This is a genomic window from Streptomyces sp. NPDC006711 (assembly GCF_042869775.1).
Classification (GTDB): Bacteria; Actinomycetota; Actinomycetes; order Streptomycetales; family Streptomycetaceae; genus Streptomyces.
Genome location: NZ_JBIAGO010000018.1, coordinates 111,451 through 160,442 on the forward strand (window position 1 = coordinate 111,451; position 48,992 = coordinate 160,442).

Below are 48,992 nucleotides of genomic sequence, written 5' to 3' on the forward strand. Positions count from 1 at the left end.
GTGCCGGACGTGCTGGTGGACGGTGTCCTGGAATGGCTGGCCCAGCGCGGCTACGGCGACGTGGAGACCGTGAAGACGGCCGACGAGTCGATCACCTTCTCGCTCCCCAAGGAGCTCCGCCGCGACCTGCGCGCCGAAGCGGCCGAGCTCGCGGGCGAGTGACGCCACCGGTCCGCCCCTTCCACCCGTAAGGCCCGCCCACCCGTACGGTGGGACTCATGAACGCCATGAGGAACGTGTTCGGAGTGGACGTCGGCGGAACGGGCATCAAGGGTGCCCCGGTCGACCTGGCGCGCGGAGATGTGGCACAGGAACGCCACAAGGTGCTGACCCCGCATCCCGCGACGCCCGATGCCGTCGCGGACGGCATCGCGGAGGTGGTCGGCCACTTCGGCTGGTCGGGCCCGGTCGGGATGACGTTTCCGGGGGTGATCGCCGCGAACACCGTACGGACCGCCGCGAACGTGGCCGAGGAGTGGGTGGGTGTGGACGCCGCCCGTCTGGTGGCCGACCGGCTCGGGGGCATGCCGGTCACCGTCGTGAACGACGCGGACGCGGCGGGCGTGGCCGAGATGCACTTCGGCGCGGGGCGCGGCCGCCGGGGCACGGTGATACTGCTGACCTTCGGTACGGGCATCGGCAGCGCGCTGTTCGTGGACGGCCGCCTGGTCCCCAACACCGAGCTCGGCCATCTGGAACTCCACGGCCACGAGGCGGAGAAGCACGCCTCGACCAAGGTCAAGGAGGACGAGGACCTGAGCTGGTCGCACTGGGCGCGCCGGGTCCAGAAGTACCTGGCGCATGTGGAGATGCTGTTCTCGCCCGAGCTGTTCATCATCGGCGGCGGTGTGAGCCGCAAGGCCGAGAAGTTCCTGCCGCTGATCGAGGGCATCACGGCCGAGATCGTGCCGGCGCAGCTGGAGAACAACGCGGGGATCGTGGGGGCGGCGATGGTGGCGGCGGAGAGGTGAGGGCGCAGGGGTGACGGCGCAGGGGTGACGCTGTGAAAGCGGGCCCGGCCCGCTTTCCCGCTGCCTACTGGCCGGCTGCCTACTGGCCCCGCTGCCTACTGGCCCACTGCCTACTCCTACTGCCTACTCCTACTGCCTACCGCCGGCCGGGGTTTTTGGGGGTGGCGGCGTTCTTGAGGCCGCGTCGGCGCCCCATCTGCCGGAGCTTGCGTACGGTGGCGATGACGCCGGCCACGAGCGTTCCGGCGTAGAGCCAGCCCGCGTGGAGGGCGAGCGCGGTGACCACGGCCAGCGTCTGACCGCCGAAGCCGCCGGTGCCGCCGGCGATCGGGATGATCCCGACGGCGAAGGCGATGGGGACGCAAATGGGCGCGGTCACCACGTCGGCGGGGCGCACCCAGAGCGCGGTGACGGCGCTGACCAGCAGGAACAGCACGCCGTACACCACGGGTGAGGCGTCGAGGAGCAGCCAGTCGAGCCCGGCGAACGCGAACATCAGGGCCGCGGCGAAGAGCCCGCCGCCGAGTCCGGTGAGCCGGGGGGACGGCAGTCTGCGCAGGGCGAGGACGACGGGCGGCACCGGCCGGGTGCGCCCGGCGGCGCCGGCGAGTGGCGCCCGGGGGGCGGCCGGCGCCGATGTCCGGGGTCGCTGTGCGCGCTGCGGGGTGCGTGTCCTGTATTGCTCCACCGCACCAACGTAGGTCTCCCCGGGGGAGGAACCACCCATTGGACACGCCCTTTGGCCGACCTTGCCCCCACGTTCGACGCGGGGGCGGTGGTCGGGGGGCCGGGCGGGGGCGGGGGTTGCGCCCTGGCCGGAACGGGGGCAGCTGGGCGCCCCGACCGGAACGGGGGCGGTGGCCCGGGCCGTCACGGGTGGGACGGCGCGCCCGTAAACTGGTGGACGGTCCACTCTCGGACCGTCCACCGCCCTCGTACCGGGAAGTCGCCACGTGTCGCTCACGATCGGAATCGTCGGTCTGCCGAATGTCGGCAAGTCGACCCTGTTCAACGCCCTGACCAAGAACGACGTACTGGCGGCCAACTACCCGTTCGCCACCATCGAGCCGAACGTCGGCGTCGTCGGCGTCCCGGACGCCCGCCTAGCCAAGCTGGCCGAGGTCTTCAACTCCCAGCGGATCCTGCCCGCCACGGTCGACTTCGTCGACATCGCCGGCATCGTGCGCGGCGCGAGCGAGGGCGAGGGCCTGGGCAACAAGTTCCTGGCGAACATCCGCGAGTCGGACGCGATCTGCCAGGTCATCCGCGCGTTCAAGGACGAGAACGTCGTCCACGTCGACGGCAAGGTGTCCCCCAAGGACGACATCGAGACGATCAACACCGAGCTGATCCTCGCGGACCTCCAGTCCGTGGAGAAGGCGGTGCCGCGCCTCACGAAGGAGTCCCGCCTCCAGAAGGAGAAGATCGCGGTCCTGGCGGCGGTCGAGAAGGCCCAGAAGATCCTGGAGTCCGGCGAGACGCTGTTCTCGGCGGGCATCACCAAGGGCACGGAGCAGGGCGATCTGCTGCACGAGCTGCACCTGCTGACCACGAAGCCGTTCCTGTACGTCTTCAACGTCGACGAGGACGAACTGGTCGACGAGGACTTCAAGAACGAGCAGCGCGCACTGGTCGCCCCGGCGGAGGCGATCTTCCTCAACGCGAAGATCGAGTCCGAGCTGATCGAGCTGGACGACGACGAGGCCCTTGAACTCCTCCAGTCCATGGGCCAGGAAGAGCCCGGCCTCGCCACCCTGGGCCGCGTCGGCTTCGCCACCCTGGGCCTCCAGACCTACCTGACGGCCGGCCCGAAGGAAACCCGCGCCTGGACCATCCCCCAGGGCGCCACGGCCCCCGAGGCGGCCGGTGTCATCCACACCGACTTCCAGAAGGGCTTCATCAAGGCCGAAGTCATCTCCTTCGACGACCTGATCGCTGCGGGCTCAGTAGCGGAGGCCCGCTCGCGCGGCAAGGCGCGGATGGAGGGCAAGGAGTATGTGATGCAGGACGGGGATGTGGTGGAGTTCCGGTTCAACGTGTAGTGGGTGACATCGCACCACGTCGTTGATGCTGCAAACACGCAGGTCAGAAGGGGTCTGCCTCCTTTGGGGCGGGCCCCTGGTTTTTTCCGGTGCTGATTTGGTGCTGGGTATTTGAGCCCCCTCCCACACCGGAGAACCCCGGTTCATTCGCCTCGGGTGAGGGAACGAACCGGGGCCTTGGGGCGCCTACGGCTTTCGGTGTCTGCCCCTGCCTGGGGGAGATGTCGGGGTTCCCTGCGGCCTGGTGCTGACTCATCCGCGGGGAGGCGGAGCGAGCTTCAGCAGGTCGAGATTGATCTCGAACGGGACCGGACGACGGAGCGAGCCCCTGAAGATGCCGACGGGGACATAGGTGGCGGTCGGCTCGTCCAGTTCGTAGACGTGGACGATGAGTGCTCTGTCCTCGTCCTCAATGCGCCAGTAGTGCGGGATGCCGGCCTCTGCGTACTTGTGGAGCTTTACCGTGCGGTCCCGGTGGGCGGATTCGGGAGAGACCACCTCGACGGCGAGTCGTACTTCATCCGGTGCGAACCAGGTGCGGTCACCGTCGAAGTCGGCCGTCGTCACCAACAGATCCGGCTCGGGCCGATTGCGTTGATCGAGCTTGATGGTCATCTCCCGCCCCACTCTTACGTTGGGCGGCGCCTGCCCCATGAGGGACACGGTGAGCCTCGTGACGAGATGGCTGTGCCACCACCGTTGCGGGGACCTCATGAATACGAGGGCTCCGTCGATCAGCTCGGTGTGGCGCGGTGCTTCCGGGAGGTCGTCCAAGTCCTCCGCGTGCCAGCCTTCCGCGCGAGGCGGGCGCATCCAGTCGGGCAGTGCGGTCATGGCTCAACCGTAGCGACTCGGGGAGGTCCGGGCCACGAGATCGCGGACGGTGGAGCCACCCTCCCGCCCCCGCCCGTCGAAGCCTCTGCCGCTCTTGCTGATTCTGTGCTGACTTGACCCGTCCGAGATGACGTTTCCGCAGGTGGGAGCGGTGTTGGGGACGTTCCGCTTCAACGTCTGAGCGGGGTGAAGTGGCATCACGTCGCTGACGTGGCAAACATGCAGGTCAGGAGGGGGTGGACTCCATCGAGTCAGCCCCCTTCGCCGTCACCGTGCCGGATGGGTCTCGATTTCTGACAGCCAGTCAGCGGCGATCAGGTCTCGTAAACGGTGGACCGGTGTCCCACGTGAACAACCCAGACCACCAGCTCCCCGTTGTCGATCGTGTAGACGACGCGGTAGTCGCCGACGCGCAGGCGGCGTCGCTCGGGCTGGGACACGAGTGCAGTGGTGTTGAAGCCGAGGGGGTCGGTCTCCAGCTCGGTCAGCTTGGCCAGGATGCGGAGCGCCATGTCGCGGGGGATTTTGCGCAGCTCTGTCTGAGCTTCGGGTCGGAAGACGGTTCGGTACTCACTCACCGCGCGCCAGCGTCTCCCTCATGATGTCCTCGATCGGGATGCCGGGTACCGGGTTGGCCATGCGCTCGTCGATGATCCGGTTGATCTCGCGCTCTTCCCATTCCTGGTACTTGCGCAGCACCTCGATGGAGACCACGGCGGCGACTTCTTTGCCCCGGCGCGTGATCACTGTGGGTACGTCGTCGCGATCGGCGCGCTCCACAACCTCGGCCAGGTGTGCCCGGACGTCACGGATGGACTCTATGGGCAGTGGCTGCGTCATGCGCTCAAGGCTACCAAGTGTCCCATGTGTACACAATGGCTGGAGTCCAGGCGGGTCCATCGCTCGCGCCGGATGAACTCGCACCGTGCTGGATACGTGCTGGATGCGTACCGGGTCAGCTGATGGGCCATCGGCCATGTGCCCTCGCGGATGGGACCAAAATTGGTACGTCATGAGGGAGGGTCGGGCCATGTCGATAAGCGCGAGCGAAGCCCGTAAGGGGACTGTTCCCGTTGATCAAGAAGGTCAACGGGAACCATGGGGCCATCGAGATCGTCTCCAAGCATGGCAATGCCGTGCTTGCAGCGGCCGAAGACTACGCGGCGCTGCGCGAGGGCTCCTACCTGCTGCGCTCGCCGGCGAACGCCCGGCGGCTGCTCAAGGCGTATGAGAACGCCCTGTCACACATCAACGTGTCGGAGCGTGAGCTGATCGATCCCGAGTCGGCGGACGCAGGTGCGGGTGCCGCGTGAGGCTTGTCTTCGAGGATCAGGGCTGGGAGGACTACACGTCCTGGCTCAAGGATGACCGCAAGACGCTCTGCCGGATCAACAAGCTCATCGAGGACGTCAGGCGTAACCCCTGTACTGGCATCGGCAAGCCGGAGCCGCTGAGGTATCACCTGCCGGGGGCCTGGTCGCGACGGATCGACGACGAGCACCGCTTCGTCTATCTGGTGACGGACAAAAAGATCGTCATCCTCGCCGCCCGGTATCGCTACTGATCAGTGATGCCGCTTCAACGTCTGAGCGGGTGGAATGGCACCACGTCGCTGACGCGGCAAACAGGCAGGCCAGAAGGGGTAGGGCTCCATCGAGTCCGGCCCCTTCGTCATCACCGTGCCGGGTAGTGCTGGACATTCTGGCGTGGAGTCAGCGGCCATTGGCACTTGTACACGGGGGCCGGTGTCCCACGTGAACAACCCGGACCACCAGCTCCCCGTTGTCGATCGTGTAGACGACGCGGTAGTCGCCGACGCGCAGGCGGCGCGGTGGTGTTGAAGCGAGGGGGTTGGTCTCCGGTTCGGTCGGCTTGGCCAGGGTGCGCAGTGCATGTTGTGAGGGATCTTCCGAGGCTCGGCCTGTGCCTCGGGGTGGAGGACGGTTCGGTTACTCACTCACCGACGTGGGAAGGCGCGGGTTCGTAGGTCGCGGCGGTGTCGTGGGGGTTCCGTCGTCGAGGCCTGGGTGGGTGGGAGTGGCCGGCGGCTACGGTGCGGAGGTGGCGCGGCCGCCTTGCGTGGGTCGGGTCGCTGGAACTGTCCGGCGTTCAGAAGGAGTTCTCCGTGAAACACCGCACACTCGGCACCCACGGGCCACGGGTGTCTGCCGTGGGGCTCGGCTGCATGGGCATGTCCGTCGCCTACGGGGTGCCGGACGCCGCTGAGTCGGGGCGCACGCTGGACCGCGCTCTCGACGTCGGGGTCGACTTCCTCGACACGGCGGACGCGTACGGACGCGGCGCCAACGAGGAGCTTCTGGGCACCTGGTTGCGCCGCAGGGCCGCCGAGCGGGGCCGCGTGGTGCTGGCGACGAAATTCGGGCTGCGCCACGACCCCGAGTCCGGCCGGGTGGACCGCGTGGACACATCGGCGGAGTACGTACGGAGCGCCTGCCACGCGTCGCTGCGCCGCCTGGGCGTCGACTACATCGACCTCTACTGTGTGCACCGCCGCGACCCCGCGACCCCCATCGAGGAAACGGTCGGCGCGATGGCCGAGTTGGTGAAAGCGGGTGACATCCGGTACCTCGCGCTGAGCGAGGTCGGCGCCGACACGCTGCGCCGGGCCCACGCCGTGCACCCCATCAGCGCGGTCCAGTTGGAGTACTCGCTCTTCACCAGGGACGTGGTGGAGGGCGAGATGCTGGACACCTGCCGGGAACTCGGCATATCGGTGGTGGCCTACTCTCCGCTCGGGCGCGCCATGCTGACCGGCAGCATCACGGCGGTGGGCGACCTGGGCAGCGGGGACAACCGCAGGCGCTGGCCCCGGTTCGCCGACGAGAACCTGGCGCACAACCTGACCCTGGTCGAGGCCGTGCACCGGGCCGCCGACGAGATCGGCTGCACGCCCGCGCAGGCCGCCCTCGCTTGGCTGCTGGCGCAGGGCGACGACATCGTTCCCATCCCCGGTACGAAGAAACGGCGCTATTTGGAAGAGAACGCGGCGGCCGCCGACGTGACCCTGACCGCGGAGCAGTGCGCGCTGCTGCGCGGCGCGGTGCCGGACGGGGCGGTGGCCGGCGGCCGCTATCCGGAGCAGGCCATGTCCCGGCTCGGCCACTGATCTCCGCCGGCCGACACCGGTGAGCGGGGTGACGCAGTCGCGGGCCGCGCTGGTCACAGGCGCCGAGGTGGCCCTGGTGGTTTGGCTGGACCTCGATCGGGAAGGCTGTTCGGTCGCCCCGGTCGCCCCGGTCGCCCCGGTCGCCCCGGCCACGCCGGTCACCCCGGTCACGGCCGGACAGCGGCACCGGCCACCCAGCCACCGAGCCCGTCGTGCTTAGGGATGCACAGGACGCTCCGCACCGTCGGCGTGCCGTGGTTGGGGTGGTGGGGCGGCCAGGCCCTGTTGGAAGGCTATGGATGCCGCCTCCGTGCGGGTGGCCGCGTTCAGCTTGGTCAGGATGTGGGAGACGTGGACGCCCGCCGTGCTGGGGGAGATGTGCAGGCGGGCGGCGATCCGACGGTTGGTCAGGCCGTCGGCGAGCAGCTGGAGCACTTCACGCTCGCGTTCCGTGAGGCCGTCCTGGGCGGACCGGGGGCGCAGGAGCCGGGTGATCTGGCGGGACAGGGGCGCGGCCCCCAGGGCATGGGACAGCCGGGCGGCTTCGTGGAGGCGTGTCGTCGCGCCGGGCCGGTCGCCGCAGGCCAGGGCGGCGCGCGCGCCGTGGAAGAGGCACAGCGCCAGTTCGTAGGGCTGTCGCAGTTCACGCCAGCGGGCCACCGCGTGATCCCAGCCTTCGTCGTCGATCAGTGCCCGGAGCATGGTCTGCCAGGCCGAGTCCAGTGCTCCGTCCACACCGAGCGCCGCGTCCACGGCGGCCAGTTGGGCTTGCCGGGCCGCGACCCGCTGCCGCAGTTCGCGGTCGGCGCGCGGTGACAGCCGTGCCCGCTGCACCAGGGCGCCCGCCACCAGGACCGGCCGGGCGTCGCTGCTGAAGACCCGGGTGAGCGCCGGGTCGGACAGGGCGCGCTCCACATACCGGTCGGCGCGCTCCATGTCGCCCTGGGCGGCCGCGAGCAGACACAGCAGCTGGTGGCGGGGGGCCAGGCTCCCGCTCGGGGGCTGGTCTTCGCCGTCCAAGTGCCGCAAGGCCGCCGCGACTTCGGCCGCCGTCGTCAAGTCGCCGCGCAACAGCGCCAGATGGCCGGTGAGAGTGCGCAGTCCCCGCTTCGACTGCGGGGGCGCGTCCTCCCGCAGGGCCTGCGCCAGCACGGTGGCCGCCTCGTCCCAGCGTCCGGCCAGGATGAGGCCGCGGGCCGCGTACCGGGCGAGTTCCGCGCCCCGGCTGCGGCCGAGCCCGTACCGGCGGGCGAGACGCATCCCGTCGCGGGCCGCCTCGATGGCGCGCGGGTGGTCGCCCGCCTTGGTGTGCAGCGTGGCCTCGTACATCGGTACCGTCATCAACAGGTCGCTGCTGTCGAGCCGTTCGGCGAGGGCGCGGGCTTCGGTCAGCGCCGCGAGGTGGCCGGTCATGGATGCGACGCCGAGGAGCCCGCGGATGGTGACCGTGGCGTCACCGGTGGCCCGGCCGATGGCAAGGGCCTCGTCGAACGGGGCGCGGGCCCGCTCGATCTCGGGCAGCAGCCCCATCGCCAGGACGCCGAGCAGCCGGCCACGCTGGAGGCCGCCGGGAGGCAGCAGGTCCAGGGCGCGCTCCCAGTCGGCTGTCCCGGTGCCACCCAGCCGGTGCCGCAGCCTGCCACGGTGTTCGAGAAGCAGGGCGGTCCGCTCGGGCTCGTGCCGCTCGTCCACGGCGGCGAGCGCGGCGTCGGCGTACTCGATGCCGAGGGCGTAGTCGCCGCTGAGCATGCACGCCTCGGCGGCGTCCGTCAGTACGTCGATCCGGTCGGCGCCCAGCTGGACTTCCGGGTCCCAGAGGTCGAGGACCACGCCGAGCAGGCGTACTTGTTCGGCGTAGGCGTAGGACCGGTGGGCCTGGCCGGCGGCCAGGTGGGTGGCCGACAGGGCCAGGGCGCGGTCACCGGCTGCCCGGGCGTGGGCGGCCAGTTCCGCCGGGGCGCCGTGCGCGCGCAGCGCCTGGGCATAGCGCGCGTGCAGCCGGGCCCGCTCGCCGGGCAGCAGGTCCTCGTACACCGCGTCCCGGATCAGGGCGTGGCGGAACGCGTAGCCGTCGCCGGACATGACCAGCAGGCTCTTGTCGATCAACTCCCGCAGCACGGCGTCCAGTTCGGCCCCGTCGTGTCCGGTCACCTCGGCCAGCAGACGGTGCGGGAGGTGCCCGCCCGACACCGAGGCGACGCGCAGCAGTTCGCGAGCGGGGCCCGGCAGCGAGCGCGGGCCGTTCAAGAGGAGGTCGCGGGCGCTGTCCGGGGTCCGCTCACCTGACCGGGCCAGCGCCTCGACGAACAGCGGGTTGCCGTCACTGCGTTCATGGACGCGGCCGACGGTGGCCGGATCCGGTTCGGTGCCGAGGATGGCGGCCAGTTGGCGGCCCACGTCCCGTGCGTCGAGACGGTCCAGGCGCAGCCGGGTGGTGCCCGGGCGGCGGATGAGTTCCGAGAGCAGTGCTCCGGTCTCCGGCGGGCGGCAGGTGATCACGAGGAGCACCCCGGCCGCACTCAGGTTCCGTACGAGGAATCCGAGGAGTTCACTGGTGGCGGCGTCCGCCCAGTGCAGGTCCTCGATCGTGAGGACGAGCGGCTGGTGGGCGGCGGCTCGTTCGACCAGCATCAGCACCTCCTCGTACAGCTGGTGCTTGCCGCCCTCGGTGTCCTCGGCCGCCTTGCCGAGTTCGGGGAACCAGCGGGCCAGCCTGCGGCACGGCCCCGGCGTCACGCCCTCGATCCGGATCAGGGTCCGCAGGATCGTCACGAACGGCGCGTACGGCAGGCCGTCGCGGCCCAGCTCCGCGCACGCGCCGCCGACCACCCGCACGCCGGGGCCGAGCGAGAGCGCGAACTCGGCGAGCAGCCGGGACTTGCCGATCCCGGCGTCCCCGGTCACAAGCGCCACCCCCGGGCCCCGCTCGACGGCCGTGTCCAGGGCCGCCCTCAGCGCCGACAACTCCTCGTCCCTGCCGACGAACACCGGACTGACCACACGCCACGTCACCACCGCGCCAGCATATAAATGCTGCATATAAATAGAGAGATCGCCCGACGCGCCGTGCCTGTTCATCCCGCGACGCTCGGCACATGACGACGACCTACCCGCTGCGCACCATCACCGCCCACGAGATCGACGCATGGGCCCGCATGGTCACCACGACCTACGGCCAGGACTGGCGGGAGGGCGGACTGCGAGGCGCCGCCCGCTCCCTCGAACCCGGCCGTACGATCGCCGCCTTCGACGGCCCGGAGATCGTCGGGGGCGCCTCGATCTACGGACGCCTCCTGACGGTCCCCGGCGGGGCCGCGCCCGTCGCCGGCATCACGCTGGTCGCGGTGCTGCCCACCCACCGGCGGCGCGGCATCCTCACCGCGATGATGCGCGAACAGCTCACCGGCCTGCACGAGGCGGGCGGCGAGCCGATCGCCGCGCTCAACGCCGCCCAGGCCACGATCTACGGCCGGTTCGGGTACGGCGTGGCCAGCCACGTGGCCCAGATCCGCGGCGACAAGCGGTTCATGGCGCTGCGCCCCGGCACCGATCCGGGCGAGGGGACCATCCGTCTGCTCGGCCGCGAGGACGCCCGTCCGCTCCTGGAGAAGATCTACGAGCGGGCGCGCGAAGGCGCGGTCGGCTGGGTCGACCGGACCGAGAAGTACTGGCAGGCGCGGCTCGCGGACGGTGAGGGCGCACGCGAAGGAGGTACGGCTCTGCGGTACGCCGTCCATCGGGAGCCCAGCGGTGAGGCCACCGGATACGCCCTCTACCGCTCCATGCCGGACCTGGTGCGGGTCATAGAGGTCGCGGCCACCTCCCGGCAGTCGTACGCCGCTCTCTGGCGCTTCCTCATCGAACTCGACGGCCACACCGAGCTGGCCTACGACGGCGCGGTCGACGAACCGCTCACGCACCTGCTGGCCGATCCGCGCGCGGCCCGCACCACGCTGATGGACAACCTCTGGGTCCGGCTGGTGGACATCGGCCGGGCGTTGAGCGCACGCCGCTACGCGACCGGGCTTGACGTCGTTGTGGAGGTGCGGGACACGTTCTGCCCCTGGAACGTCGGCCGCCACCGCCTGACGGCCGACGGCGACACCGTCACGTGTGAACGCACCCGGGCCCGGGCCGACCTGCGCGTGACCGCCGCCGAACTCGGCGCGGCCTATCTGGGCGGCACCACGCTGGCGTCGTTGGCCGCGGCGGGCCGGGTCGAGGAACTGCGCCCGGGCGCGGTCACGACCACCTCCCGCGCCTTCCACGGCGACTGCGCGCCGTTCCACCCGTCGGGGTGGGCGTTCCCGGCGTTCTGACGATCAGCCTGTCGTGGTTCCGGGCGCGTCGGCCGGGTTGAGGACCGACGTGATCTCCGGGGTGAGGGGGGCGCCGGTGAAGATGTGGCGGACGGCTGACAGGGGGATGGGGCGCTCGTAGTAGTCCTCGAAATGGGCCCGCGCGGCTTCGGGGGAGCGGTCCGCCAGGAGGTGGAAGAGGTAGCCCGAGCCGTCGGGGTCCGGGGTGTCGGGCGGGAAGGCGATGGCCGAGCCGGTGCGCCAGGCGGTGTCGCCGGGTTCCCGCCAGATGCAGACGGTGACGCTCGGGGCGTCGATGCCGGCGTCGTAGAACGCGGGGTCGTACAGGAGCGGGCGCAGGGCGGCCGGCACCTCGTCGATGACGCCGGGCCAGACGCGCTCGTCGTCCGTCGCGTACGGGCTCATCCTCGACTCGTGGTCGAAGCCCCGTATGAGCACGCCGGCCGGCGTGAAGTGGATGGAGAAGTCGTTCCCCGACCCGCTCTCCATCAGAGCCGCCTCTTGCCCGGGGCCCCAGGCGGTGAAGGTGTAGCAACAGGACTGCGGGTGGTCGCTGACCGCGGCGTCCAGCGCCGCCAACGCGCGCATGTGGGCGCGCAGTTCGACGGGGTCCGGCAGGAGGGCGGCGAGTTCGTGGACGGTGCTCATGGGTGTCATGAGAGCAGTTGCCACTGACAGTCCTGTCACAGCCGCTGCTGCCGCCGTCGTTCCCGTCACCGACCCCTGCCTGCCGGCGCGCCGCGCCAAGGTGGACGACATCCCCGGGTCGTCCGCCCGGGCCGCGTCTGACGGGCGATCCCTCAGGCGCGCTTCTTCTTCGGAGCGGGCGCAGGGGCGGGATCCGTGTCCGGGGCCGGCTCCGCCGGTGGGGTTTGCTCGGTGTCCTCGGCCACGGCCGCCAGAATCGTGGCTACGTTCACGCGCAGGTCGAACGGGGCCAGTTCGAAGTACTTCAGCGCCTTGCCGTCCTCGGAGAGCTCCAGGCTGCCGAGCACGAGGCCGGCCTTCTCCAGGCGTTCCAGGTGCATGTAGAGCAGGGGGCGTGACATGCCGAGGCGGCGGGCCAGTTCGCTGACGTACATGCGGCCCTCGGAGAGCTCGGCGATGACGCGCAGCCGCTGGGCGTGGCCGACCGCGGCCAGTACGGCCAGTAGCTCCTCGCTGGTCATGGCCCACCTCTAGCGTCCTGGAAACCTGTAGGCCGAGACTTTCCCATGGCATGAACGGCTGTCAAACGTACGTCATGACCTACAGGCGCAGTGCGGGAAAAGGGCGGGCGCCGGGCCGGGGGTGTCCGGTCCGGCGTCCGTGCGGGGGGCCGGCACCCGGGGTGGGGGCGGTCAGTGGTAGGTCGGGGCCGGCGCGGGGCCGGCCGGCGCGGGGCGGGCGTCCCGCTGGGCGCGGCGCACCGCGCGCGAGGGCCACCAGCTGGCGTCGCCGAGCAGCATCAGGGCGGCGGGCAGGATCATGACGCGGATGACGAACGCGTCCAGGAGCACCGCCACCGCGAGGCTGAAGCCGATCTGCTTCATCTCGGCCAGGTGCAGGAACATGAAGCTCGCGAACACCGTCACCATGACGACCGCCGCACTGGTGACCACCTTGGCCGAGTGCCCGATGCCGTCGATCACCGCCTGCCGGGTGGGCACCCCGCGCAGCGCCGCTTCCTTGATGCGGCTGACGACGAAGACCTGGTAGTCCATCGAAAGCCCGAAGAGGATCACGAAGAGGAACAGCGGGACCCGGGATCCGATCGCGTGCGTGGCGCTGTCCTCGAAGCCGAACACCGTGGACGCCAGGCCCCATTGGAAGAAGACGACGACCAAACCGAACGAGGCGCCGACGGACAGCAGGTTGAGCAGGACGCCGAGCGCCGCGATGGTGGCCGAGCCGAAGACGAACAGGGTCAGAGCGAAGGTCAGCAGGAGCAGGAACCCGACGACGACGGGCAGCTTGTCGTTCTGATGGGCGAGGTAGTCGGCGTCCTGGGCGACCGGACCGCTGACCGCGAACTCGGCGCCCGGCACCTTCCCGAGCGTCTGGGGCAGATAGCCGCGGCGCAGTTCCGTCAGAGAGTCGTGCGCCTGGGACGAGTTCAGACTGAACGGCACGGACAGGGTCATGACGCTGATCCGGCCGTCGGGGGTGGTCTCGACGCGGGGCGGCTTCTTGGCGAACATCGGGTCGGCCTGCGCCTTGGCGGCCAGCTCGTTCAGGGCCGTCCGTACTTCGCTCCGCTCACCGGGGTTGTTGTCGCGCACCATCACCCAGTGCTCGGCCAGCAGGTCGGGGAAGGCCGCGTTGAGACGGTCGTAGGTCTTCAACTCCGGGATGGCCCGGGAGTGGGTGGCCAGGTTCAGGACCCGCAGGTGCATGCCGAGCGCGGGGACCGCGAGGCCCGCCATGGCCAGCACCGAGATGACCAGGGTGGCCACCGGGCGGTTCTTGGCCGGGCGGAGCAGAGCGGTCCACACCCGGCCCGTCCCGCCCCGCGCCCGCCGCCCGGCGGGCCTGCCGCGCCGCGCCGCCCGGGACGCCTTGCGGTCCAGGCGGCGGCCGATCAGGACGAGCAGGGCGGGCAGCGCGGTCATGGAGCTGAGGACGGCGACCAGAACGACCACGATGGTCGAGACGGCCAGCGAGGTGAAGATGATGTCGGTGGCGAGGAAGAGGGTGGCGGTGGACAGGGCCACCGCGAGGCCCGAGACGGCGATCGCCCGGCCCGAGGCCGCGGCGGCGATCCCCACCAGGGCCTCGGGGCTCAGCCTGCCCTGCGCCCTGGCGCGTTCGTCGCGCTCCCGCTTGAGGTAGAAGAGCGTGTAGTCGACCCCGACCGCCATGCCGATCAGCAGGATGACGCTCTTGCCGACCCCCGCGTCGGGCACCAGGTGCGAGATCAGCTGAGACAGGCCCATGGCGGCGCCGATCGAGGAGACCGCGAGCAGCAGCGGCACCCCGACCATGATCAGTGAGCCGAACACGACCAGCAGGGTGATCAGGGTGATGGGGAAGGTGATCTTCTCCGACGCCGCGAGGTCGTCGCCGCGCGAGGTGTCGAGCCCCTTGGAGACCGAGGCGTCGCCGGACTCCTCGACCTTCAGATCCGGGTTCTTCCGCTGGACCTCGACGCTCTGGTCGAGCAGCGGCTGGATGTGCCGCTGGGCCTCAAGTCGCTTGGCTTTCATGGCCACTTCGACCATGAGCATCGTGCCGTCGGCCGAGCGCACCGGGGCCGCGACGTGGTCGACCTCGGGCAGCCGCCGCATCCGCTCCACCACGTCCCGCGCGGCGCTCACCGCGTTCGCCCCGGGTTCCGCGCCGGACTTCTCGGTGATCATGATCCGTTCGGCGGGCCTGTGCTGGAGGTTGCCCTCCGCGGCGATGGCCTCGGCCCGGCCCGCCTCGCCGACCCAGTAGTCCTTGTCGCCGGCGTCGACCGTGCCGACCGCGCCGCCGATGGCGAGGCACAGGGCGACGAACACGAACCACCCGGCGATGGCCCGTCCCGGATGCCGGGCGCTCCAGCTCGCCACCCTCACGGTGATTGGCTGTCTCTTCACTGACCCAGCTCCTTACAGAAGTCACTGCTCTCCGACGGGTGTAAGTCGAGAGTTACATGTGACTTGGCGGGCCGTCAACTGCCGTGAAGCGGCCCTCGTGTGAGCGCTCGGTCGGGCCTCGTGCGGCCCTCGTGCGGGCGCGCGCGTGCCCGTTCTTCCCTTGTGCGCTGGGGGAGTTGAGGGCTGGGGGCCTCGGAGCCGCGGGCGCGCCGGACCGGTGGGATCCAGCCTTGACCGCACGGGCGGCCATGTGTAAGTCTCGGCTTACAGGCTCGGGGGTGCCGTCAGGGAAGGGCCCGCCACCAGGAAGAAGGGGGGCGCGGCATGACCGGCGCCGTCATCACCATCTCCATCACGCTGCTCGTCGTGGGCGGCATCACGGCGAGCGTGGTCGCCTATTTCCGGCTGCTGCGCCACCGCGCCGACGCGGTCGCCATGGCCGAATTCCGCAAGCTGGCCGAGGAGTTGCCGCTCGTGCAGCAGGCGCTCGGCAGACAGCTGGGCGCTTTGGAGGAGCGGATGAAGTCCATCGAGAACCTGCTGCGAAGCGTCGGATGAGCGCGCCGAGCTCCGCCCGGCGGCTGCGCGTCCACCGCCATCCCGTACGGATGCTGCTCTCGCCCGCGCCCTGGTGCGCGACGGGCTATCTGCTCAGCTATCTGGTGACGGGCCCGGCCCTGTTCGCCGTGGCGGCCGCCGCCCTGGTGCTCGGCGTGGTGTTCGCCCAGTTCACCCTCACCGTGGCGCTGACGGTCGGCTCGGCATGGGTCGTGCGCTGCTGCGCGCAGGTGGAGCGGGGCCGCGCGGTGCTGGTCGACGAGCCGGTCCCGTACGCCTATCGAGCCCCCGTGAAGCCGGGCCTCGTCGGACAGTTCGCGGCGCGCTGCGGCGACCCGGTGACCTTCCGCGACCTGGCCTGTCTGGTGCTGCTCTTCCCGTTCCTGCTGCTGCTCGACCTCGTCACGCTCGTGGTGTGGCTGGTGCTCCTGGCCGGCGTCTCGCTGCCGCTGTGGTCCTGGAGCCTCAACTGGCGTCAGAGCGACGGAAGTTGGATCACGGGGGTATGGATCGGGGGGCCCGACGAGGGCGCCCCCGGGTTCTGGATCGCCGGCTGGCCCGCGGCGCTCGCCACCGCCGCCTGCTGTCTCGCCCTGCTCCTGTACGCCTGCTACGGCGTGGTGGCGGCGGCGCGGCTGCATCTGCGCGTCGCCCGCGCCCTGTTGAGGCCGCCGCGCGATCCCTTGGCGCGGGCCAGGGCAGTCCTCGCCGGACCGGGCCCCCTCGCGCGGGTCAGTCCACGCTGCGCAGCAGGGTCTCGACCGACTTGACGCGGTCGTGCAGCGCGCTGAACTCCCCTCGCAGCGCCACCTGGTTGGCGACCGCCTCCTCGGCGAGCCTGCGGTACTCGGCCATGGCGACGGCGTCGGCGCGGTGACGTTGCAGTCCGAAGTACGCGACCACGCTCGCCGTGATGCCGCCGATGACGATCAAAACGATGGCGATGGCGATGACAGCGCCGGTCATGCGGGCCCCCCTTGGTGCGTTCCGTTTGGTGCGTTCCGTGCTCGTTACCCGTGCCGTGAGGGATCGTATCCACGTTCGGACCCGGGGGCCGGGCCGGTCGGCGGTAGGGTCGAGGTCCATGATCGGATCGCAGCTTCCCCTGACACCCCTCCGCATCGCCGCCGCGCAGGCCCAGGCGGCCCCGGGCGAGATCGAGACCAACGCGGCCACCGTGGCGCGGATGGTGCGCGCCGCCGGGGACGAGGGCGTACGGGTCGTGGTGTTCCCCGAGAAGTTCCTCAGCGGGTACGAGCCGGACCTGATCCGCGCCGATCCCGAGCGCTGCGCGGCGCACCCGGAGGATTCCCGACTGGAGCCGGTCGCCGACGCGTGCCTGCGGGCCGGGGTCACCGCGGTCGTCGGGGCCGCAGTGCGGGTCGGCGGCGAGCTGCGGGTGTCCGCCTTCGTCATCGACGGGAGCGGGGTCGTGGGGCGCTACGACAAGCAGACGCTGTTCAAGAGCGAGCGGGCGCTCTACGCACACGGCCCGGCGGGCGCCACCCTCGAAGTGGACGGCTGGCGGCTCGGCCTGGGCATCTGTTACGACTCCGGCTTCCCCGAGCACGCCCGCGCGGCGGCGCTCGACGGTTGCCACGCCTATGTCGTGGGCGCCCTGTTCAGCGAGGGCAACGGCTATCACGAGTCCCGGATCTGGTTCCCGGCGCGGGCCTTCGACAACACCGTCTACGCCGTGCTCGCCAACCACATCGGCGTGACCGGCGGCTGGCGCACCTGCGGGAGCAGCGCGGTGTGGGGGCCCGACGGGCGCGTCGTGGCCGAGGGGAGCCGCACGGAGGAGCAACTGGTCGTCGCCGACCTGCTCCCCGAACGACTGCGCGCGGCGCGGGAGGCGGAGCCGATGCTGCGTGACCTGCATGACACGGCATCGGCGCCCCGCGCCCTGCTGCGTACGGCGCCCCCGGCGCGGACCGTAACCGTGAGCTCCAACACGCCCACCGCCAGCGGTAGTTGAGGGCTTCCCGAGACCGGCCCGGGCGCGAACGCCGCCGTGCGGCGCCTCCGGCGGTCTGCGCCGTACGAGGTGCGCGCGGGGACGGCCCGGCCGGCTGCGCCCCGTCGCGGTCCGCGTACCATGCGCATTCGCGCAACCGTTCGCACCGCCGATGAGGAGCACCCTTTCCGTGGAGATACCGCCGCCGCCCGCGCCCGGGCAGCCCCAGGGACCGCAGCCGGGGCCGGGGTCCGGATGGCCGACGCCGGGCCAGGCGCCGGGGGCGCACCCGGGCTCCTATCCGGGGCAGCCGACGCACGGCGGTCCCTGGTACCCCTACCCGATGGCGCCGCAGGCCCCGCCGATGAGCGGCCTGGCCATCGCCTCCCTGGTCACCGGCATCGTGTGCTGTGTGCCCCCGCTCGGTCTGATCCTGGGCGCCTTCGCCCTCGGGAAGATCAAGAGGGAGGGGCAGCGCGGCAAGGGCATGGCCGTCGCCGGCATGGTGCTCTCCACGATCAGCGTGGTCCTTGTCGTCGTCTCGATCGTGACGGGCGGACTCGCCGACGGCTGGGCGGGCTTCAAGGAGGGCTGGAACAGCTCCACCGGCACGCGCAGCACCCTGGACCTGCGCAAGGGGGACTGTTTCAACGTGCCGGGCGGCAAGCTGGAGCGCGAGGTCGTCTCGGTCCAGGTGGTGCCGTGCTCGGACCGGCACGACGGCGAGGTGTCCGGCTCCTTCCGGCTGTCCGACGGCGACACCTACCCGGGCACGAGCGTGATCTCCGCGCAGGCCGACACGCGCTGCCTCGCCCTCGGGCAGGAGTACGCCATGGACCGCTGGAAGGTGCCGGCGGCGGCGGATCCGTACTACTACACACCGAGCCAGGAGAGCTGGGGCTTCGGCGACCACACGGTGACCTGCGCGTTCGCCTCGCAGGGCAGCAAGCTCCAGGGCTCGGTGCGCAACGACGCCACCAGCCTCGACGCGGACCAGCTCGCCTTCCTGCGGGCGGCCAACGCCATCGACACCGTCATGGACAAGGCTCCCGACGAGGACCGGGTCGAGGACGACGTGCCCGGGTTCAGGACATGGGCGGCCAAGGTGGCCGTCGAACTCGACGTGCAGACGGGCGCGTTGAGCGCGCACCACTGGCCCGCCGGATCGGCCGCCGCCGTTCAGCCGTACATCGACGGCCTGAAGAGTGCCCAGAAGGAGTGGCATCAGGCGTCCGGCGCCACCGACGCGGACACCTTCTACCAGCACTCCGCGGCGGCCGCCAAGGGACAGAGGCAGTCGACCGAGATCACCGCCCGCGCCGCGCTCCACCTCGCCACGACCCCGCCCGCCACCGGCGGGGGCTCGGACGGCGACGGCGACGGCGGTCGCGAGGGTGTCAGCGGCGGCGGTTCCGGAACCGGTGGTTCCAAGAGCGTCTAGAAGCGCGCGAGAGGGGCAGAACGTACCCGCTGAACCGCGGGTACGCGCTGGGCAGCGGCAAGTCATCACTTCGAGTGAATGTCTGGCCTTTGCTTGCGGGAGTCAACCCACGGTTGCCACGCTGTTGCAGTCTGTCAACCTGATGGGAGTGGCCAGTGACATTCGGTGAGCAGCCGGCCTATCTGCGCGTAGCCAGCGATCTGCGGGAGAAGATCGTGAGTGGTTCGCTGCCGCCGCACACCCGGCTCCCCTCGCAGGCCAGGATCCGCGAGGAGTACGGGGTTTCGGACACCGTGGCCCTGGAGGCCCGCAAGGTGCTGATGGCCGAGGGCCTGGTCGAGGGCCGCTCGGGTTCGGGTACGTATGTGCGCGAGCGCCCGGTGCCGCGCCGGGTGGCCCGCTCCGGCTACCGCACCGCCAGGGGCGCCAACCCCTTCCGCCAGGAGCAGGCGGAGGAGGCGGCGCGCGGGACGTGGGAGTCGAACAGCGAGCAGGAGGAGGCGAGCCCGGAGATCGCCAAGCGGCTCGGCATCAGCCCGGGCGACCGCGTGATGCGTACGCGGTACGGCTTCCGGGACGCGGGCGAGCAGATGATGCTGTCCACGTCGTGGGAGCCGCTGGCCGTCACCGGGCGCACCCCGGTGATGCTGCCCGAGGAGGGGCCGCTCGGCGGATGCGGGGTGGTGGAGCGGATGGCCGCCATCGACGTGGTGGTGGACAACGTGGTGGAGGAGGTCGGCGCGCGCCCGGGGCTCGCGGAGGAGCTGTTGGCGCTCGGGGGCGTCCCCGGCCATGTCGTCCTGGTCATCGAGCGGACCTACTACGCCTCGGGGCGCGCGGTGGAGACGGCGGACGTGGTGGTCCCCGCCGACCGCTACCGGATCGCCTACCACTTGCCGGTGAAGTGAGCCGGGGCGCGTAACCCGGGGCCCCTCGCGGCGAGCCCGGCGGTCCCCTCACGGGGGTGCACTCATGAGTGCGCCCCCGTTTTCACGTGTGCCGGTTGACCGAATTCGTATCTCTTTGTGAAAACACGTATCCGCTGAGTAAAGGTCAGGCGTACGCTCGGGCATATGCGGATCGGGGTTTCCTGGGGATGCTTAGTGACCTGCACGCCGGAGCCGGGAGAGGTGCGATGAACGACAGTGGTGCGGTGCTCTCCTGGCTGGTGATACGTCAGGACGACAACGGCAACCAGTACCGCGTCGGCAAATACGCCACGCGCGCGGAGGCACAGCGCATCGCCGACAGCCTCGACGACCGCGGGCACAAGCAGCTCTACTGGGTCGAACGGATCGGCGCGCCCGCCCAGCAGTGAGCCCGGCGCCTGCCTCGCCGGGCAGCGCGCGAAGCCGCCAGGGGCGCGCGTTACGCTCCGGCGCATGAACGAGACCGTCGTGGTGGCCGGAGCCGTGTACGACCAAGGGCGCCTGCTCGCCGCCCGCCGCAGCGCCCCGCCCGAGCTGGCCGGCCGCTGGGAACTGCCCGGCGGCAAGGTGGAACCGGGCGAGAGCGCGCAACAGGCCCTCGTGCGCGAGCTGCGCGAAGAACTCGGCATCGAGACCGAGCCGCTGGAGCGGATCGCGGGGGAGTGGCCGCTCAGGCCCGGTCTCGTCCTGCACGCCTGGACCGCCCGCCTGCTCGACGGCGAGGCCCGCCCCCTCCAGGACCACGACGAACTGCGCTGGCTCGCGCCCGATGAGGCCGACAGCGTCGACTGGCTTCCCCAGGACCGTCCGGCGGTCGCCGAAGCCGTGCGCATTCTGGGGAAACTGGGTCATTAGTGCCGCCATCCGCCCCACTTGGGGATAGGCCGTCCCAATTACCGGGTATGTGCCTATTAATCGTTTTCAAACCCCCCGAACCATCGGATGCGGGTGATCGGCGTGATCGACACCTCGGGCGAGTGCGCCGAGTGGACCTTCCCTGCTGAGCCGGGGGCCGTACGGACCGCCCGGCACGCCGTGCGCGACGCGCTGCGCGGCTGGGACCTGGACGCCGGGGCGGTGGACGTGGCGGTCCTGCTGGTCAGCGAACTGGTGACCAACTCCCTTCGCCACGCATCGGGACCCATCGGCGTACGGCTCGACCGGCTCGACGGCACCACTCTTCTGGTGGAGGTCTCCGATCCGCTGCCGGATCCGCCCGTCGAACGCACCGCCGGAATCGACGACGAGGGCGGCCGGGGAATGCAGCTCGTGGCCTGTTCCGCCCGGCGCTGGGGAACCCGTCGCGGCAGAACGGGCAAGACCGTGTGGTTCGAGCTGGCTCTGCATGGTTAGAAGGAGGGAGGGACAGACGATCACGGCCCCGCCACGAGCCCGCCGACAACGGCTGGAAAAGAACGAGACCGGGATGTGATCGTGAACGCCGTGCCTGCTGGGGCCGTAGTGCTGAATACTGCGGTCAAGGCCGGTCCGGTGCGGTGAGCTGGAGGGGACGGTCGCGTGAGCGAGATACCTGAGACGGCGGGCGACGTCGTGTGGCAGAGCAGTCCGCCTGGCTCGATCTATGACTACATCCGCGTCGCCTCGTTCTCGATCGGGCCGGACGGACTGATCGAGCAGTGGAGCCTGCGGGCCGAGGAGCAGTTCGGCCTGGCCGCGGCCGCCGTGATCGGGCGCGATCCCGTCGAGGCGTTCATGCCCCCCGAGCTGCGCCCGAGCGGCCACCGGCGGGTCACGGAGATCCTGGACGGCAAGGAGTGGACGGGCGTCGTCCCCTTCCGCGTGCCGTCGCCCGAAGGGGGCGAGGGCGCCCAGGGTCTCGCGGAGCTGTACGTCATGCCGAGCCGGACGGCCACCGACGAGCGTGCCGCGCTCTGTATCGTCGTGGACGTACGCGCTCTGCGCGGAATCGAGACCGACCTGGCCGCCTCGCAGGCCATTTTTGGTCAATCTCCCTACGGCTTCCTCCTGTTCGGCACGGACCTCACCGTGCTGCGCGCCAACCGGCGCTTCGCCACCGTCTTCGGCGGCGACCCCGAGGAGCACCGGGGCCACACCGTGCACGACTACCTCTCACGCCCCGAGGCCGACCGGATGGCGGCCGCCCTGCGGCGGGTCCTGGACACCGGGGAATCCGTCATCGACCTCCAGATCATGGGCTCGGCGCCCGGCGGCGACCGCAGGCACTGGTCCATCAACCTCTACCGGGTGCACAGCGGCACCGGGCGCCCCATCGGCGTCGCGGGCCTCGGCATCGATGTGACCCGCCGTCACAACGCGGCCCGCGAGGCCGCCGACGCCCGCCGCAACCTGGCCCTCCTCAACGAGGCGGGCGCCCGGATGGGCAACACCCTCGACCTGGAGACCACCGCGCGCGAACTGCTCGACATCACCGTCCCCGGCTTCTGCGACCTGGCCTCCGTCGATCTCTACCAGTCCCTGCTCACCGGCGGCGACGCCGCGCCCGGCAGCTCCGACGGACGCGGCGAGCTGCGGCGCGTGGCCTTCGCGAGCGCCGTCTCGGACGCGCTGCCGGCCGGCGGCGAGGCGGAGGTGGCCGTCGGAGACATCCACCGCTACCGCTTCCACTCGCCCTACGCCGGCGCCCTGCGCACCGCGCGCACCCACACCGTGCCCTCGGACGGCGGGCTCGTGCAGACGACGCTCGCGGTCCCCATGGTCGCCCACGACACGGTCGTCGGCCTCGTGCAGTTCGCCCGCGCCAAGGGCAGCGAACCGTTCGGCGAACGCGACCGCGCGCTCGCCACCGAACTCGCCTCGCGCGCCGCCGTCTGCATCGACAACGCCCGCCTCTACCGCAGGGAGCACGAGCGCGCGCTCATCCTGCAACGCTCCCTGCTGCCGCCGGGCGCCCCCGAGGCCGCCGGGCTCGACATCGCCTGCCGCTACCTGCCCGGCAGCGCCGAGTCCGAGGTCGGCGGCGACTGGTTCGACGTCATCGAGCTGCCAGGACACCGCACCGCGCTCGTCATCGGCGACGTGATGGGGCGCGGCCTGCGCGCCGCCGTGGCCATGGGCGAACTGCGCACGGCGGTACGGACGCTGGCGCTGCTCGACCTCGAACCCGCCGAAGTGCTCTCCCACCTCGACGAGATCGCGCGCGGGCTCGGCGCCCCCGGCGGCAGCCAGCAGGCCTCGCGCGTCTCGCACAAGTCACGCGAAGCCGACCTGTCCGAGGTCTACCTGGCGACCTGTGTGTACGCGGTCTACGACCCGGTCACCCGCCGCTGCACGTTCGCCAACGCCGGGCACCTGCCGCCCGTCCTGGTCGAGCCGGGCGACGACCCGGGGGAGCCCGCGATGCTCCTCGACGTGCCGCCCGGGCTGCCGCTCGGCGTCGGCGGCGAACCCTTCGAGGAGGTCGAGGTCGATCTGCCCGAGGGCGCCCTGCTCGCGCTCTACACCGACGGGCTCGTCGAGTCCCGCGACCATCCTCTCGACGAGGGCCTGCACGCCTTCCGCAAGACCCTCACCGACCCGGACCGCCCCCTGGAGGACGTCTGCGACCAGGTGCTCGGCTCGCTCGACACCCGCCACGGCGAGGACGACATCGCGCTGCTGCTCGCCCGCGTCCAGGGTCTGCCGGTGGAATCGGTCGGCGACTGGCGGCTGCCGCGTGAGCCCCGCTCGGTGGGCCGCGCCCGCGAACTCACCCGCACGCAGCTGCTCGCCTGGGACCTCGACGACCTCGTGGACACCACCGAGCTCCTGGTCAGCGAGCTGGTCACCAACGCCCTGCGCTACGGCGACGGGGAGATCAGGCTCCGGCTCCTGCGCGACCGTACGCTCGTGTGCGAGGTGTGGGACGCGGGTCTGGTGCAGCCGAGGCGGCGCAGGGCCCGCGACACCGACGAGGGCGGGCGGGGCCTTCAGCTGGTCGGGCTGCTCAGCGCCGCCTGGGGGGCGAGGCGTACGCCGCGCGGCAAGACGGTCTGGTTCGAACTCGCTCTGCCGGGCGGGGAATCGGGCCCGGTGGAGCTGACCGAGGAGCAGATCCTGAGCATGTTCTGACGGGGGCGTCGCTCACGTGGTCGCCTTCAGTGCGGCGAGTCTCGCCTCCACCTCCGCCGTGTCACCGGGGCTCTCAAGCCGCTCGAACTCGCCGTCCAGGCAGGACGCGGCGAGTTCCCGGCCCGCGAGCCGCGCCTCCTCGCGGGCCACCTTCTCCTCGAAGCGGCCCAACTCGGTCGTGGTGTCAAGGGGGTTGACGCCCTCGGACCCGTCCCGTGTCCCCGCCCGCGCCCGTACCCCCTCGTGTCCGGACTTCAGGGCGCCGAGCCTGGCTCGCATCCCGTCGAGCGCCGCGCCGAGCCGGGCCACCAGGTCGCGCTGGGAGGCGATCGCGGGCTCGGCGGCGGTCGCCTCGCGTTCCGCTCTGAGCTGCCGGGCGAGCGCCACCTTGGCGAGCCGGTCGAAGGTGTCGGCCGCGCCGTCCGACCCGGCGGCCCGCAGGACGTCCGCCCTGCGGCTCACCGCCCGGGCCCGCGCGCCCCACTCGGCGTCCGCCCTCACGTCGTCCGCGTGGTCCTGTTCGAGCAGGCGCAGGGTGCCGAGCGTGGTGGACACGGCGCGCTCGGCGTCCGCGATGGCGTCGGTGTAGTCCCGTACGAGCCGGTCGAGCACGGCGCCCGGGTCGTCGGCCCGCGCGATCAGGGCGTCCACATCGGTGTTGGCCAGCCGGACGACGCGGCCGAGCACGGACTGCTTGTCGCTCATGGCGCTCTCCTCGCGCGGGGCCCGATCGAGGGGTGGCGGCGGGCCCGGGTCGCGGGGCCGCCGAAACCGGGCGGGCCGCCCGGGCGCCGCGAGCCGTCGGTTGCCGGGCTCTCCAGGACGATCCCGCCGGCCAGCGCGGTGACCGGGCCGCCGTCTCCGGCCCCGCCCGCGAGGCCCGGCGTCCGGTACGCCGCCACGTCCTGCTCGGCGTGGTCCAGGGCCTCCCTGGCCAGGGCGTCGGCCGCCCGGGCCGAGGACAGGGCGCCCGGCGCGTCGCTCCCGGTGTCGGGCAGCTGGGCCAGGTGCGCCCGGGCCGCCGCGAGCCGGGTACGGGCCCGGCAGCCCACCGCGCCGCCATGGGTGGCGATGTGCGCGTCGGCCGCGTCGATCGCGGCGCGGGCGGTCAGGACTGCGGAGTCCAACAGGGCGCGGCCCCGTGGTGCGGCGGCGTCGCCCGCGTCGGCCCCGGCGGTCTCGAATGCGCGGCGCGAGGCGTCGAGCGGGTCGTGCGGCCCGGCGCCGGACTCCTCGCGGACACCGGCGAGAACGGACCGGGCCCGCGCGATACGTTCCTGGCGGGCGGAGTCGGCGTCCAACTCGCCCTGCTGGTCTGCGAGTTGGTCGTCGCACGCGGTGAGCAGAGGGGGCAGTAGCTCGGCCGCTTCGGCGAGTGCGCGGCCGCGGCGCTCGACCGCGTCGGCCAGGACGCCCGTCTGGTGGACGGCGCCCTCGGCGATCCGCACCTGGGCCGCCGCGTCCGCGCGGTCGCCCGCGTCGAGTGCCTGGCGCGCCGCGTTGAGGCTGGTGGTCGCGAGCACCAAGCGGTCCTTGGCCTCCTCGATGAAACCGGCCACGGGGGCGGACGCCGAAGGGGCGTACTGCCGCAGCAGTCCGGTGAGGGTCCGCTCGGCTGCGCCGGTCCGGGTGGTCAGCTCGCGAAAGGCCGCCTCGGCGGAGGCGATGGCCCGCGCGGGGTCCTGGTCGAGGGCGCGCAGCCGGTCGAAGGCTTCGGCCTCGGCGTCCAGACACCGGCCGGCGCCGTCGCAGCGCGCGGTCATCTCGGCCAGGACGCCCCGGCGGGCGCTCTCGTCCTCGGGCCGGCCCTCGTCGAGTTCCTGCCGCAGCCGGAAGGCGGTGGCGAGTTCGCTGCGCGCGTGGGTGAGGGCGCCGGTGAAGGGGCCCACCGCCTTGGCGTCGGACTCCGCCCGCGCGAAGTCCAGCTCCTCCGCGCTGGTGCGGACCGCCTCGTCCGTGGCGACCAGGGCGGCGCGTGCCTCGTCGTCGAGTACGTCGAAGGGGGCGGCGGGTGGTACGGCCTCGGGGTGGGCGCCCGAACCGCCGGGCGTGGTGCGGGAGTGCGTACGCCGTTTGCGCTTGAGGTATGCGTAGGCGGCGAGTGCGCAGACCACGACCACGACGCCGATGGGCAGGATGAAATCGCTGCCGGAGTTGTGCGGGACGCCGTGTGGGCCGGCCGCGTGGGCGGTTCCGGTCCCGGACACCACCGAGCTCCAGTACGCCATCGCCACGGTGAGGCGTTGGGTGGCGGCGCGGTGCCGGGCTCTTTTGACGGGCGGCGTCACACCACCGAGCGTATGGCCGAATCCACCCCCTCGCACCCGCAACCCCGGGGCTCCGCCCCGGCCCCGTTCGCGCTGAACGCGCTCGTCCTCAAACGCCGGACGGGCTGGGTATGTCCATGCGGGCCAGCACCGACCCCGCCAGGGGCGCGGGGAACTGCGCGACCAGCCCCGCACGGTCCGCAGCCAGGCTCCCTGGGGCTCCGCCCCAGACCCCATTAGGCCTGAACGGCCTCGTCCTCAAACGCCGGACGGGCTGGGTATGTCCATGCGGGCCGGCACGGACCCCGCCAGGGGCGCGGGGAACTGCGCGGCCAGCCACGCACGGTCCGCAGCCGGGGTCCTTGGGGTTCCGCCCGGACGGGCTGAGGTATGCCGGGTGGGCCAGCACCAGCCCCGCCAGGGGCGCGGGGAACTGCGCGACCGGCCACCCACGGTCCGCAGCCGGGGTCCTTGGGGTTCCGCCCGGACGGGCTGAGGTATGCCGGGTGGGCCAGCACCAACCTCGCCAGGGGCGCGGGGAACGGCGCGACCGGCCACCCACGGTCCGCAGCCGGGGTCCTTGGGGTTCCACCCGGGCCGGCACGGACCCCGGCCGGGGCCGTTAGGGTGGCCCGAGCGCATGACGGGGGAGGGCACATGGCGGGGATACGCACCTGGTGGCACGGCCGCGGCGGCCGGTGGACCCGCCGCGCCCTGCTCACCACCGCCCTCGCCCTCAGCCTCGCCGTCGCCGCCGCGGGCGTCGGCCTGCGCGCCCAGTACGCCGGCGTCCCCGGCGCCGACACCCGGACCCGCGACCGGGACGCGTACTGGCTCGGCCACGCCTGGGTCGACGGGCGCAAGAGCGAGAGGGACCTCGACGCGTTCGCCGCCAAGGTGCGCGGCAGCGGCATCAAGGACCTCTTCGTGCACACCGGCCCCCTCAACCACGACGGCACCCTCCCCACCACCCGCTACCCCCGCGCCCGCTGGCTGGTGGACGGCGTCCACCGCAGGCTGCCCGGCGTACGCGTCCAGGCCTGGCTCGGCGACGAGCTGGCGAGCGAGGGCCCGGTCGGCCTGCGGCTGGAGGACGCCGCGACGCGGGCCGCCGTCGTCGCGGCCACCCGCCAGGTGCTCGACACCGCCCACGTCGACGGCGTCCACTTCGACCTGGAGCCGCTGCCCTCGGGCGACCGCGACTACCTCGCCCTGCTGGACTCGCTGCGCGCCCTCACCCACCCGCGCGGCGCCCTGCTCTCGGTCGCGGCGCACCAGATAGACCCGCTGCCCGCCCTGCACACCGCCGCCGAAGGGCTCACCGGGCACGGCAAGTGGTGGTCACAGGCGTACTTCGGCCAAGTGGCCCGCCGCGTGGACCAGATCGCCGTGATGTCGTACGACACCGCGATGCCCCTCCAGAGCCTGTACGGGGGGTACGTGGCCCGCCAGACCGCGCTGGCCCTCCGCGTCACCCCGAAGGACACGGACCTGCTCATGGGGCTGCCGTTCTACGACGACGAGAGCGTGACCCACCACGGCTCCGCCGAGACCGTGGAGGCGGCCGTGCGCGGCGCCCGGCTGGGGCTCGCCCGCACCGACCGCCACCGTCAGCACTTCGGCGTCGCCCTCTACGTCGACTTCGCCGAACGCGGCGAGGACTGGGCCGCGTACCGCAGGGGATGGAGCTGACGCCACGCCGCCACCCGCCGCGCCGCCACCCGCCGCGCCGCCACCCGCCGCGCCGCCGCGCGGTCCCGGCTCAGTCCTCGCGGCGGCGCCGGATGCGGTTGCCCAGCCACACCAACGGGTCGTACTTGCGGTCCACCGCCCGCTCCTTCAACGGGATCAGCGCGTTGTCGGTGATCTTGATGTGCTCGGGGCACACCTCCGTACAGCACTTGGTGATGTTGCAGTAACCGAGACCGTGCTCGTCCTGCGCGGCGCGCTTGCGGTCCAGGCCCGCCTCGGACGCCGCGTCCAGCGGGTGCATGTCGAGTTCGGCGACCCGCATCAAGAAGCGCGGGCCCGCGAAGGCCCCCTTGTTCTCCTCGTGGTCGCGCACCACGTGGCACGTGTCCTGGCACAGGAAGCACTCGATGCACTTGCGGAACTCCTGCGAGCGCTCCACGTCGATCTGCGCCATCCGGTACTCACCGGGCGCCACCCCCTGGGGCGGCACGAACGCCGGCACCTCCCGCGCCTTGGTGTAGTTGAACGTGACGTCCGTGACCAGATCCCGCACAACGGGGAAGGCCCGCAGGGGAGTTACCGTGATCACGTCGCCCGGCGCGAACACCGACATCCGCGTCATGCACATCAGACGCGGCCGCCCGTTGATCTCCGCGCTGCACGAACCGCACTTGCCCGCCTTGCAGTTCCAGCGCACCGCGAGGTCGGGCGCCTGGGTCGCCTGGAGGCGGTGGATGATGTCGAGGACCACTTCGCCGTCGTTCACCTGGACCGTGAAGTCGGTGAGCTCACCGCCGCCGGTGTCGCCCCGCCAGACCCGGAAGCTCGCATCGTACGTACTCAACTCTTGAGCTCCTCTTCGGCGAGGTACTTGGCCAGCTCCTCCTTCTCGAACAGGGAGAGCAGATCGGCACGGATGGGGTCGGTCTCCTCGCGGACCAGCCGGATCTGGCCGCCCTCGGACTCGGGCGGCGCCAGGCCGTCGGTGGGGTCGGCCAGGCGGCACAGCAGGTTCACCCGGCGCCAGGCGCGGTCCATCGCGGGCCGGTCCTCGCGGGTGTGGCCGCCACGGCTCTCGGTCCGCTCAAGGGCGGCCCGCGCCACGCACTCGCTCACGAGCAGCATGTTGCGCAGGTCGAGCGCGAGGTGCCAGCCCGGGTTGAACTGCCGGTGCCCCTCCACCCCGGCCCGCCGGGCCCGCGCGCGCAGCTCGGCGAGTCTGCGCAGCGCCTCGCGCATCTCGCCCTCCCGGCGGATGATGCCGACCAGGTCGTTCATGGCCTGCTGGAGTTCCTGGTGCAGGGTGTACGGGTTCTCGGCGGGCGAGCCGGCCGCGGGGCCCTCGGCGCTGAAGGGGCGCAGCGCCTCGGCCGCGGCGGCGTCGATTTGGGCCTCGTCCACGGCGGGGCGTACGGCGAGCGAGTCCGCGTACCGGGCGGCGTGCAGACCGGCGCGCCGCCCGAAGACCAGGAGGTCGGAGAGCGAGTTGCCGCCGAGCCGGTTGGAGCCGTGCATGCCGCCCGCGACCTCGCCGGCCGCGAACAGGCCCGGCACCCCCCGGGCCGCCGCGCTGTCGGAGTCGACCGCCACACCGCCCATCACGTAATGGCAGGTGGGCCCCACCTCCATCGCCTCGGCCGTGATGTCCACGTCCGCCAGCTCCTTGAACTGGTGGTACATCGACGGCAGCCGGCGCCGGATCACCTCGGCCGGCATCCGGGTCGACACATCGAGGAAGACGCCGCCGTGCGGGGTGCCCCGGCCCGCCTTGACCTCGGCGTTGATGGCCCGGGCGACCTCGTCGCGGGGCAGCAGCTCGGGCGGGCGGCGGTTGTGGTCGGGGTCCTCGTACCAGCGGTCGCCCTCGTCCTCGGACTGCGCGTACTTCTCCTTGAAGACGTCCGGCACGTAGTCGAACATGAACCGCTTGCCCTCGGAGTTGCGCAGCACCCCGCCGTCGCCGCGCACCGACTCGGTGACCAGGATGCCCTTGACCGAGGGCGGCCAGACCATGCCGGTCGGGTGGAACTGCACGAACTCCATGTTCACCAGCGGCGCCCCCGCGAGCAGCGCGAGCGCGTGGCCGTCGCCGGTGTACTCCCACGAGTTGGAGGTCACCTTGAACGACTTGCCGATGCCGCCGGTGGCGAGCACCACGGCGGGAGCCTCAAGGACGAAGAAGCGGCCGCTCTCGCGCTCGTAGCAGAATGTGCCCGACACCCGTTCGCCGTCCTTCAGCACTCGGGTCACTGTGCACTCCTGAAAGACTTTCAGGCGCGCCTCGTAGTCGCCGAACTCCCGCTTGTCCTGCTGCTGGAGGCTCACGATCTTCTGCTGGAGGGTGCGGATGAGCTCAAGGCCCGTACGGTCGCCGACGTGGGCCAGGCGCGGGTACTCGTGGCCGCCGAAGTTGCGCTGGGAGATCCGGCCGTCGGGGGTGCGGTCGAACAGGGCGCCCCACGTCTCCAGCTCCCACACGCGCTCGGGTGCCTCGCGCGCGTGCAGCTCGGCCATCCGCCACTGGTTGAGGAACTTCCCGCCGCGCATGGTGTCGCGGAAGTGGACCTGCCAGTTGTCACCGGCGTTGACATTGCCCATGGAGGCGGCGATGCCGCCCTCGGCCATCACGGTGTGCGCCTTGCCGAAGAGGGACTTGCAGATCACCGCCGTCCGCCGGCCGCGCTCCCTGGCCTCGATGGCGGCCCGCAGCCCCGCTCCGCCCGCGCCGACCACGACGACGTCCCACTGCTGCCGTTCCAGCTGAGTCATCTACGCTGCCTTCATTCAGAAGAACCTCGGATCGTCGAACGCCCCGGTGGCGAGCAGATACACATAGAAGTCGGCGAGCGCGACACTGATCAACGACGCCCAGGCCAGCAGCATGTGACGCTCATTCAACTTCCCGACGAAGCCCCACAGCCGGTAGCGCACCGGATGCTTGGAGAAGTGCCGCAGGCGGCCGCCGACGATGTGCCGGCAGGAGTGGCAGGAGAGGGTGTACGTCCAGATCAGCGCGATGTTGACCAGGAACAGGAGGCTGCCGAGCCCCATGTGGCCCCACCGGTAGTGCTCGTCGCGGAAGGCGAGCGCCGTGTCGTACGTGAGGATCCCGGCGACCACGACCGCGAAGTAGAAGAAGTACCGGTGGACGTTTTGCAGGATCAGCGGGAAGCGGGTCTCGCCGGAGTACTTCTTGTGCGGCTCGGCCACCGCGCAGGCCGGCGGCGAGGCCCAGAAGCCCCGGTAGTACGCCTTGCGGTAGTAGTAGCAGGTCAGGCGGAAGCCGAGCGGGAAGATCAGGATGAGGAGCGCCGGGGACAGGCCCCACCAGCTGCCGAAGACCTCCGCGTTCGGGCCGTGCCGCATGGGGGCGCAGTTGTCGGCGAGGCACGGCGAGTAGAACGGCGAGACGTAGGGCGCGTGGTAGTAGTCCGCGTTCGCGAACGCCCGCCAGGTCGAGTAGACGACGAAGGCGAGCAGCCCCGCGGCGGTGACGGCCGGCGCGAGCCACCAGCGGTCGGTGCGCAGGTGGCGGGGGGTGATCGCGGCGCGTGAGGCGTCATGGACGCCGGTGCCGTCCCCCGTCAGGGGAGAGGGTTCCGTGCCTGTGGCCAAGGGGGGCTCCCGTGGAGGTCAGGGGGTGCGCCGGCCGCGGGACCGGGTGCTCCCGAGCCCTTCGTCGTCCGAGTCGGTCCAGAGCGAGGTGTCGTACGGGGCGTCGGGGATGGTGACCAGGTCGGGGCGGGCGGGGGCGCCGCCGGGGGGCGCCGCCTCGCGCAGCAGCGCCAGGCTCTCGCTCAGATGGCCCGCGTCGGTCCGCACCCGCCGGATGTCCAGGCCGGGCCCGCACTCCTTCTCCAGGCGCCCCACGGACCGCAGAAGTTCGTCGAGACAGCGCTGAGTGGCCGTCAACTCGTCGTGCAGGGACATGACTTGCCTGCCTTTCGCCGGAGCGGGTGGCAATGTTCATGCGCCGAGAAGTGTGGCGCCTCACCCGCGCGATTGTGAAGGTGCGTGCACGGGGTTGTGGGGTCGCGCGGTGCGTGGGCGCCCCCTGGGGGCCGGTGTCGGCCAAAAGGGTGCGCCGGGCGTCCGCGCCCCGGCACGCGTTCGGCCGCACGGGTGGGCTTCGGGGCCCGCTGCGCCGTGTCGTCGCCCCAGGAGCGCGGGCGTCCTCTTCAGTGGCTGGGATACGTGTGATCATCACGAAATGGCATCAAATCCCCTACATCTGACGAAGAGGTACAAGCCATGTCCCACGTCGGTGACCCGAACGGGGGAGCGCCCCGGATCGTCGCGGCGATCCGGACCGCGGCCTCTTGGCGGTCGCGCTCCATCGCGCTCCTGACCAGTGGAGTGCTCGCGCTCCCCGTGCTGACCGGCTGCGGCTCGTCCGACAGCGGGACCGCGGCGGGCGCCGCGCCCCAGGACATCGGGGCCGCGGCCCGGGCGAACGTCACCGACGGGGGCACCCTGAAGTGGGCCGTCGACGCGATGCCCGAGACGCTCAACACCTTCCAGGCCGACGCCGACGCCGGCACCCAGCGCGTCGCGCAGGCGGTGCTGCCCGCCCTGTTCACACTGGACGAGCACGGCCGGCCGCAGCGCAACCCCGACTATCTGGAGTCCGCGGAGGTCGTCAAGCGCGAGCCCAAGCAGGTCGTGCTCTACAAGCTCAACCAGAAGGCGGTGTGGAGCGACGGCCGGGAGATCGGCGCGCCCGACTTCGTCGCCCAGTGGCGCGCCCTCAGCGGCAAGGACTCCGCGTACTGGACCGCCCGCAACGCCGGGTACGAGCGCATCGAGAAGATCGAGAAGGGCGCGAACGACCTGGAGGTCAAGGTCACCTTCGCCAAGCCCTACGCCGACTGGCGCTCCCTGTTCAGCCCGCTCTACCCCAAGGACGTCACCGGCACCCCCGACGCCTTCAACGACGGCGCCCGCACCAAGCTGAAGGCGACGGCGGGTCCCTTCGGCCTGAAAGAGGCCGACCGCGCGCGCGGCACCATCACCCTGGAGCGCAATCCGCGCTGGTGGGGCCGGCCCGCCAAGCTCGACAGCCTCGTCCTGACGGCCGTGGCGCGCGACAAGCGGGCCGCCGCGCTGGCGGGCGGCACCGTGGATGTGGCCGAGATCGACCGCGCCGACGCCGACCGCATCGCGCTCGCCGAACGCGACAAGGGCCAGGCCATCAACCACGGCCCCGGCGCCGCCATCACCCCGGCCTCCGCCCTGCGCTCCTGGGCCATCGCCCACAGCGGCGAGGAGGAGAGGGCCGAGGCGGAGCGCCAGGCCCGCAGGGAGACCCAGGCCGCCGTGGAGAGGTACGCCGCAGAGCAAGCCGGACTGCGCGGCCTCGCCGTCCGCAAGTCCCTGGAGCCGGCCTACACCCAGCTGGCCCTGAACGGCGCCTCGGGTCCGCTCGCCGATGAGCGGGTCAGGCGCGCGGTGGCCAGAGCCCTGAACCGCAAGGAGATCGCCGAGGCGGTCCTCAAGCCGCTCGGCCTGCCGGCCCAGCCCCCCGGCAGCCATCTGGCGCTGGCCGGGCAGGACGCGTACAGCGACAACAGCGACGCGCTCGGCAGCCAGGACGCCCAGGAGGCCCGGGCGCTGCTCGCGGATGCCGGATGGACGCCCGCAGGGGCCCGTATGAAGCCCAAGCAGGACGCCGCCAAGGCCGGCAGCCAGCCCGACGGCGAGCAGCAGTCCGAGGACGGCAAGCGCCCGGCGGCCGGAAACCACCCCAACGACGAGGGCACCTACATCGTCGGCGACGACAAGCCCGGCGGGGTGCGGGTGGCGCTGCTGCGCCAGGCCCGGCTCCTGGACGCCGATCCCGCCGAGCAGACGAAGAAGGGCGCCGACAAGCACACCAAGACCGAGGCCCGGCTCAAGGGCGGTGCCCCCGGCGCGTACGCACCCAAGGGGACCGCGGCGCCGGCGCCCAACAGCGGACCGCTCGGCAAGGACGGCAAGCCGCTCACCCTGCGCTTCGTCCTGCCCTCGGGGCCCGGCTCGCAGTCGCTGCGTGACGTGGGCGACAGGATCGCGGCCATGCTGAAGAGCGTCGGGATCAACACCGAGACCGTCAAGGTCGCCGACGACAGCTACTTCAAGGACCACATCGCCTCCGGCGACTTCGACCTCGCCCTCTACTCCTGGCCCGGCACCGCCTATCCGGCCACCGACGACCGGCCGATCTTCGCCAAGCCGGAGCCCGCCGCCGACGGCTCGCTGGTCGTCGAGCAGAACTACAGCCGGGTCGGCACCGACCACATCGACCAGCTCTTCGAGCAGGCGGTGGGCGAGCTGGACGAGGACGAGGCACGCGACCTCGTCCAGAAGGCCGACGCCAGGATCTGGGCGGCGGCCGGCTCCATCCCGCTCTACCAGCGCCCGCAGCTGGTCGCGGTCAAGCCGAACGTGGCCAACGCGGGCGCCTTCGGCTTCGCCACCCCGCACTTCCAGGACATCGGCTTCAAGAAGCCGGCGGCGGCGCACGGCGGATCGCCGAACGAGAAGAACGAGAAGGACTAGAAGGACTAGATGAACCAGCAGAACCAGCGGGATGACAAGAACGAGAAGAACAGAAAGCGCCAGAAAGTGAGCTAGAACAGGAAATCAGCAGGTCAGGGGCGGGGCGCGAACGCCGGTCCAAGCTCAGAACCTGCTCAAGTCCCTTGCCCGCCGGTCCCGCCGGCGGGCAAGGTCGGGTACGCCCCTGACCCAGGCTCAATCACGGTGCGGACCCTGCCGCCCCCTGCTCGCCCCCTGCTGAAGATCGCCGGAATCGGCCCGGGAGGCCGTCGGCGCGGCCGCCCCGTACCATGGGAGGCAGCCGTGGCCTGTCTGCCCGGCGGGCGGACGAGGACTCGACCGCGTCAGACGCCTGATCCCACGATCGAGAGAAGCGCCAGTCAGTATGCCCACGCGCCACGACATCCGTAACGTCGCCATCGTCGCCCACGTCGACCACGGCAAGACCACGCTGGTCGACGCCATGCTCAAGCAGGCCGGCGCCTTCGCCGCGCACGCCGCCGAGTCGCTCGACGACCGCATGATGGACAGCAACGATCTGGAGCGTGAGAAGGGCATCACGATCCTGGCCAAGAACACGGCCGTCAAGTACCACCCCAAGGATGGCGGCGACGTCATCACCATCAACATCATCGACACCCCGGGCCACGCCGACTTCGGTGGCGAGGTCGAGCGCGGTCTTTCGATGGTGGACGCGGTCGTCCTGCTCGTGGACGCCTCCGAGGGCCCCCTGCCGCAGACCCGTTTCGTGCTGCGCAAGGCCCTTCAGCAGCGCCTGCCCGTCATCCTGTGCATCAACAAGACGGACCGCCCCGACTCCCGGATCGACGAGGTCGTCAACGAGACGTACGACCTCTTCCTCGACCTGGACGCCGACGAGGACCAGATCGAGTTCCCGATCGTCTACGCCTGCGCCCGTGACGGCGTCGCGTCGCTGACCAAGCCGGAGGACGGCACCGTCCCGGCCGACAGCGACAACCTGGAGCCGTTCTTCTCCACGATCCTCTCCAGCGTCCCGGCCCCCGAGTACGACGAGAGCGCCCCCCTCCAGGCGCACGTCACCAACCTCGACGCCGACAACTTCCTCGGCCGCATCGCGCTGCTCCGCGTCGAGCAGGGCGAGCTGCGCAAGGGCCAGACGGTCGCGTGGATCAAGCGGGACGGCACGATCTCCAACGTCCGCATCACCGAGCTGATGATGACCGAGGCGCTGACCCGCAAGCCGGCCGAGGTGGCAGGCCCCGGTGACATCTGCGCCGTCGCGGGCATCCCCGACATCATGATCGGCGAGACCCTGGCCGACCCGGAGAACCCGATCGCGCTGCCGCTGATCACGGTCGACCAGCCGGCCATCTCCATGACCATCGGCACCAACACCTCGCCGCTGGTCGGCCGCGGTGGTTCCGGCAAGGGCGCGGACGCCAAGGCGACCGTCAAGGACCGCAAGGTCACCGCCCGTCAGGTCAAGGACCGCCTGGACCGCGAGCTCATCGGCAACGTCTCGCTGCGCGTGCTGGACACCGAGCGTCCGGACGCCTGGGAGGTCCAGGGCCGTGGTGAGCTCGCGCTCGCGATCCTCGTCGAGCAGATGCGCCGCGAGGGCTTCGAGCTGACCATCGGCAAGCCGCAGGTGGTCACCAAGCTCGTCGACGGCAAGGTGCACGAGCCGGTCGAGCGCCTGACGGTGGACGTCCCCGAGGAGCACATGGGCGCGGTCACGCAGCTCATGGGCGTCCGCAAGGGCCGCATGGACAACATGTCCAACCACGGCTCCGGCTGGGTCCGCATGGAGTTCGTCGTGCCCTCGCGCGGCCTCATCGGCTTCCGCACGGAGTTCCTGACGAACACCCGCGGCACCGGTATCGCCCACTCCATCCACGAGGGCCACGAGCCGTGGTTCGGCACCCTGACGACCCGTAACAACGGTTCGCTCGTCGCCGACCGCGCCGGTTCGGTCACCCCCTTCGCGATGATCAACCTCCAGGAGCGCGGTGTGCTGTTCACCGAGCCCGGCACCGAGGTCTACGAGGGCATGATCGTCGGTGAGAACTCGCGCGCCGACGACATGGACGTGAACATCACCAAGGAGAAGAAGCTCACCAACATGCGCGCCGCTTCCGCCGACAACACCGAGAACGTGGTGCCGGCGCGCAAGCTCTCGCTCGAGCAGTCCCTGGAGTTCTGCCGCGACGACGAGTGCGTCGAGGTGACCCCGGAGGCCGTGCGCATCCGCAAGGTCGTCCTGGACGCCAAGGAGCGCGGCCGCACCGCCTCGCGCGCCAAGCGCAACTGACGCGCCTTTCGCGCCCGAAGGGCCCGGCTTCCCGGCACACGCCGAGAAGCCGGGCCCTTCGGCGTCGCGGGGAGGTTTGGGCGGCCGTGTCCACCCCGGCGGGTGATCGAGTTCAAAGGACTGTCAAAGAGCCGGGGGAGCGGCGGGGTGAGCCGCCTAGGGTCAAGTTGTTTTAAGGGGCACCCTGTTCGGATATCGACCGTCGCTCTCCGGAAGATGCGTTAACGGTCCGTTTCGCGGGTGTCTGTCTGTGCTCATTTTGTCCGGATTTCGGGCCGTTGCCCGGTACTGATGTTGTCAAAACGAGACCCTTTAAGTGTGGTTTACAGCCCGGCCGTACTTAATAGTTGGCTCCATTGAGCTCGGGTCAATGGGTCACGCACTGTGGGGAGTGCCGACTCACGAGCACACTCGGGGCACTTGACGTACCAGCGCTGTCAGGGGTGTCAGCGCGCGTAGAAGTGCCCTTCTTGTAGTGACAAGTGGACTCATGAGGAGGAAACCCATGCGTGGTGCTACGAGCGCCAAGTGGGTCGCGGGAGCGGCAATCATCGCCCTGGCCGCGACCGCTTGTGGCGGTGGCGGTAAGAGCGACAGCGGGGCCAAGGGGGCGGTCGACCCGAACGGCATCTTCTCCGTGGAGCTCGGTGAGCCGGAGCACGCGCTGATTCCGTCGGACACCCAGGAGTCGAACGGCAGCCTCGCCGTCAACTCGATCTTCTCCCAGCTCGTCGACTACGACGCGCAGGGCAAGCTCACGATGGTCAACGCCGAGTCCGTCACCAGCTCGGACAGCAAGACCTGGACCGTGAAGCTGAAGAAGGACTGGAAGTTCCACGACGGGACGCCGGTCACGGCCAACTCCTACGTCAAGGCGTGGAACTGGGCCGCGAACGTCAACAACAACCAGATCAACTCGTCGTGGTTCGACGCGATCAAGGGTTACACCGACGTTCACCCGGCCGAGAAGGGCGCCAAGCCCACCGCCGACGCCATGTCGGGTCTGAAGGTCGTGGATGACACCACCTTCACCATCGAGCTCAACGCCCCGCTGCCGTACTTCGCGTACAAGCTGGGTTACACGGCCTACTCGCCGCTGCCCGACTCCTTCTTCAAGGACCCGAAGGCCGCGGGCGAGCACCCGATCGGCAACGGCCCGTACAAGTTCGAGAGCTGGGACCACAAGAAGCAGATCAAGGTCGTCCGCTACGACGACTACAAGGGTCCGGACAAGGCGAAGAACGGTGGTGTTCTCTTCAAGAACTACACCACCCTCGAGGTCGCCTACCAGGACCTGAAGGCCGGCAACGTCGACGTGCTGCGCCAGATCGGCCCGAAGGACCTGCCGAAGTACCGCCAGGACCTCGGCGACCGCGCCGTGGACAAGCCGTACTCGGCCATCCAGACGATCGCGGTCGCGTTCTACACGGACCAGTGGAAGAGCGTCAACCCGAAGGTGCTCCAGGGCCTTTCGATGGCGATCGACCGGGACACGATCACCAAGACCGTGCTCAACGGCACCCGTGAGCCCGCCACCGGCTGGGTCGCCAAGGGCGTGCTGGGCTACCAGCCCAACGCCGCCGGCGACATCACCAAGTACGACCCGGCCAAGGCCAAGCAGCTCATCACGGACGGCGGTGGCGTCCCCAACAACGCGATCACCATCCAGTACAACGCGGACGGCGGCCACAAGGAGTGGGTCGAGGCTGTCTGCAACAGCATCACCCAGGCCACCGGCGTCAAGTGCACGGGCGACAGCAAGCCCGACTTCCAGGCCGACAACCAGGCCAGGAACAGCAAGCAGGTCAAGTCGCTGTACCGCTCCGGCTGGGTGCTCGACTACCCGGTGAACGCCAACTTCATCAGCGACCTGTTCCGTACGGACGCGGGCGGCAACCAGGGCGGGTTCTCCAACAAGGACCTCGACGCGAAGATCGCCAAGGCGGACTCCGCGGCGTCCCTGGACGACTCGGTGAAGCAGTACCAGGACATCGAGAAGGACCTGGTCAACTACATGCCGTCGATCCCCCTCTGGTACTACAAGGTCAACGCCGGCTACTCGCAGGCGGTTTCCGGCGTGGACTACAACCAGCAGGGTGACCCGATCCTGACGGACGTCCAGGTTCACAAGAAGTAGTCATCACCGAAGCGTAGTTCGCACGCGGTGCGGGACCGCGACCACGATCCGGTCCCGCACCTGGCCGTACGCTGTGGCCCGGGCCCTTCCACATCACCCCGCGCCGTCAGGCGCGGGCCACGGGAGGGCCCGTGGGCTGCCGCTGCCACTTCTATGGAGGCACGATGGGGCGCTATGTCGCACGACGACTGCTCCAGATGATCCCGGTCTTCCTCGGGACAACTCTGCTGATCTTCCTCATGGTCTACACGCTGCCCGGCGACCCCGTCGCGGCGCTGTTCGGCGACAAGGCCGCCGACCCGACCACCGTCGCGAAGATCAGACATGACCTCGGTCTTGATCAACCCGTCCTGAAGCAGTACTGGGACTACATGTCCGGCATCGTGCTGCACTTCGACTTCGGCAAACAGATCGCCAGCGGGCGCCCGGTCACCGACGTCCTGAGCGGCGCCTTCCCCGTCACCCTGCGTCTGGCGGGTCTGGCGTTCGTCTTCGAGATCGTCGCCGGCATCGGACTCGGCATCCTCGCGGGCATGCGCGCAGGGCGGCTGACCGACAACGTCATCCTGATCTTCACGCTGCTGATCATCTCGGTCCCGGTCTTCGTGATCGGCAACATCGTCACCGGTGTCTTCGGCGTCCCGAATGTCAGCCTCGACGAGAACACCAGTGAACTGATCGCGCCCGCGATGGTCCTCGGCTCGCTCTCGCTCGCCTATGTCGTCCGGCTCACCCGCACCTCGATGGCCGAGAACCTGCGCGCCGACTACATGCGCACGGCGGTCGCCAAGGGTCTGCCGCGCAGCCGCGTCGTGGGCGTCCACCTGATGCGCAACTCGCTCATCCCGGTCGTCACCTTCCTCGGCACCGACCTCGGCGCGCTGATGGGCGGCGCGGTCGTCACCGAGAGCATCTTCAACATCAAGGGCGTCGGCGGACTGATCTACGAGTCGATCGTCCGGCGCGAGGGCACCACCCTCGTCGGCCTGGTGACCATCCTTGTGATCGTCTACCTCGTCATGGCCCTGCTCGTCGACCTGCTGTACGCGGTCCTGGACCCGAGGATCCGGTATGCCTGACCTGATCAAGACCGCTCCGGAGGCCGACGAGGCCGGACCCGCCGTCCCGCCCGCCGCCCCGAAGTCCGAGAAGACCCGCAGCCTGTGGGGCGACGCCTGGGTCGACCTGCGGCGCAACCCGTACTTCATCGTGTCGTCCGTGCTGATCCTTGTCCTGCTGGTCATCGCGGCGTTCCCGACGCTGTTCACCAGCGCCTCGCCCACCACCGGCGACCTGGTGCACCACTACCTCGGCAAGCCCGAGCTCAGCAAGGTCGGCTCGCCCGAATGGCTCGGCTACGACGGCCAGGGCCGCAGCGTCTACGCCCGTCTGATCCACGGCACCCGTGCCTCGATCATCGTCGGCATCTCCGTGACCCTGCTCGTGACCGTAATCGGCGGGCTCATCGGACTCGTCGCCGGCTACTTCGGCGGCTGGATCGACGCGCTGCTCTCCGGCTTCGTGACCAACGTCTTCTTCGGCATCCCCTTCCTGCTCGGCTCGATGGTCGTCCTCCAGTCCTTCACCTCCCGCTCGGTGTGGGTGGTGTCGCTTGCGCTGGCGTTCCTCGGCTGGACCCAGACCGCCCGTGTCATGCGCGGCGCGGTGCTGACCATCAAGCAGTCGGACTACGTGCACGCCGCCAAGGCGCTGGGCGCGTCCACCTCGCGGATCCTGTTCCGGCACATCCTGCCGAACGCGATGGCCCCGGTGATCGTGGTCTCCACCATCTCGCTGGGTGTCTTCATCTCGGCCGAGGCGACCCTGTCCTACCTGGGCCTCGGCCTCTCGTCCCCGGCCATCTCCTGGGGTGTGGACATCTCCGCGGGCATCGCCCAGATCCGTACGGCACAGCACATCATGCTGTACCCGTCGATCATGCTGAGCATCACCGTTCTGGCGTTCATCATGCTCGGCGAAGCCGTCCGTAACGCCCTCGACCCGAAGATGCGCTGAGGAGGGCATACGACGTGAGCATCAGCGACAACGCAGCCAACACTGCCAACACTGCCAAGACCACCAACACCGCCACCATCCCGGCGCCCCGGGGCGAGGACGACCACAAGGGTCCGCTGCTCGAAGTGCGCGACCTGCACGTGGAGTTCCACACCCGGGAGGGCGTGGCCAAGGCGGTCAACGGCGTCAACTACTCGGTGAACGCCGGCGAAACCCTCGCCGTCCTCGGTGAGTCCGGTTCCGGCAAGTCCGTGACCGCGCAGGCGATCATGGGCATCCTGGACATGCCGCCGGGCAGGATCCCCCAGGGCGAGATCCTTTTCCGCGGTCAGGACATGCTGAAGATGTCCGCCGAGGAGCGCCGCAAGATCCGTGGCCGGAAGATCGCGATGATCTTCCAGGACGCGCTCTCCTCGCTCAACCCCGTGCTCAGCGTGGGCTACCAGCTGGGCGAGATGTTCCGGGTCCACCAGGGCCTGTCCAAGAAGGCGGCCACGGACAAGGCCGTCGAGCTGATGGACCGGGTCAAGATCCCCGCCGCCAGGGCCCGGGTCAGCGACTACCCCCACCAGTTCTCCGGCGGCATGCGCCAGCGCATCATGATCGCCATGGCGCTGGCCCTGGAGCCGGACCTGATCATCGCGGACGAGCCGACCACCGCGCTCGACGTGACCGTCCAGGCCCAGGTCATGGACCTGCTCGCGGAGCTCCAGCGCGAGTTCAACATGGGTCTGATCCTGATCACCCACGACCTCGGCGTGGTCGCCGACGTCGCGGACAAGATCGCGGTCATGTACGCCGGCCGGATCGTCGAGCAGGCGCCGGTGCACGAGATCTACAAGCGTCCCGCGCACCCGTACACCAAGGGCCTGCTCGCCTCGATCCCGCGCCTCGACCAGAAGGGCCAGGAGCTCTTCGCGATCAAGGGCCTGCCGCCCAACCTCCTGAAGGTGCCCTCGGGTTGCGCGTTCAACCCCCGGTGCACCATGGCGCAGGACATCTGCCGCACCGACATCCCGGCGCTCCTCCCGGTCACCGAGCGGGACGGCACCGAGCTGACCGGCCGCGGCAGCGCCTGCCACTTCTGGAAGGAGACGATCGATGGCTGAGGTCAAGAAGACGGACGAGACCCCGAACGTCACCGACGTCGTACAGCAGGACGCCTCGACGACCTCCGAGGTCGAGGCGATCCTGGACGCCCCGGTCGACCGGGGCGAGCCGATCCTCCAGGTGCGCAATCTGGTCAAGCACTTCCCGCTGACCAGCGGCATCCTCATCAAGAAGCAGGTCGGCGCGGTCAAGGCCGTCGACGACATCTCCTTCGACCTGTACCAGGGCGAGACCCTGGGCATCGTCGGCGAGTCCGGCTGCGGCAAGTCGACCGTCGCCAAGCTCCTGATGACGCTGGAGCAGGCGACGTCCGGCGAGGTCTTCTACAAGGGCCAGGACATCACCAAGCTGTCCGGGCGCGCCCTGAAGGCCGTGCGCCGCAACATCCAGATGGTGTTCCAGGACCCGTACACCTCGCTGAACCCGCGCATGACGGTCGGCGACATCATCGGGGAGCCCTTCGACATCCACCCCGAGGTGGCTCCCAAGGGCGACCGGCGGCGCAAGGTCCAGGAGCTCCTGGACGTCGTGGGCCTGAACCCGGAGTACATCAACCGCTACCCGCACCAGTTCTCCGGCGGTCAGCGCCAGCGCATCGGCATCGCCCGCGGCCTGGCCCTGCACCCCGAGATCATCATCTGCGACGAGCCGGTCTCCGCTCTGGACGTCTCCGTCCAGGCGCAGGTCATCAACCTGATGGGGAAGCTCCAGGACGAGTTCAACCTCTCCTACCTCTTCATCGCGCACGACCTGTCGATCGTCCGGCACATCTCGGACCGGGTCGGGGTGATGTACCTCGGCAAGATGGCCGAGATCGGCACCGACCAGCAGATCTACGAGCACCCGACGCACCCCTACACCCAGGCGCTGCTCTCCGCCGTCCCGGTCCCCGACCCGGACGCGCGCGAGCACCGCGAGCGGATCATCCTCACCGGTGACGTCCCCTCGCCCGCCAACCCGCCGTCGGGCTGCCGCTTCCGCACCCGGTGCTGGAAGGCGCAGGACCGCTGTGCGAACGAGCTGCCGCTGCTCGCGATCCCGGAGCGCTTCCAGGGTCTGGACAGCCCGGTGGCGCACGAGTCGGCGTGCCACTTCGCCGAGGAGAAGGACGTCGTCGGCGCGGCCTGACGCACCGAGACACACGGGTGGGCCCGCGGTTCCTCCACCGGAACCGCGGGCCCACCCGTCTGTGTGCCCGTACGGCCTTCGTCGGCGTGCGGTTGGCATGTTTTTGGGGTGATATGTGGGCCTGAGTGTGACTTGGACTCAAGTGGACCCTAGGAGGACGCCATGCGCGGAGCCACGCACGCCAAGTGGGCCGCAGGTGCGGCGGCCATCGCCCTGGCGGCGACGGCCTGCGGTGGCGGGGGCAGCGGCGGTGGCAGTGGCGCCGACGGCATCGTCAGCTCCTCCTGGGGCGATCCGCAGAACCCCCTGGAGCCGGCCAACACCAACGAGGTGCAGGGCGGCAAGGTCCTGGACATGCTGATGCGCGGGCTCAAGCGGTACGACCCGAAGACCGGCGAGGCGAAGGACATGCTCGCCCAGAAGATCGACACCTCGGACTCGCAGAACTTCACGGTCACCCTGAAGGACGGCTGGACGTTCTCCAACGGCGAGAAGGTCACCGCCAAGTCCTTCGTGGACGCCTGGAACTACGGCGCCAACCTGAAGAACAACCAGAAGAACGCCTCGATGTTCGCCTACATCGACGGGTACGACCAGATCCACCCCAAGAGCGGCAGCGCGAAGACCGACACCCTGTCCGGGCTCAAGGTCGTCGACGACAAGACCTTCACGGTCAAGCTCAACCAGAAGTTCTCCACCTGGCCCGACACCCTGGGCTACCCCGCCTTCGCCCCGCTGCCCCGGGCGTTCTTCGACCACCACGCGGCCTGGCTGTCCAAGCCCATCGGCAACGGCCCCTATCTGGTGGACTCCTACACCAAAGGCTCCAAGCTGGCGCTGCGCAAATGGGCCGGGTACATGGGCGCGGACAAGGCTCAGAACGGCGGCATCGACCTCAAGGTCTACACCGACAACAACACCGCCTACACCGACCTGACGGCCGGCAACCTCGACCTGGTCGACGACGTGCCCGCCTCCCAGCTCAAGAACGTCAAGGCCGACCTCGGCGACCGGTACATCAACACCCCCGCCGGCATCATCCAGACGCTCGCCTTCCCCTACTACGACGCCGCCTGGAACACCCCGGACGCCGTCAAGGTCCGCAAGGGGATCTCGATGGCGATCAACCGGCAGCAGATCACCGACACCATCTTCCAGAAGACCCGCACCCCCGCCACCGACTGGACCTCCCCGGTGCTCGGCACGGCCGGCGGCTACAAGGCCGGGCTCTGCGGCGACGGCTGCACCTACAACCCCACCGAGGCCAAGAAGCTCATCTCCGAGGCGGGCGGCATCCCCGGTGGCCAGCTGAAGATCGCGTACAACGCGGACACCGGCTCGCACAAGGAGTGGGTCGACGCCATCTGCAACAGCGTCAACAACGCGCTCGGCAACGACAAGGCGTGCGTGGGCGGCCCGGTCGGCACCTTCGCCGACTTCCGCAGCCAGATCACCCAGTCCAAGATGAGCGGCCCCTTCCGGGCCGGCTGGCAGATGGACTACCCGCTGATCCAGAACTTCCTCCAGCCGCTGTACTACACCGGAGCCTCCTCCAACGACGGCAAGTGGACCAACGCCGCGTTCGACAAGCTCGTCGACCAGGCCAACGCGGAGACCGACAAGGCCAAGGCCGTCGCGGACTTCCAGCAGGCCGAAGGGGTCGTACGGGACCAGATGGCGGCCATTCCGCTCTGGTACCAGAACGGCAGCGCGGGCTACTCCGAGCGCGTCTCGCACGTCTCGCTCAACCCGTTCAGCGTCCCGGTCTACGACCAGATCAAGGTCAGCTGACGTCGATCCCCGGAGGGCCCGATGGGACGGTATGTGATCCGGCGTCTGCTCCAGATGATCCCGGTCTTCTTCGGGGCCACGCTGCTGATCTTCCTCATGGTGAACGTGATGGGGGACCCGATCGCCGGCCTGTGCGGCGACAAGGCGTGCGACCCCGCCACCGCGGCGCAGCTGGAGAAGGAGTTCGGCCTCGACAAGCCGGTGTGGCAGCAGTACCTGACGTACATGGGGAACGTGTTCACCGGAGACTTCGGGACCGCGTTCAACGGGCAGAAGGTCACCGAGCTGATGTCCGCCGCCTTCCCCATCACCATCCGGCTGACCGTCGTGGCGATCGTCTTCGAGGTCGTCATCGGCATCAGCCTCGGCGTGGTCACGGGGCTGCGGCGCGGCCGGCCCATCGACACCGTCGTCCTGATGCTGACCCTCGTCGTCATCGCCATCCCCGTCTTCGTCACGGGGCTGCTGCTCCAGCTGTTCCTCGGCGTGGAGTGGGGGGTCGTCAGACCCACCGTCTCGCCGGAGGCGCCGTTCGACGAACTCCTCGTCCCCGGCCTGGTGCTGGCGTCCGTCTCGCTGGCGTACGTCACCCGGCTCACCCGGACCTCGATCGCGGAGAACTCCCGCGCCGACTACGTCCGCACCGCCGTCGCCAAGGGCCTGCCCCGGCACCGGGTGATCACCCGGCACCTGCTGCGCAACTCCCTGATCCCCGTGGTCACCTTCATCGGCACGGATGTCGGCGCGCTGATGGGCGGCGCGATCGTCACCGAGCGGATCTTCAACATCCACGGCGTCGGCTACCAGCTCTACCAGGGCATCCTGCGCCAGAGCACCCAGACCGTGGTCGGCTTCGTGACCGTGCTCGTGCTCGTCTTCCTGATCGCCAACCTCATCGTCGACCTTCTGTACGCCGTACTCGACCCGAGGATCCGCTATGCCTGAGCCGTACGACGAAGGAGCGATCGCCGGTACGGGCGCCGGCGGAGCGATGGACCTCGCGGCGAGCGAGGCGACGACGCTGGAGCGCACCCCGGGCGGGCCGCAGGGCACGGGCCCGAGCGAGAAGGCGCGCTCGCTGTGGTCGGACGCCTGGCGCGACCTGCGGCGCAACCCCGTCTTCCTCATCTCCGGGCTCGTCATCCTCTTCCTGGTCGTCATCTCCCTGTGGCCCTCGCTGATCGCCAGTGGCAATCCGCTCCAGTGCGACCTCGCCAAGGCGCAGGAGGGCTCCCAGCCGGGCCACCCCTTCGGCTACAACGGGCAGGGCTGCGACGTCTACACGCGGACCGTCTACGGCGCGCGCACCTCGGTCACCGTGGGCGTGTGCACCACCGTCGGCGTCGCCCTGTTCGGTTCGTTCGTCGGCGGTCTCGCCGGGTTCTTCGGCGGCGGCTGGGACGCGCTGCTCTCCCGCGTCACCGACATCTTCTTCGGCATCCCGGTGGTCCTGGGCGGTCTGGTCTTCCTGTCGGTGGTCACCTCCTCCACCGTCTGGCCGGTCATCGGCTTCATGATCCTGCTGGGCTGGCCGCAGATCGCCCGCATCGCGCGCGGCTCCGTCATCACCGCCAAGCAGAACGACTACGTCCAGGCGGCCCGCGCGCTCGGGGCCTCCAACTCCCGGATGCTGCTGCGCCACATCGCGCCGAACGCCGTCGCCCCGGTGATCGTCGTGGCGACGATCGCGCTCGGTACGTACATCGCGCTCGAAGCGACGCTGTCCTACCTAGGCGTCGGCCTCAAGCCGCCCACCGTCTCCTGGGGCATCGACATCTCGTCCGCCTCGCAGTACATCCGCAACGCCCCGCACATGATGCTCTGGCCGGCCGGCGCGCTGGCCCTGACCGTGCTCGCGTTCATCATGCTCGGCGACGCGGTGCGCGACGCCCTCGACCCCAAGCTGCGTTGAGGAGACCCGCCATGCTGCTCGAAGTACGCGACCTCCAGGTCGAGTTCAGGACGCGCGAGGGCGTCGCCAAGGCCGTCAACGGGGTCACCTACTCGGTGGAGGCGGGTGAAACCCTCGCCGTGCTGGGGGAGTCGGGCTCGGGCAAGTCCGTCACCGCGCAGGCCGTGATGGGGATCCTGGACATGCCGCCGGGGCGGATCACGGGCGGCGAGATCGTCTTCAAGGGCGCGGACCTCCTGAAGACCAAGGAGGACGAGCGGCGCAAGATCCGCGGCTCCGACATGGCCATGATCTTCCAGGACGCGCTCTCCTCCCTGAACCCGGTGCTCAGCGTCGGTGACCAGCTCGCGGAGATGTTCATCGTCCACCGGGGCGCCTCCCTCAAGGACGGCCGGGCCAGGGCGGTCGAGCTGATGGACCGGGTGCGCATCCCGGCGGCGAAGGAGCGCGTGGGCCAGTACCCCCACCAGTTCTCCGGTGGCATGCGCCAGCGCATCATGATCGCGATGGCGATGGCCCTGGAGCCTTCGCTGATCATCGCGGACGAGCCGACCACCGCGCTCGACGTCACCGTGCAGGCCCAAGTCATGGATCTGCTCGGCGAGTTGAGGCACGAGCTGAACATGGGGCTCATCCTGATCACCCACGACCTCGGCGTGGTCGCCGACGTCGCGGACAAGATCGCGGTGATGTACGCGGGCCGCATCGTCGAGCACGCACCCGTGCACGAGATCTACCGGGCCCCCGCGCATCCGTACACCAAGGGCCTGCTCGCCTCGATCCCGCGCCTGGACCAGAAGGGGCGCGAGCTGTACGCGATCAAGGGCCTGCCGCCCAACCTGACGCACATCCCGCCGGGCTGCGCCTTCAACCCGCGCTGCCCGATGGCCCAGGACATCTGCCGCACCGAGGTGCCGCCGCTGTTCGACGTGGGTCCCGGGCGGCGCAGCGCGTGCTTCTTCTGGAAGGAGACCCTTGATGGCTGAGGCCATTCTGGAGGTCAGGGACCTGGTCAAGCACTACCCGCTGACCCAGGGCGTCCTGCTCAGGAAGCAGATCGGGGCGGTCAAGGCGGTCGACGGGGTGTCCTTCGACGTCGCGGCGGGCGAAACGCTGGGCATCGTGGGCGAGTCGGGGTGCGGCAAGTCGACGGTGGCCAAGATGCTGGTCAATCTGGAGCGGCCGACGGCGGGGCGGATCTCGTACAAGGGCGAGGACATCACCACGATGTCCGGGCGCGCGCTCAAGGCGGTCCGGCGCAACATCCAGATGGTCTTCCAGGACCCGTACACCTCGCTGAACCCGCGCATGACGGTCGGGGACATCATCGGGGAGCCGTACGAGATCCACCCCGAGGTGGCGCCGAAGGGGGACCGGCGCCGCAGGGTCCAGGACCTGCTCGACGTGGTCGGGCTCAACCCCGAGTACATCAACCGCTACCCGCACCAGTTCTCCGGCGGCCAGCGCCAGCGCATCGGCATCGCGCGGGGGCTCGCGCTCCGGCCCGAGATCATCGTCGCGGACGAGCCGGTCTCCGCGCTCGACGTCTCGGTGCAGGCGCAGGTCGTCAACCTCCTGGACCGCCTCCAGAGCGAGTTCTCCCTCTCCTACGTCTTCATCGCCCACGACCTGTCCATCGTGCGGCACATCTCCGACCGGGTCGGCGTGATGTACCTCGGCCGGGTCGTGGAGATCGGGCGGGACGAGGAGATCTACGAGCATCCCACCCACCCCTACACGCAGGCGTTGCTTTCGGCGGTGCCGGTGCCGGATCCGGCGGCGCGGGAGGTGCGTGAGCGGATCATTCTCACCGGGGATGTGCCCTCGCCCGCCCATCCGCCGTCGGGGTGCCGCTTTCGTACGCGGTGCTGGAAGGCGCGGGAGCGGTGTGCGCGGGAGGTGCCGTTGCTCGCGGTGCCGGCCGAGTTCCGGCTGGCGTCCGGGCCGGCCCGGCATCCCTCCGCGTGCCACTTCGCAGAGGAAAAAAGGGTGGTCCCTCCGGGGGGCTAGTTCTTGGCGGGGTGCCTGGTGCCGCCCCACGGCGAACGTGACCGCGTACGCCCCGGTGGGGCCGTTCGCGCAGTTCCCCGCGCCCCTTTGGGCGGGTGCTCGGCTGCGCCGTCGTGCTGGGTGGTCCACCTGCGGGCCGGTGGGGGCCGTTCGCGCAGTTCCCCGCGCCCCTGGGGTGCCTGGTGCCGCCTTCCGCGCGCGGGCCGTGCGTGGTTCTCGCGCAGTTCCCCGCGCCCCTTTGGGCGGGTGCTCGGCTGCGCCGTCGTGCTGGGTGGTCCACCTGCGGGCCGGTGGGGGCCGTTCGCGCAGTT

Annotated in this window: 43 protein-coding genes and 2 pseudogenes (1 of these 45 running past the window's edge); 29 read left to right on the plus strand and 16 right to left on the minus strand. The window is 70.5% G+C overall.

Going from position 1 to position 48,992, the window contains the following annotated elements; translation table 11 throughout:
- Window positions 1-162, plus strand: the end of a protein-coding gene (locus ACFYM2_RS28680) for a 4-hydroxy-3-methylbut-2-enyl diphosphate reductase (RefSeq protein WP_388456590.1). 867 nt of this gene lie to the left of the window's left edge; the window shows 162 of its 1,029 coding nt (coding positions 868-1,029); the start codon falls outside the window, past its left edge; it ends in the stop codon at window positions 160-162.
- A gap of 56 nt (window positions 163-218) precedes the next feature.
- The gene (gene ppgK, locus ACFYM2_RS28685) at window positions 219-971 is read left to right on the plus strand and encodes a polyphosphate--glucose phosphotransferase (protein ID WP_388840231.1); all 753 of its coding nucleotides are present in this window, start codon (window positions 219-221) and stop codon (window positions 969-971) included.
- A gap of 136 nt (window positions 972-1,107) precedes the next feature.
- Here the strand turns inward: ppgK and ACFYM2_RS28690 are convergent, their stop codons facing one another.
- Window positions 1,108-1,659: a DUF6542 domain-containing protein gene (locus tag ACFYM2_RS28690; protein WP_359004931.1), complete on the minus strand. Its 552-nt coding sequence runs from the start codon at window positions 1,657-1,659 to the stop codon at window positions 1,108-1,110.
- Window positions 1,660-1,924: 265 nt separating this feature from the next.
- Between ACFYM2_RS28690 and ychF the strand changes: the two genes are divergently transcribed.
- Window positions 1,925-3,013, plus strand: a complete 1,089-nt coding sequence (ychF, locus tag ACFYM2_RS28695; protein ID WP_350232427.1) for a redox-regulated ATPase YchF — start codon at window positions 1,925-1,927, stop codon at window positions 3,011-3,013.
- Window positions 3,014-3,265: 252 nt separating this feature from the next.
- On the opposite strand, the gene ACFYM2_RS28700 is transcribed toward ychF, so the two are convergent.
- The 3 genes from ACFYM2_RS28700 to ACFYM2_RS28710 form a co-directional block, all read right to left on the minus strand.
- A complete protein-coding gene (locus ACFYM2_RS28700) occupies window positions 3,266-3,847 on the minus strand; it encodes a Uma2 family endonuclease (protein WP_388840234.1) in 582 nt (193 codons plus the stop codon).
- Window positions 3,848-4,161: 314 nt separating this feature from the next.
- Entirely contained in the window at window positions 4,162-4,425 is a 264-nt protein-coding gene (locus ACFYM2_RS28705; protein ID WP_359008454.1) for a type II toxin-antitoxin system RelE/ParE family toxin, read from the minus strand.
- On the minus strand, window positions 4,418-4,687 hold the full coding sequence (locus ACFYM2_RS28710; RefSeq protein WP_359008456.1) for a type II toxin-antitoxin system Phd/YefM family antitoxin: 270 nt from the start codon (window positions 4,685-4,687) through the stop codon (window positions 4,418-4,420). Before ACFYM2_RS28710 ends, ACFYM2_RS28705 begins: the two co-directional genes overlap by 8 nt.
- A gap of 190 nt (window positions 4,688-4,877) precedes the next feature.
- Between ACFYM2_RS28710 and ACFYM2_RS28715 the strand changes: the two are divergent.
- Window positions 4,878-5,160: pseudogene (locus tag ACFYM2_RS28715) on the plus strand (type II toxin-antitoxin system Phd/YefM family antitoxin).
- Window positions 5,157-5,411, plus strand: a complete 255-nt coding sequence (locus tag ACFYM2_RS28720; RefSeq protein WP_388840237.1) for a Txe/YoeB family addiction module toxin — start codon at window positions 5,157-5,159, stop codon at window positions 5,409-5,411. Before ACFYM2_RS28715 ends, ACFYM2_RS28720 begins: the two are co-directional and overlap by 4 nt.
- A gap of 148 nt (window positions 5,412-5,559) precedes the next feature.
- Here the strand turns inward: ACFYM2_RS28720 and ACFYM2_RS28725 are convergent.
- Window positions 5,560-5,804: pseudogene (locus ACFYM2_RS28725) on the minus strand (type II toxin-antitoxin system RelE/ParE family toxin).
- 168 nt (window positions 5,805-5,972) lie between these two features.
- On the opposite strand from ACFYM2_RS28725, the gene ACFYM2_RS28730 reads away from it, so the two are divergent.
- On the plus strand, window positions 5,973-6,974 hold the full coding sequence (locus tag ACFYM2_RS28730; RefSeq protein ID WP_388456582.1) for an aldo/keto reductase: 1,002 nt from the start codon (window positions 5,973-5,975) through the stop codon (window positions 6,972-6,974).
- Window positions 6,975-7,190: 216 nt separating this feature from the next.
- On the opposite strand, the gene ACFYM2_RS28735 is transcribed toward ACFYM2_RS28730, so the two are convergent.
- Window positions 7,191-10,052, minus strand: a complete 2,862-nt coding sequence (locus tag ACFYM2_RS28735; protein WP_388840240.1) for an ATP-binding protein — start codon at window positions 10,050-10,052, stop codon at window positions 7,191-7,193.
- A gap of 17 nt (window positions 10,053-10,069) precedes the next feature.
- Here ACFYM2_RS28735 and ACFYM2_RS28740 point away from each other — a divergent pair, with 17 nt between their 5' ends.
- A complete protein-coding gene (locus tag ACFYM2_RS28740; protein WP_388840243.1) occupies window positions 10,070-11,293 on the plus strand; it encodes a GNAT family N-acetyltransferase in 1,224 nt (407 codons plus the stop codon).
- Window positions 11,294-11,296: 3 nt separating this feature from the next.
- Here the strand turns inward: ACFYM2_RS28740 and ACFYM2_RS28745 are convergent, their stop codons facing one another.
- From ACFYM2_RS28745 to ACFYM2_RS28755, 3 genes are all read right to left on the minus strand, one after another.
- Window positions 11,297-11,941, minus strand: coding sequence for a hypothetical protein (locus ACFYM2_RS28745; RefSeq protein WP_388840246.1), 645 nt, complete (start codon window positions 11,939-11,941; stop codon window positions 11,297-11,299).
- A 152-nt stretch (window positions 11,942-12,093) separates the two neighbouring features.
- The gene (locus tag ACFYM2_RS28750; protein WP_388840249.1) at window positions 12,094-12,462 is read right to left on the minus strand and encodes an ArsR/SmtB family transcription factor; all 369 of its coding nucleotides are present in this window, start codon (window positions 12,460-12,462) and stop codon (window positions 12,094-12,096) included.
- Between the two features lie 171 nt (window positions 12,463-12,633).
- On the minus strand, window positions 12,634-14,853 hold the full coding sequence (locus ACFYM2_RS28755) for an MMPL family transporter (RefSeq protein ID WP_388840252.1): 2,220 nt from the start codon (window positions 14,851-14,853) through the stop codon (window positions 12,634-12,636).
- A gap of 324 nt (window positions 14,854-15,177) precedes the next feature.
- Between ACFYM2_RS28755 and ACFYM2_RS28760 the strand changes: the two genes are divergently transcribed.
- Window positions 15,178-15,411: a hypothetical protein gene (locus tag ACFYM2_RS28760; RefSeq protein ID WP_350232442.1), complete on the plus strand. Its 234-nt coding sequence runs from the start codon at window positions 15,178-15,180 to the stop codon at window positions 15,409-15,411.
- The gene (locus tag ACFYM2_RS28765; protein WP_388840256.1) at window positions 15,408-16,181 is read left to right on the plus strand and encodes a sensor domain-containing protein; all 774 of its coding nucleotides are present in this window, start codon (window positions 15,408-15,410) and stop codon (window positions 16,179-16,181) included. The genes ACFYM2_RS28760 and ACFYM2_RS28765 overlap by 4 nt, the downstream gene beginning before the upstream one ends.
- Here ACFYM2_RS28765 and ACFYM2_RS28770 read toward each other — a convergent pair.
- Window positions 16,144-16,377, minus strand: coding sequence for a hypothetical protein (locus tag ACFYM2_RS28770; protein ID WP_358998824.1), 234 nt, complete (start codon window positions 16,375-16,377; stop codon window positions 16,144-16,146). The two genes, ACFYM2_RS28765 and ACFYM2_RS28770, sit on opposite strands and share 38 nt — an antisense overlap.
- Before the next feature lie 118 nt (window positions 16,378-16,495).
- Here ACFYM2_RS28770 and ACFYM2_RS28775 point away from each other — a divergent pair, with 118 nt between their 5' ends.
- The 7 genes from ACFYM2_RS28775 (at window position 16,496) to ACFYM2_RS28805 (ending at window position 23,788) form a co-directional block, all read left to right on the plus strand.
- Window positions 16,496-17,389, plus strand: coding sequence for a carbon-nitrogen hydrolase family protein (locus tag ACFYM2_RS28775; RefSeq protein ID WP_388840259.1), 894 nt, complete (start codon window positions 16,496-16,498; stop codon window positions 17,387-17,389).
- A gap of 322 nt (window positions 17,390-17,711) precedes the next feature.
- Entirely contained in the window at window positions 17,712-18,809 is a 1,098-nt protein-coding gene (locus tag ACFYM2_RS28780; protein WP_388840262.1) for a DUF4190 domain-containing protein, read from the plus strand.
- 155 nt (window positions 18,810-18,964) lie between these two features.
- Entirely contained in the window at window positions 18,965-19,717 is a 753-nt protein-coding gene (locus tag ACFYM2_RS28785) for a GntR family transcriptional regulator (RefSeq protein WP_358998815.1), read from the plus strand.
- A 227-nt stretch (window positions 19,718-19,944) separates the two neighbouring features.
- Complete coding sequence (locus ACFYM2_RS28790) at window positions 19,945-20,127, plus strand: SPOR domain-containing protein (protein ID WP_350232448.1); 183 nt, start codon at window positions 19,945-19,947, stop codon at window positions 20,125-20,127.
- 64 nt (window positions 20,128-20,191) lie between these two features.
- On the plus strand, window positions 20,192-20,593 hold the full coding sequence (locus tag ACFYM2_RS28795) for a (deoxy)nucleoside triphosphate pyrophosphohydrolase (protein ID WP_388840265.1): 402 nt from the start codon (window positions 20,192-20,194) through the stop codon (window positions 20,591-20,593).
- 93 nt (window positions 20,594-20,686) lie between these two features.
- A complete protein-coding gene (locus ACFYM2_RS28800) occupies window positions 20,687-21,091 on the plus strand; it encodes an ATP-binding protein (protein ID WP_350232450.1) in 405 nt (134 codons plus the stop codon).
- Between the two features lie 165 nt (window positions 21,092-21,256).
- Complete coding sequence (locus tag ACFYM2_RS28805) at window positions 21,257-23,788, plus strand: SpoIIE family protein phosphatase (RefSeq protein ID WP_358998809.1); 2,532 nt, start codon at window positions 21,257-21,259, stop codon at window positions 23,786-23,788.
- Window positions 23,789-23,800: 12 nt separating this feature from the next.
- Here ACFYM2_RS28805 and ACFYM2_RS28810 read toward each other — a convergent pair whose 3' ends face one another.
- Together ACFYM2_RS28810 and ACFYM2_RS28815 are read right to left on the minus strand one after the other, a co-directional pair.
- Window positions 23,801-24,493, minus strand: coding sequence for a PspA/IM30 family protein (locus tag ACFYM2_RS28810; protein WP_358998806.1), 693 nt, complete (start codon window positions 24,491-24,493; stop codon window positions 23,801-23,803).
- On the minus strand, window positions 24,490-26,076 hold the full coding sequence (locus ACFYM2_RS28815) for a TPM domain-containing protein (RefSeq protein WP_388840268.1): 1,587 nt from the start codon (window positions 26,074-26,076) through the stop codon (window positions 24,490-24,492). Before ACFYM2_RS28815 ends, ACFYM2_RS28810 begins: the two co-directional genes overlap by 4 nt.
- 636 nt (window positions 26,077-26,712) lie before the next feature.
- Here ACFYM2_RS28815 and ACFYM2_RS28820 point away from each other — a divergent pair.
- Entirely contained in the window at window positions 26,713-27,747 is a 1,035-nt protein-coding gene (locus ACFYM2_RS28820; RefSeq protein WP_388456560.1) for a hypothetical protein, read from the plus strand.
- A gap of 70 nt (window positions 27,748-27,817) precedes the next feature.
- On the opposite strand, the gene ACFYM2_RS28825 is transcribed toward ACFYM2_RS28820, so the two are convergent.
- From ACFYM2_RS28825 to ACFYM2_RS28840, 4 genes are read right to left on the minus strand one after another with little or no spacing between them, the layout of a single operon-like run.
- On the minus strand, window positions 27,818-28,591 hold the full coding sequence (locus tag ACFYM2_RS28825; RefSeq protein ID WP_388840271.1) for a succinate dehydrogenase/fumarate reductase iron-sulfur subunit: 774 nt from the start codon (window positions 28,589-28,591) through the stop codon (window positions 27,818-27,820).
- Window positions 28,588-30,516: a fumarate reductase/succinate dehydrogenase flavoprotein subunit gene (locus ACFYM2_RS28830; protein WP_358998795.1), complete on the minus strand. Its 1,929-nt coding sequence runs from the start codon at window positions 30,514-30,516 to the stop codon at window positions 28,588-28,590. The genes ACFYM2_RS28825 and ACFYM2_RS28830 overlap by 4 nt, the downstream gene beginning before the upstream one ends.
- A 15-nt stretch (window positions 30,517-30,531) precedes the next feature.
- Entirely contained in the window at window positions 30,532-31,362 is an 831-nt protein-coding gene (locus ACFYM2_RS28835; RefSeq protein WP_388456557.1) for a hypothetical protein, read from the minus strand.
- Window positions 31,363-31,380: 18 nt separating this feature from the next.
- Window positions 31,381-31,677 carry a hypothetical protein gene (locus ACFYM2_RS28840; RefSeq protein WP_358998789.1) on the minus strand — a complete coding sequence of 99 codons (297 nt, stop codon included), beginning with the start codon at window positions 31,675-31,677 and terminating at the stop codon, window positions 31,381-31,383.
- Window positions 31,678-31,998: 321 nt separating this feature from the next.
- On the opposite strand from ACFYM2_RS28840, the gene ACFYM2_RS28845 reads away from it, so the two are divergent.
- From ACFYM2_RS28845 to ACFYM2_RS28900, 12 genes are all read left to right on the plus strand, one after another.
- A complete protein-coding gene (locus ACFYM2_RS28845; protein WP_388840274.1) occupies window positions 31,999-34,284 on the plus strand; it encodes an ABC transporter family substrate-binding protein in 2,286 nt (761 codons plus the stop codon).
- Window positions 34,285-34,669: 385 nt separating this feature from the next.
- Window positions 34,670-36,577: a translational GTPase TypA gene (gene typA / locus ACFYM2_RS28850; protein ID WP_350232460.1), complete on the plus strand. Its 1,908-nt coding sequence runs from the start codon at window positions 34,670-34,672 to the stop codon at window positions 36,575-36,577.
- 505 nt (window positions 36,578-37,082) lie between these two features.
- The gene (locus ACFYM2_RS28855) at window positions 37,083-38,714 is read left to right on the plus strand and encodes an ABC transporter substrate-binding protein (RefSeq protein ID WP_358998783.1); all 1,632 of its coding nucleotides are present in this window, start codon (window positions 37,083-37,085) and stop codon (window positions 38,712-38,714) included.
- 164 nt (window positions 38,715-38,878) lie between these two features.
- A complete protein-coding gene (locus ACFYM2_RS28860) occupies window positions 38,879-39,793 on the plus strand; it encodes an ABC transporter permease (protein ID WP_358998780.1) in 915 nt (304 codons plus the stop codon).
- Window positions 39,786-40,730 (plus strand): ABC transporter permease, encoded by a 945-nt coding sequence (locus tag ACFYM2_RS28865; RefSeq protein WP_358998777.1) that lies wholly within the window; start codon window positions 39,786-39,788, stop codon window positions 40,728-40,730. The genes ACFYM2_RS28860 and ACFYM2_RS28865 overlap by 8 nt, the downstream gene beginning before the upstream one ends.
- Window positions 40,731-40,807: 77 nt before the next feature.
- Window positions 40,808-41,839 carry an ABC transporter ATP-binding protein gene (locus ACFYM2_RS28870; RefSeq protein ID WP_388456725.1) on the plus strand — a complete coding sequence of 344 codons (1,032 nt, stop codon included), beginning with the start codon at window positions 40,808-40,810 and terminating at the stop codon, window positions 41,837-41,839.
- Window positions 41,832-42,968, plus strand: coding sequence for an ABC transporter ATP-binding protein (locus ACFYM2_RS28875; RefSeq protein ID WP_388456552.1), 1,137 nt, complete (start codon window positions 41,832-41,834; stop codon window positions 42,966-42,968). The genes ACFYM2_RS28870 and ACFYM2_RS28875 overlap by 8 nt, the downstream gene beginning before the upstream one ends.
- Before the next feature lie 162 nt (window positions 42,969-43,130).
- On the plus strand, window positions 43,131-44,759 hold the full coding sequence (locus ACFYM2_RS28880) for an ABC transporter substrate-binding protein (RefSeq protein WP_358998771.1): 1,629 nt from the start codon (window positions 43,131-43,133) through the stop codon (window positions 44,757-44,759).
- Between the two features lie 21 nt (window positions 44,760-44,780).
- On the plus strand, window positions 44,781-45,704 hold the full coding sequence (locus tag ACFYM2_RS28885; protein WP_388840277.1) for an ABC transporter permease: 924 nt from the start codon (window positions 44,781-44,783) through the stop codon (window positions 45,702-45,704).
- Window positions 45,697-46,671 (plus strand): ABC transporter permease, encoded by a 975-nt coding sequence (locus tag ACFYM2_RS28890; RefSeq protein ID WP_388456548.1) that lies wholly within the window; start codon window positions 45,697-45,699, stop codon window positions 46,669-46,671. Before ACFYM2_RS28885 ends, ACFYM2_RS28890 begins: the two co-directional genes overlap by 8 nt.
- An 11-nt stretch (window positions 46,672-46,682) precedes the next feature.
- Window positions 46,683-47,657: an ABC transporter ATP-binding protein gene (locus ACFYM2_RS28895; RefSeq protein ID WP_388840280.1), complete on the plus strand. Its 975-nt coding sequence runs from the start codon at window positions 46,683-46,685 to the stop codon at window positions 47,655-47,657.
- Window positions 47,650-48,681: a dipeptide ABC transporter ATP-binding protein gene (locus ACFYM2_RS28900; RefSeq protein ID WP_358998759.1), complete on the plus strand. Its 1,032-nt coding sequence runs from the start codon at window positions 47,650-47,652 to the stop codon at window positions 48,679-48,681. Before ACFYM2_RS28895 ends, ACFYM2_RS28900 begins: the two co-directional genes overlap by 8 nt.
- The last annotated feature ends 311 nt before the right edge of the window (window positions 48,682-48,992 follow it).

What these genes read in the sequence shown, in the direction of transcription:
- ACFYM2_RS28885 (WP_388840277.1), top strand. Translation starts at nt 44,781, where the DNA reads ATGGGACGGTATGTGATCCGGCGTCTGCTCCAGATGATCCCGGTCTTC.
- ACFYM2_RS28820 (WP_388456560.1), top strand. Translation starts at nt 26,713, where the DNA reads ATGGCGGGGATACGCACCTGGTGGCACGGCCGCGGCGGCCGGTGGACC.
- ACFYM2_RS28845 (WP_388840274.1), top strand. Translation starts at nt 31,999, where the DNA reads ATGTCCCACGTCGGTGACCCGAACGGGGGAGCGCCCCGGATCGTCGCG.
- ACFYM2_RS28895 (WP_388840280.1), top strand. Translation starts at nt 46,683, where the DNA reads ATGCTGCTCGAAGTACGCGACCTCCAGGTCGAGTTCAGGACGCGCGAG.
- ACFYM2_RS28750 (WP_388840249.1), bottom strand. Translation starts at nt 12,462, where the DNA reads ATGACCAGCGAGGAGCTACTGGCCGTACTGGCCGCGGTCGGCCACGCC.
- ACFYM2_RS28810 (WP_358998806.1), bottom strand. Translation starts at nt 24,493, where the DNA reads ATGAGCGACAAGCAGTCCGTGCTCGGCCGCGTCGTCCGGCTGGCCAAC.
- ACFYM2_RS28770 (WP_358998824.1), bottom strand. Translation starts at nt 16,377, where the DNA reads ATGACCGGCGCTGTCATCGCCATCGCCATCGTTTTGATCGTCATCGGC.
- ACFYM2_RS28880 (WP_358998771.1), top strand. Translation starts at nt 43,131, where the DNA reads ATGCGCGGAGCCACGCACGCCAAGTGGGCCGCAGGTGCGGCGGCCATC.
- ACFYM2_RS28760 (WP_350232442.1), top strand. Translation starts at nt 15,178, where the DNA reads ATGACCGGCGCCGTCATCACCATCTCCATCACGCTGCTCGTCGTGGGC.
- ACFYM2_RS28865 (WP_358998777.1), top strand. Translation starts at nt 39,786, where the DNA reads ATGCCTGACCTGATCAAGACCGCTCCGGAGGCCGACGAGGCCGGACCC.
- typA (WP_350232460.1), top strand. Translation starts at nt 34,670, where the DNA reads ATGCCCACGCGCCACGACATCCGTAACGTCGCCATCGTCGCCCACGTC.
- ACFYM2_RS28740 (WP_388840243.1), top strand. Translation starts at nt 10,070, where the DNA reads ATGACGACGACCTACCCGCTGCGCACCATCACCGCCCACGAGATCGAC.
- ACFYM2_RS28795 (WP_388840265.1), top strand. Translation starts at nt 20,192, where the DNA reads ATGAACGAGACCGTCGTGGTGGCCGGAGCCGTGTACGACCAAGGGCGC.
- ACFYM2_RS28875 (WP_388456552.1), top strand. Translation starts at nt 41,832, where the DNA reads ATGGCTGAGGTCAAGAAGACGGACGAGACCCCGAACGTCACCGACGTC.
- ppgK (WP_388840231.1), top strand. Translation starts at nt 219, where the DNA reads ATGAACGCCATGAGGAACGTGTTCGGAGTGGACGTCGGCGGAACGGGC.
- ACFYM2_RS28700 (WP_388840234.1), bottom strand. Translation starts at nt 3,847, where the DNA reads ATGACCGCACTGCCCGACTGGATGCGCCCGCCTCGCGCGGAAGGCTGG.
- ACFYM2_RS28780 (WP_388840262.1), top strand. Translation starts at nt 17,712, where the DNA reads ATGGCGCCGCAGGCCCCGCCGATGAGCGGCCTGGCCATCGCCTCCCTG.
- ACFYM2_RS28790 (WP_350232448.1), top strand. Translation starts at nt 19,945, where the DNA reads ATGAACGACAGTGGTGCGGTGCTCTCCTGGCTGGTGATACGTCAGGAC.
- ACFYM2_RS28855 (WP_358998783.1), top strand. Translation starts at nt 37,083, where the DNA reads ATGCGTGGTGCTACGAGCGCCAAGTGGGTCGCGGGAGCGGCAATCATC.
- ACFYM2_RS28775 (WP_388840259.1), top strand. Translation starts at nt 16,496, where the DNA reads ATGATCGGATCGCAGCTTCCCCTGACACCCCTCCGCATCGCCGCCGCG.
- ACFYM2_RS28735 (WP_388840240.1), bottom strand. Translation starts at nt 10,052, where the DNA reads ATGAACAGGCACGGCGCGTCGGGCGATCTCTCTATTTATATGCAGCAT.
- ACFYM2_RS28900 (WP_358998759.1), top strand. Translation starts at nt 47,650, where the DNA reads ATGGCTGAGGCCATTCTGGAGGTCAGGGACCTGGTCAAGCACTACCCG.
- ACFYM2_RS28830 (WP_358998795.1), bottom strand. Translation starts at nt 30,516, where the DNA reads ATGACTCAGCTGGAACGGCAGCAGTGGGACGTCGTCGTGGTCGGCGCG.
- ACFYM2_RS28840 (WP_358998789.1), bottom strand. Translation starts at nt 31,677, where the DNA reads ATGTCCCTGCACGACGAGTTGACGGCCACTCAGCGCTGTCTCGACGAA.
- ACFYM2_RS28860 (WP_358998780.1), top strand. Translation starts at nt 38,879, where the DNA reads ATGGGGCGCTATGTCGCACGACGACTGCTCCAGATGATCCCGGTCTTC.
- ACFYM2_RS28890 (WP_388456548.1), top strand. Translation starts at nt 45,697, where the DNA reads ATGCCTGAGCCGTACGACGAAGGAGCGATCGCCGGTACGGGCGCCGGC.
- ACFYM2_RS28765 (WP_388840256.1), top strand. Translation starts at nt 15,408, where the DNA reads ATGAGCGCGCCGAGCTCCGCCCGGCGGCTGCGCGTCCACCGCCATCCC.
- ACFYM2_RS28710 (WP_359008456.1), bottom strand. Translation starts at nt 4,687, where the DNA reads ATGACGCAGCCACTGCCCATAGAGTCCATCCGTGACGTCCGGGCACAC.
- ACFYM2_RS28745 (WP_388840246.1), bottom strand. Translation starts at nt 11,941, where the DNA reads ATGAGCACCGTCCACGAACTCGCCGCCCTCCTGCCGGACCCCGTCGAA.